Source organism: Aquibacillus kalidii, from assembly GCF_014280935.1.
Lineage (GTDB): Bacteria > Bacillota > Bacilli > Bacillales > Amphibacillaceae > Aquibacillus_D > Aquibacillus_D kalidii.
This window is the reverse complement of record NZ_JACLZI010000061.1, coordinates 115,344-173,014: the sequence shown is the minus strand read 5'-3', so window position 1 is coordinate 173,014 and position 57,671 is coordinate 115,344. Positions and strand designations below refer to the sequence as shown.

The following is a 57,671-nucleotide window of genomic DNA, read 5'->3' as shown; positions in this document are numbered from 1 at the left end:
TGTTTTACAACAAGAAGCTGGGGCAAAGGTAATCATTCCTGCAAGTGAAATTTCTTGGGGAACAACACTACCCGCTTCTGTACTAGTTGCCTCTGGGGAACTGATTGAGCAAGACCCAGAATTAGTACAAAAGATTGTAGATGCGCATAAGGATGCAACTAAATTTATTAATGAAAATCCAGAAGAAGCAAAAACGATTGCTATTAACGATATTAAAGAAGTAACAGATCAAGAGTTGAGTAAAGAAGTAATTGACAGTGCATGGAAAAGTATTGGCTTCACATATGAAGTGGATGCAGCTGCAATCCAAGAGTTTGGTGATTCTTCTTATAATCTAGAGTTCTTAACAGAAAAACCAGACTTCTCTGACTTAATCGACACACAATTCATTGACTAATAATGGTGAATGGAAAAGGTGCCAGACACAACCGTCTGGCACCTTTATGTTGTATCAAATACGTATCCTCCACTCGACAAAATTCGGGTGGTGACAGGCACCAAAAGGGGGAAACCTCGTATAATTGTCCTAAAATAACACATCATATCTTAAAAGGATGTGGTGGTATGAAAAGGAACAAGTTAATTTTACTTGGAATGTTGGTGTTACCTTGGCTTTCATTCCCTCTGCTAGGTAAAAAGACAGTCAAACGCTTCATATGCAGTTCTATCTTTATCTCGCTAATCGTAAAAGCTGAAAGTATATTAGCTAGAAAAAGAAAATGGTGGTGGTTCTTTGAAAAAATAACGCCTAATTTTTCGGGGGAATTACCATTAATTTGGGGGCCATTTTTTATCGGTTCGATGTGGATTATGAAATTTACATATGGAAAGTACCTGTTATATATGTTGATTAATTTTCTTATTGATGCTTTCTTTTCCTTTGTTTTGATTGACTACTTAAAAAAACTTGGAATTGGTGCACTTGTTAGACTGAAAAAATACCAACTTTTATTAATTTTCTTATTTAAAGCTAATTTGTTATATATCTTTCAAATTTTGTATGAGAAAACATGGATGGGTAATTCTATTGAATCAAACAAATAGTCACAAAGATTAGTAAACTTAAGTGAATTTTGAACCTATATTAATCATATAACCCCTACTAAATTTAGTAAGGGGTTTAATTTAGTTTAAGTAATGATTCCAAGCTCTCTCAAAGCAGCTTCTACCGTTGATTTTATCATCACATTTTCAAAACAATTAGAAACGTGGAGAGTAATGGAACTGCTCAAAATAACATCTGGTTGAATACCTGTCAATACAGGTCTCACACCCATTATTTTTAACGATTCTATCACCTTATAAAAGTGAATAACAAAAAAGTCGTCAATTTCTGCAATTCCCGATAAGTCGATCATAAAGTAGTCTATGCTACTAGTTGAACAGTGGGACAAGATATTTTTTGCAAGTAACTCCACCCTATTCGTATCAAAAGTACCTACTAACGGTAATACAACAACACCCGTAGTGATTGGAACAACTGGTGTAGAAAGCATATCCATTCGATAATTAGCCTGGTCCAAGCTAATAATATAGTTTAATAGGCTAGCCATATTCTTAAAGAGTGAGATTTGCTCCTTAGTTAAACGCTTTACTTCGTTATCAGCCAAACATAAGGTTCCAAATGGTTTATGATCACGGTCATACAGCGTCGCTCCCAGAAAAGTATGAAATCCTAACTCCTTAGCCAATTCAACATGTGACGTTCTTTCGTCCTTGATAAGGTCAGAAGAAAAAAATTCTGCTTCATTACTGTCCATAACAAACTGGCAGTAGGATTTTTTATATTCTACAGTCATTCCTTTTTGTACGACTTCTTCCCGTAAACTATAAACGTCTTTTACATCCATCCCATATTCTTCTCTTTTGGCCAAATAGACCGTGTTGACATTAAGTACTTCTGCGATATTTTTTAATACCGATGATGATACTTCCTCGAGTGATTTAAAAGAAGTAAGGGTATTCTGCACGCTTTCTCCCATATTGTCCCCCCAAAACCTAAAAGGCCTTTTTTGCTATCTTTTTCCAACTAACACTTCTACATTAAATAGTAACAAAGCCTTATGAGAATAACAATGACCAGACACCAAATGAGCGTATTTTATAGTCTTTGGAGTAAAAGAAAACTGCCCCACCTTTAATGAGACAGTCTTTCCTTCTATGGTAATTGAGTTGCCCCCATTAAATAACGGTCACATTCTCTTGCTGCTTCTCTTCCCTCATTAATTGCCCAGACAATCAAACTTTGGCCTCTTCGCATATCTCCTGCCGCAAATACACCTTTCTTATTTGTTTTGTATTGTCCATATTCTGCTTTAACGTTAGATCTCGGATCGGTTTTAACACCCATCTCTTTTATTAATCCTTGCTCAGGACCAGTAAAACCAATTGCTAACAGCACAAGCTGAGCTGGCCACACTTTTTCTGTACCCGGAATCTCTTTTTTCATTCGATTCCCATTTTCGTCAATATATTGCTCAACATTTACGGTGTGGACTTCTTTTATATGACCACTCTCATCACCTACAAACTTTTTCGTTAATACCTGGTAAGCACGAGGATCTTCGCCAAATACTGCTTTCGCTTCCTTATGTCCATATTCAACACGATGGATCACTGGCCATTGCGGCCATGGGTTAGTCGTATCATCACGCTCATCTGGTTTTCTTTCATTATAATCAAATTGAGTTAGACTTTTGCATTCGTGACGTAGACTTGTTGCAATACAATCGGTACCAGTATCACCACCACCAATGACAATAACATCCTTGTCTTTAGCAGAAATATAGTTTCCATCTTTTAGATCGGAGTCAAGCAGGCTTTTGGTGTTGGCATGAAGGAAATCCATTGCAAAATGAACCCCTTTTAGCTCCCGACCTTCAACTACTAAATCCCGATGATTGGTAGCACCACCACACATAATGACAGCATCAAAATCTTCTTCTAAATCATCCACTGGATAGTCATTCCCTACATCGACATTCGTCTTAAAAGTGATACCCTCTTTTTCCAAAATATCAACACGACGTTTTACAACATCATAAGAGAGCTTCATTTCTGGAATTCCGTATGTTAATAATCCACCTACTCGATCATCACGTTCAAAAACTGTGACATGATGGCCAGCTTTATTTAACTGTGCAGCAGCTGCCAATCCTGCAGGCCCTGATCCCACTACCGCAACCTGTTTCTCTGTTCGTATCTTAGGTGGTTCTGGCTTTACCCAACCTTCGTCAAAGCCTTTCTCAATAATAGCTCTCTCAATGGATCGGATGGCAACGGGAGGTTCGTTAATCCCGAGTACACAAGACCCTTCACACGGTGCAGGACACGCAATCCCTGTAAACTCTGGAAAGTTATTACGCTCATGCTCACGGTCCAATGCTTCCTTCCATTGATCTTGATAGACAAGGTCATTCCATTCTGGGATCAGGTGATTAACCGGACATCCTGTGGTCAACTTATTCATATCCGTTCCCGTATGACAGGTTGGAATGCCGCAATCCATACAGCGCGCACCTTGGATTTTCACTTCTTCTTCAGCTTGTGGAAGTTTATAGTCTTTCCAATCCTTGGTACGGGTTAACGGGTCACGTTCTGGTGTAGCTTGCCTTTTATACTCTTTAAAACCAGTAATTTTTCCCATTCTTTACCCCTCCATTATTTGATTGCTTCTACGACTTCATGCCCTTGTTCAAAAGCCTTCATTGCAGCTTCATCTTTAGTCATACCGCTCTCTTCAAACCGTTCTATTCTTGTCCGCATTTCGAGGTAGTCTTTTGGTATAACCTTGACAAACTTAGCATGGATATTATCCCAATCATCCAAGATACGCTTGGCATTTACACTATTCGTATAATCAACATGCGCTTGGATCATTTGACGAACTTCTTCCATCTCTGTTTCTTCTGATAATGATTCCAGTTGAACAAGTCCAGGATTACACTTATTGCGGAAAGTGTTTTCTTCATCAAGAACATAGGCAATACCACCAGACATACCGGCCGCAAAGTTTTTACCTGTTGTTCCTAAAACAACAACACGACCACCAGTCATGTATTCACAGCCATGATCACCAACACCTTCTACGACTACTTTAGCCCCACTGTTACGAACACAGAAACGCTCTCCAGCAATCCCATAAATGTACGCTTCACCTGCTGTTGCACCGTAAAAGGCCACATTTCCTATAATCGTATTTTTCCATGGTTCAAATGTTGATTTCGTGGACGGTCTGGCAATAATTTTCCCACCAGATAAGCCTTTTCCAACGTAATCATTACCATCGCCAACCAAGTTCAGTGTAAGCCCTTTTGGAATAAAGGCACCAAAGCTTTGTCCAGCTGATCCACGGAACCTTAAACGGATTAAGTCTTCCGGAAGTCCTTCACTTCCATATCGTTTCGTAATTTCACTACCTAACATGGAACTTGCCGCTCGATTTATATTACGTATACCAAGTGATGCCTTTAAGGGCTCTTTCTTTTCAATTGCTTCTTTACAAAGTGGGATTAACTCTTGCATATCGATTGTCTTATCCAACCCATGCACTTGTTCCACCTGTTGGTAACGTCCAACATGGTCTGGTACATCTGGTTGGTAAAGTAATGCCGATACATCTACACCCTTTGCTTTCCAATGATCTATGGCTTCTTTTCGTTCTAACAGATCTGTTCTCCCAATCATTTCGTCAATCGTACGGAATCCTAATTCTGCCATAAGTTCCCGAACCTCTTTTGCAATAAAGGTCATGAAATTAACAACATGATCTGGAGAACCAGCAAATTTTTTCCTAAGCTCTGGATCCTGTGTAGCAATTCCAACCGGACAAGTATTTAAGTGACAAACACGCATATAAATGCAACCGAGGACAGCTAGCGGCGCTGTTGCAAAACCATACTCTTCCGCTCCAAGTAATGCCGCAATCACGACATCTCTCCCTGTCATCATCTTCCCATCCGTTTCCACTACTATCCTGTCGCGTAGACGATTCATCAATAAAGTCTGATGTGCCTCAGCTAAACCAATTTCCCAAGGCATTCCAGTATGCTGGATACTTGTTCTTGGTGCTGCACCTGTACCGCCGTCGTAGCCACTGATTAAAACTAAATCAGCTCGTCCTTTTGCTACACCCGCTGCAATCGTTCCAACTCCAACTGCAGACACAAGCTTTACACTAATTCGGGCCTCTGGATTAGCAATTTTTAAGTTGAAAATTAGTTCTGCTAAGTCCTCAATCGAATAAATATCGTGATGTGGTGGTGGCGATATTAAGCCAACACCTGGCGTTGATCCTCTAACCTCTGCAATCCATGGGTAAACCTTTTTCCCTGGCAAATGACCACCTTCGCCCGGCTTTGCACCTTGAGCCACTTTGATTTGAATTTCATCTGCATTGACTAAGTAATGGCTCGAAACTCCAAATCGCCCTGACGCTACTTGCTTGATGGCACTTCTCCTCAAATCACCATTTTCATCAGGTGTGAATCTGGAAGGATTTTCGCCGCCCTCTCCAGAATTACTTCGCCCTCCAATCCGGTTCATCGCAATAGCCAAAGCCTCATGTGCCTCAGCACTAATCGAACCATAGGACATTGCTCCCGTTTTGAATCGTTTAAAAATACTTTCCTCAGATTCTACTTCGTCTATTGGAATAGGCGTTGTTTTCTTAAAACGAAGCAGTCCTCGTAAGCTCTGCAAATTTTTGTCCATTTCGTTAATCATGCTCGCGTATTTTTTATAGGAATCATAATCATTGGTTCGACAAGCATGCTGTAATAAATGAATGGTATGTGGATTGTATTGATGATCCTCTGCATCTTGGCGCCATTGATAATCATCACCAGTTTCAAGCCCTTTGTTCCTACCACGATCTCTGTTATAAGCTTTTTTATGACGCATCACTACTTCTTCCGCAATTGTTTCTAAACCGATTCCACCAAGTCTAGAAGCTGTTCTTGTAAAATACTTGTCTATAACATCAGACTTAATGCCAATCGCTTCAAAAATTTGTGCACCACGATAGCTCTGAAAAGTAGAGATTCCCATTTTTGATAACACTTTTAGGACACCATCTGTTGCGGATTGGATATAGGTGCTAATTGCATCTTCTAAAGCAACACCTCTTATATCCCCTATGGCTATCAAACTCTCTAATGTTCGGTAAGCCAGATACGGATTTATTCCTTCTGCACCATAGCCTAGTAACGTCGCAAAGTGATGAACTTGGCGGGCTTCACCAGTTTCAATTAGGATACTAACTTGAGTTCTTAAACCTTTTCTAATTAAATGGTGGTGTAATCCAGAAACAGCTAATAGTGCAGGGATTGCAGCCTGTTTCGCGCTTATCCCGCGGTCAGATAAAATAAGTAATGTTTTCCCTTCAGCAATAGCCTGATCCGCCTGATTAAATAGACTATCTAATGCAGGTTCGATATCTTGCTCACCTTTTTCCACATCGAAAAGTAGCGATAATGTTGTTGCTTGAAAGTGTTCTAAATCATTATGTCGAAGTGTTTCTAGTTGGCTATTAGTCAATATTGGCGTTTTTAACCGGATATGTCGACAGCTTTCTGGTTTTGGCTCTACTAAATTACCCTCTTTGCCGATCGTTGTCTCTGTTGCTGTCACTATCTTTTCCCTGATTGCATCAATTGGCGGATTCGTTACTTGGGCGAACAGCTGTTTAAAATAGTTGTACAGTAATTCTGGCCGTTTCGATAAAACAGCAAGTGGTGAATCATAGCCCATTGAACCAATCGGATCCTTTTTATCCGTTACCATAGGTTTTAAGATTTTGTTTAGCTCTTCCGTTGTATAACCAAATGCGATTTGTTGTTCTAGTAGTTGTTCATCCGTGTAAGTTTTAGCTTCCACTTTTGGTTCTTCCAAATTTTCCAAATTCAGCTTATAGTCAGCTAGCCATTCTTGATAAGGCTTTTCAGCTGCAATTTGACCTTTTATATTTTCATCTGGGATGATCTTCCCTTTTTCCAAATCAACAAGTAGCATTTTACCAGGTTGAAGTCTATCCTTATAAACGACATCCTCGGGCAAAATATCAAGTGCCCCTACCTCGGATCCTAGAACAATTTTACCGTCATTCGTGACATAATAGCGCGCAGGTCTAAGTCCGTTTCGATCAAGACAAGCACCTATTTGTTTTCCGTCTGTATAAATGACAGCTGCCGGTCCATCCCAAGGCTCCATTAAAGTACTATGGTAATTGTAGAACGCCCTTTTCTCCTCATCCATACTTTCATCATTTACCCAAGGTTCTGGAATCATCATCATTGCTGCATGCGCAAGGGAGCGACCTGATAGATGAAGAAATTCAAAACAGTTATCAAACATCGTCGAGTCACTACCGTCTGTATCGATTATAGGTAGGATCTTCTTCATATCTGATTCCGTGAACTTCTCTGACTGACACATTTGTTCACGCGCACGCATCCAATTCACATTTCCTCTGATGGTGTTAAATTCTCCATTATGGGCAATATATCGATTAGGTTGCGCACGTTCCCAGCTTGGAAAAGTATTCGTACTAAAACGTGAGTGGACAATCGCAACAGCAGATTTGAAATCACGATTGTTCAAATCGATATAAAAGGAATCCAATTGCTCCGGAATGAGCATTCCTTTATACACAATAGTCGATGTCGATAAACTACATATAAAGGTGTTGTCTTCATCATTCACATCACCTGTGCCTTGCAGTCTGTTTTCGGCAACTTTTCGAATGATATAAAGCTTTCTCTCAAATTCTTCCCTATTTTTAATAGTAGTGGAAGGCGCTATAAATACTTGGCGGATAAATGGCTTCACTTTTTTCCCATGATCTCCAACGTATGAGTCATTGACTGGAACAGTCCGCCAACCGAGTACTTGTTGTCCTTCTTCTTCAATAATTGCTTGAAGCTTCTTTTCTGCTTTTTTTCTTACTTCAGGTTCCTGTGGGAGAAATATCATCCCAACCCCATATTTGCCCTCTTCAGGTAGTTCAAATTCTAAATCCTCACATTTGTCTTGAAAAAATTTATGAGGGATTTGCGTGAGGATACCTGCACCATCACCCGTACTTATATCAGCGGATTGCCCACCACGGTGCTCTAAGTTGCATAGTATTGTAACCGCATGCTGCACAATATCATGCGACTTCTTACCGTCAATATTAGCAATCATACCAATACCACACGCGTCATGTTCATTCTCTGGATGATATAATCCTTGTGCTTTTGGATATCCGTACATATGAAAACATCCCTTCTTAATCCCGTTATAAAATAAAAGTATCTGGATTCAGTCTCTCCAATTTATACCGGTTTCATGCAGTGGATGTAATTTTACCCATTTATTAAATTTGCTTATTTTTTGAGGAATTGTGAGGAGTGTTTGTTGCAGTATTAATGGGATAACATACCTAGTACGCCTTTGTTGCTTAATATTATTATGTCTCTCTTCTTTTAAAGCAAGATGGAGTTAACTCCCATTTGCTCCGTCACTTTAGAATTTTCGGAAAATAAAATGGTCACATCCAATAAGGACATGACCACTAGTTAATTTCTAAAAAATTGCCACCTGCTTCGATACTTCATCTATCTCATGCAGATCTTCTTCTGTTAGTTTAAATGTTAAGGTACCGATATTTTCCTGTACGTGGTGTGGCTTAGAGGCACCTGGAATTGCAACAACTGTATCCCCATGAAAATGGATCAGCCAATTTAAAGCAATTTGCGTTTGGCTCACGCCATATTTAATTGCCTTTTCTTCAAGTAAATCGATTAATTCTTGCGTTTTAGCTAGGCCCGATGGTTTGAAGAAAGACATATGCTTTCGCGGCCCTTTGATTTTTTTGACTAATTCAGGATTCTTGTGAAACTTACCGGATAAAATCCCCTGCTCTAATGGGGAATAAGCGATAATTGTTATACCTAGCTGCTTAGCGGCCTCAAGCACACCGTTTTTCTCTATTCTACGATCCAAGAGACTATATTTCACTTGATTAGATGCTAATGATAGTCCTTCTCCTTTTAATACGTTGGCTGCTTCCTTCATCTTTTCCGCATTGAAGTTACTGACTCCAATATGCTTAATTTTCTTGTTACGATGGAGCTCAGCCATTGCTTCCATTTCCTTCTGCACACTTGAGAATGAGAAAGGCTGATGAATTTGATACAGTGTAATCGGTCTTCCATCAAGTGCTTGTTTACGCGCATCGATTGTATTGGTAATGGACGAGGCAGTGCGCATGATTGGCCACCATTTTGTCGCGATAAGTGCGTCATCGGCTTCTTTACCAATGCTTTTTAGTGCTGTCGCTAAAGCCTTTTCAGATTGACCTTTCCCATATATTTCTGCTGTATCAAACCAATTAATTCCACCATCTAAGCTCATTTCTACAATTTGTTTTATATCAGCTTGATCCAAACTTGCCCAAAATTTTCCGACCAATCCTTTGCCATTACTAAATTGCCAACACCCTAATCCTAGTGCTGAGATTTCAGTTGATGAGTTACCTAGTTTACGCAAAGGGATAGTTATATTAATTGACATACTTAACACTTCCTTTATCCTATTCCTATCCCTAGTTTAATCCACAACCTATCAAAATAGAAATAGAATGCAGGCTCACAACAGATTATCTTTCGACAAAAACCGGGTGGTGACAGGCACCACTAATTATCAGACGGTTTTGTTTAATAATCAGACATTCCATTGACTAGTATGCCTATAAATTTTACGATGTTCTTGTACTTCATGTAATGCCACTCTATTTTTCATTTTACAATTCATAGAATACCTCCATCACGAATAAGCCTTTTCTATCTATTAAACTTTTTTCTACAGAGCACTCTATCAAACCTTCGAATAATTCACTAGATTCACGCAACAAAATAATGTAAGCGCTTAAAAACCTGCACACAATAGATAGTATTTTCTATGTATTGTTCCTATACATCAAAATTATATAGTTTAAAAAGGAGGCATGTTAACTATTCTTATAAGACTTTAATACTAAGGTGTGACAGGGGTGTTCATTAATAAGGAGGAGTTAGATGGCTAAGAAATTATCTATTATGATGACAGTAGTTATGGTCTTTTCTTTGTTTCAACCCACATTCTTAAGCGTTACTGCAGCAGAAAATGGTACAAACTCAAGTATTCAATTAGAAGACCTTGATCGGGGTCTTGTTGCAACCTCCACCACAGATGGTGTTTTTCTAAGTTGGAGATTGCTTGCAGATGAGGTAAATTCTTATTCAGATTTCGGGCTAAGGGGAACTGATTTTAACGTATATCGGGATGGTAAGATGATTGCAACTGTAAAGACTAGCACCAACTATTTAGATAAGGAAGGAAATACCACATCGGAGTACTTTGTAAGTGCGGTAGTAGACGGGAAAGAAACAGGTGATGTTAGTGAGACAGTGACACCTTGGAAAAACAATTATTATGACTTGCCATTACAAAAGCCGGCTGATGGTGTAACTCCAGTTGGTGAGACATACTCGTACTCTGCAAATGATATGAGTGTAGGCGATGTCAATGGTGACGGACAGTATGAATATATTGTGGAATGGTATCCATCTAATGCAAAAGACGTATCACAAAAGGGTTACACTGGAAATACGTATATTGATACGTACTCCATTGACGGGGAGCTATTATACCGAATTGACCTTGGTGTTAACATTCGTTCGGGTGCTCACTATACACAATTTTTAGTATATGATTTCGATGGAAATGGTAAATCAGAGCTTATGTTTAAAACGGCACCAGGCACAAAAGTCATCCATTTTGATGAAGAAGGAAATGTCACATCAGAAAAGTACATTTCAATGCCACAGGAAGACATCGATGCTGGTTACAGTAATGAGGATGACTACCGGATGAGTTCAGATGATTATTATGAGCATGTAGTAGAAATGTTCATGAACTGGCATAAGCACGAGGAAGTAGTAGCAGGTGACTGGCCAGAAACATTAGAGGAAAGTTTTGGGGTTGAAAAACAATATGAATATCCCCTGTCAAGAAAAGACGCTGAAAGTCTGGCTGATTACTTTATTGATGAATACGCTCCGAGTAGAAGTGAACGGAATGATTTAAGAAACTTCGAAGGGTTTATTTTAGAAGGACCTGAATATATTTCAGTGTTTAATGGCGAAACAGGAGCTGAACTGGATACGGTCCATTATAATCCGGGACGCGGGGACGACGGTCTAATGTGGGGCGATTATGCGATGTCAAGAATCGAACCGGGTAACCGCGTTGACCGTTTCTTAGCAGGTGTTGCCTATTTAGACGGAGAAAATCCATATGCCATTTTCGCACGGGGCTATTATACAAGAGCTGCCATTGCGTCCTATACATTTGACGGGGAAAACATTAAGGAAAACTGGGTTGCGGATAGCGGTTGGACTCCGATGAGCAATCCGTTTAATGATGGACCTCATGGGGTACTCGGTGAAAACTCGGAATATGCTACATTAACAACTCAAGGAAACCACCAATTTTCAACAGCAGATGTTGATGGAGATGGAAAACAAGAAATTGTTTACGGTGCAGCAACGCTTGACGATGATGGATCGCTACTATATAGTTCCAGAGATATTTTACCAGAAGGCAGTGGGAACCCTGGAGCAGAAGCAGGATTGGGACACGGGGACGCACTTCATGTAACGGATATAGATCCAAATCGTGAAGGCTTAGAAATCTTTTCTGTCTTTGAAGGTAGTTCATGGGCACCATACGGGTATGCATTGCGTGATGCTGCGACTGGTGAAGTTATCTATGGTGAATATACTGGAAAGGACACTGGACGTGGGATGATTGGAGACGTCAACCGTGGACAGGCTGGCTTAGAAACCTGGGCTGTTGATTTACGGACTGCGAGCGGTGACCTTATAAGTACCAACATACCTGGAACTAACATGAATATAAAATGGGATGCTGACATGACCACTCAAATTATTAGCGGCTCCGGTAATTCAACACCCCAGATTTATGATTGGGAAAATGGAACAATTTTAACAGCAGAAGGCACACGGACCAACAATGGTACTAAAGGAAATCCTTCTTTAGTTGCTGATATTTTCGGTGATTGGAGAGAAGAACTACTAGTAAGAACGGAAGATAGCTCTGCTATTCGAATATATGTAAATATTGAAGTAACCGATCGTAAATTACACACACTTATGCATGATGTTCAATATAGAACTGGCATCTCTTGGCAAAATAGTGGATACAATCAACCAGCATATACGAGCTATTACTTTGGTTCAGACATGGATTGGAGTAAGGTTGTCGTTCCAAATGCTGGGCAGTTGAAGTATGTGGAAGAAGAAGCTAAAGAAATAGATATTACTAAACTTAAACAATTGATTGAATCTGCTAGAGCAATTTCTAATCAAGATAAAACTTATACAGATGAAAGCTACCAAGCATTACAAGAGGCGATTGCGTCTGCTGAAGTATCCTTAGGTGAAATAGAATTTGAAAGTGATCTTTATGCTGCGTTAGAGGAATTACAAAGTGCAATTGATAGCTTAAAAGAAATTGTCGACCTAGGACCTGGTTGGAGATTTGATTTTGGATCAGAAAATAGTCCTGTTGCCAATGGATTTGAGCGAGTATCGGATAAGATGAATTATGATGCAGACCGAGGATTTGGCTTTAAGAATGGTACAGATGGCTTCAGAGATCAAGAGGGACCAGATGACTTACGTCGTGATTTTATTATAGCTTCTGGCAAAGAATTTCAAGTAGATGTTCCAAATGGGGACTATGATGTTCGAATTATTACAGGTTCCGAATGGAATGACAACACCTCTACTTATTCGCTTGAGGATGGAGAAACAATGGGCGGCGAAAATACTGCAGCTGGAGAATTCATAGAATACACCGATACAGTCACGGTAAAGGATGGACAATTAAACATTGTATTTGGTGGAGAATGGGCTCGAATAAATGCTGTTGAAATCGTAGCAGTAGAAGACTTTAATGTGAAATTTGATTTCGGAACAGAAACTAGCCCAGTAAAATACGGATTTGAGCAAGTAGCTAATACACTTGTCTATGACAGTGATATCGGCTTTGGACTTGATCAAGAAGTAGATACAAGAGATCGTGGTGTGTCCGATGACATTCGAAGAGACTTTATCATTGGCAAAGACTATCAGTTTATGGTTGATCTACGCAATGGCAGCTATAATGTAAAAATCATTGCAGGCGATGCGATTACGTCTAATAAATCATCCTATGTTATCGAGGGTGTTGATCAAGGAATTATTTCATCTGGAACAGGCGAATTTTCTGTTCTTGAAACTACAGTAAATGTAACCGATGGGCAAATGAATATTGATATTGGACAAAATGGTAGAATTAACGGCCTTGAAATCTATTATGATGGAGAGGTAAAGGAATTGAATCTAGCCCCGTTAAAAGAGCTAATTGCTAAAGCAAAAACTATTTCCAACGCAGACGGGAAGTACACAGAAGCGTCATTTAATCAGTTAGTTACTGCAATTAAGACAGCTGAAGCTGCTCTAGAGACGATAGATTCCGAAGCAGCTCTAAACGAGGCTATAGAAGCATTACAAGCAGCGTTAGACAAACTAGACACAAAGGAGCCAAACAAAGAAGAACCTACTGAAGAGGATCCGGACAAATCGAATTCTGATGAGGATCCAGGTAATATAGATTCTGACCAGGTCGGTGGAAATGATCATGGCGGAAAATTACCTGCTACAGCGACTTCTATGTTTAACACACTATTAGTAGGCTTCGTATTACTCCTGTTCGGTTCTGCTTCTTTCTTCGTTATCAAGCACAGAAGACAGCAATAGACGGAGGTTAATTTTAGTAGGACTCTCATCACAGGATAAAAGAAAAGAAAATATTAGTACTATATTAAGAGCGAGATATAAAAAACGACTCAAATCCACTATAGGATGAGAGTCGTTTTTTTTATTTCCACCCCTGATGTTAACAGATAAATGAAAATATAAAACTCCTAGCATTCGACAAAAACCGGGTGGTGACAGGCACCACTCCTCCACTATACAATGGTTATGGAGGTGTTTTTATGGAGGTTAGGAATCGGGTTTCGTTTGTTATGTTTGTTTTGGGTGTTGTTTTTATGTTAATTGGTGCTTTTTTAGGATTTATTGTTGGGACTAATCAATTATTTTATGACCTGGAAGCTTTACAAGAAATAGTTGGTTGGTCCATATTTGCTACAGGTATTATCAGTGGGATCATTTTCATGGCATTCTCGGAAGTTATTATACTATTACAAGCAATATACAATCAGGGGAAACAAAGGGTTAAAACAGAGAACTCAACCAAAATTAATGCTACTGAGAATAAACAATACCCTGTACCAGAACAAGCTCGCAAGGATATTATCAAATACTATAAAGACCGTAATGTCCAAGAGATATACGGTACCCATGACGAAGACTTTTTCAAAATTAAAATGGATGACCAAATTCATATTATCGAGTTGGGTGGTTTTCATCCAGTCGTTATTCCAGAGAAGAAGGCTAAAGAACTAGGATTCTCGTATGACTAGGGTTTTCGAGATAGCCTCTTGGGCGAAGGAGATGTAGTTTCCTTGTTTGTTTTATTATTGACCATGCTAGAACGCTTAGGCGTCATCGTTACCATCGCATTTGTATTAACTCGTTTTCAATTTTTTCAAGACTTAATCTCCCATGAGAAGCTCGGTAAAAAACAGCAGTTGATTGCCACTCTCTTCTTCGGTGTGTTCGGTATTATCGGAACCTATCTCGGAGTTACGCTTAACACAGAAACGAACAGTTTCGATCGACTTGTCATGAACTTGACCTCAGAAGAAGCGATTGTTAATTCTCGCGTTATTGGTGTCGTCCTAGCAGGTCTCCTTGGCGGTTACAGAATGGGGATTGGAGCTGGCTTGATTGCCGGTGTTCACCGCTTCACACTTGGCGGATTTACTGGACTTTCCTGTGGATTAGCAGCTATCCTTTCAGGGATAATTGCTGGCGCATTCCATCGCAGGTCAAAAAGACTGAATCTAGGAGTAGCATTTTCGGTTGGCGCACTTGCTGAATCAGTGCAAATGATACTTATCCTAGTCGTCGCCAAACCATTTGGCAACGCAGTTAACCTTGTAGAGAACATTGGTATTCCAATGATTGTCGCAAATGGAGTTGGTTCGGCATTATTTCTTCTGATTATAAATAATGTTGTTAAAGAAAAAGAGAAAACTAGTGCTCTTCAAGCAAGAGAAACATTACGAATTGCCGATCAAACGATCCACTACCTAAGGAAAGGGATTACGAATGCCTCTGCGCTTTCCGTTTGCAAAATTCTATACAAAGAAATGCATGCAAGTGCAGTCGCCATCACAAATAAGACCAATATATTGGCGCATGTGGGCTTAGCAGATGACCACCACCGCGCAGGTAGCCCCCTGCAAACAGACAGTACAAGAGAAGTAATGGAACGTGGCGAAATGATTGTTGCTGACGGCAAATCGATTCACTGTGTACAAAAAGATTGTCCTTTAGGTGCTGCTGTTATCGCCCCCTTAAAACAACGAGGAAAAACAATCGGTAGTCTCAAATTTTATTTTAAATCGGAAAAGGAGATATCTAGTGTTAATTTAGAAATGATTACAGGATTAAGTGTATTGTTAAGTAACCAACTAGAAGTTGCCGAGGCAGATCGGGCATACCAATTAGCAAAAGAGGCCGAAATCAAGGCACTCCAAGCACAAATTAGTCCACATTTTCTTTTTAATTCATTAAACACAATCGTATCATTAATCCGAATAGATCCAGTAAAGGCTCGCAAATTACTACTATCATTATCTCAATTTTTAAGACAAAATTTATCCGGCACAACTACGAATATGACCTCCCTTCAACAAGAGTTGAACCATACAAAAGCATACTTAACGATCGAAGAAGCACGTTTTGTTGATAAACTGACTGTTTTATATGATATTGATGAGAGTGTCATGACAACGCAAGTACCCCCACTAACGTTACAGCCTCTCGTGGAAAATGCGGTCAAACATGGGATTAGAAATATGGAACGTGATTGTATCATACACATCTCGATCAAGATGCTAGGTACTAGTGTTGAAGTCAAAGTAGAGGACAACGGTGATGGGATTGAGTCCAAACGGCTAATCGATTTAGGTCAAAAACCACTCCAATCTAAAACAGGATCCGGTCTAGGTCTCTACAATGTAAATCGACGGTTACGTCTTACCTTTGGTGAAAATGCAGTTCTAAGAATCGATAGTCAACCACAAAAAGGAACACAGATTACTTTTCTAGTACCTAATGGAGGGAAAACCAATGACTAACACAATAAGAACGTTAATTGTAGATGATGAACGGTATGCAAGAGATGAGCTTAAGCACTTATTAAGCGCTTTTGATTCTATACAGGTTATTGGTGAGGCGGATTCTGGCGAAGCTGCCATTCTACAAGCAATCAAACACCAACCTGATGTGATTTTTCTTGATATCGAAATGCCTAAAGTCAATGGCATGGAAGTAGCCAAAAGTTTACTAGAATTAAAAAGCACTCCCTCTATTATTTTTGCTACTGCACATCCCGAATTCGCTGCTGAAGCATTTCGTTTTGAGGCTGTAGATTATCTACTGAAACCTTATGATGAGGAACGTTTACAGGAAACGATTGAACGGATTGAGAAACGATACTTACCACATACAGAGCACGAATCTATTAGAACTGCAGCTAAACTAGCTATCGACTTTAAAGGAGAAATATTATATATCCATCCTGATGAGATTTTGTATATATGCCGGGAAGAAAAAATCACAAAAATAAGAGGTATGTCCCGTTCATTCGAAACAAAAACAACATTAAAGGAGTTTGAACATCGCCTGAAGCCATACCCCTTTTTCCGAATACATAAAAGTTATTTAGTAAATCTCGACTATGTTTCAAAGCTAAGTCCTTGGTTTAATGGGGCATACCAGTTAGAGCTGAAGGGTTGTGCTGATGTCCTAGCTGTTAGTAGGAACTATGTTAGGGGGCTAAGGGAAGTGCTTGAACTGTAAGATTCCTTCCTTACCAAGTCATGCATTTCACCTGCTAATCCATGCATCTTGACCGACAATTTCAACATGATAATCCTATACTTCACATTTTTGTAACAAGCAGACATATAATTTTTGTATGCGGTTACATCAAATAAGGGGGTTAACCATAATGTACACTTTTCTAGGTGGTATTGCACTATTACTAATTGGTTATTTTACGTACGGTAAATTTGTTGAAAAGGTCTTTGGTGTAAAGGATAAAAGAGCGACACCTGCGTTTACGCATCAGGATGGGGTAGATTATTTACCAATGAATTCTCCAAAAAATGCTTTGATTCAGCTCTTAAATATTGCTGGGGTAGGGCCTATATTCGGTCCAATAATGGGAGCGCTTTATGGTCCAGTAGCATTCTTATGGATCGTATTCGGCTGTATCTTCGCTGGTGCAGTTCACGACTACTTGACTGGTATGATTTCGATTAGAAACAGAGGCGCACACCTTCCAGAGCTTGCAGGTAAATTTTTAGGGAAAATAATGAAACATATTGTTAATGCTTTCTCTGTATTGCTTTTATTACTAGTCGGCACTGTTTTCGTAACTGCCCCTGCTGGTCTACTGCACAATATGATGAGTGGATGGGCAACTATGGGCTTAATTATTGGTGCTATCTTTATTTATTACCTTCTAGCGACCTTGCTACCGATTGATAAAATCATTGGTCGCTTCTACCCTATTTTTGGTGGGTTGTTGTTGATTAGTGCACTAGGAGTTGGTGCTGGCCTTGTCATTACTGGTGCTCCAATTCCAGAAATATCATTATCAAACTTCCATCCAGATAACGCACCTATATTCCCACTATTATTCTTAACGATTTCTTGTGGTGCCTTATCCGGTTTTCACGCAACACAAACACCAATCATTTCTAGAACAACTCAAAGTGAGAAACAAGGCCGTCGAATTTTTTACGGAATGATGATTGCAGAAGGTGTAATTGCGATGATCTGGGCTGCAGCAGCAATGAGTCTTTTTGACGGATCTACAGGTCTTAATCAACTGCTTGCCGATGGTGGCCCAGCAGCAATTGTAAGTGAAGCTTCTACCCTTATGTTAGGAGCAATCGGTGGAACACTCGCTGTTCTAGGTGTTATCATTTTACCAATCACATCTGGCGATACAGCATTTAGAAGCGCGCGTATGATCATTGCAGATTACTTCAACTATTCTCAAAAGAAAGTAATCAATCGTTTATGGATCGCCTTGCCATTATTTGTAATATCCTTTGCTTTAACAAAAATTGATTTCACCTTACTATGGCGCTACTTCTCTTGGGCTAACCAATCAACTGCAGTCATTGCGCTATTTGTTGGAGCGATGTACTTGTATGTAGCGAAAAAGAATTATTGGATATCCTTAATCCCTGGGTGCTTTATGTTAATGGCAACGATGACCTACATTTTAAATGCACAGATAGGATTCGGTTTGGCGTTAAGTACTTCGTATATAGGGGCTACTATTATTTCAGTCATTCTCATTGTGTTATTCTTCTATGCAGCGAAGAAGTCACGTGATAATAAGATTCCTTTGGAAGAAGACATCTCAAATTGGAATCATGTTGCTTAGAAATAGGGATATTGTTGAAACAGCTTCACTAGATACTTGATGTGAAGCTGTTTTTATTTTATTTAAAACTAACTTTCATTTCACAGATGAATGCCATCTGTGAAAATTGAAATAATAATGATAGATGTATTTCTGAAATAAGTATTATTAGTTGCTTTCATAAGTATTTACTGTCAATCTTAGAAAAGGTAGAAAATATATAGAAATCGCAGGTGAGACTCATGATTGAAATCAAAACTTCAAAAGTAAGCGATGGGGAATTTAATAGAGGCGTTTTTGCAACACAAGATATTAAAAAAGGAGTGCTTTTCCACCAAGCCCCTGTTATTGCATATCCGAACGATCAACATAAACATATTGAAAAAACATTGCTTGAGGATTATGCATTTGAGTATGGTAAAAATCATACGGCCATTCTTTTAGGGTACGGCATGCTGTTCAACCATTCTTATGAACCTAATGCAGAGTATGACATTAATTTCCCAAACCACACCTTTGATTTTTATGCATTCAAGGATATCGAAGCTGGTAGTGAAATTTTTATTAACTATAACGGTGAAGTTGATAATAACGATCCACTTTGGTTCAACATGGACGAGGAAGAAGAAACAAACTAATATCCAGCACTTTACAAAAAACGACAAAAACCGGGTGGTGACAGGCACCACCCGGTTTTTGCATGTTTTACAGGTAACCTTTTTCTTTTAGGTAGGTTACGATTGTGTCTACGGATTCTTCTAGTGTTTGTTTGTCTGTTTCGACGGTAACCTCTGGGTTAATTGGTTCTTCGTATGGTGCGTCTATTCCAGTGAACCCTTTAATTTCTCCTGCACGTGCTTTTTTGTATAATCCCTTTGGATCACGCTCTTCGCATGCTTCTACACTACATTTCACGTACACTTCAACAAATTCATCTTCATCCAATATAGCGCGTACATTGTCACGGTCCTCTCGGTAAGGCGAAATGAAGGCTGTTAATGTAACTAAACCAGCATCAGCCATTAACTTAGACACCTCTCCAATACGTCGGATATTTTCTGTACGATCTTCAGGGCTAAATCCTAGATTATTGTTTAATCCATGTCGGACGTTATCTCCATCCAGCCGATACGTATGCACTCCAAGCTCATGTAACTTTTTTTCCAACTCAACAGAAATAGTTGATTTTCCCGATCCAGACAATCCTGTGAACCACAACACAGCACTTTTATGCTTATTTAGCTTTTGTCTATCTTCTTTCATTACTTTGGAATCATGCCATACAATATTTGTTGATTTACTCATAATAAACCCCTCCTCATTTTTAAAACACTATAACCAAGTCCAATAAATCATACCTATGGTTGTTACCATCACAATCGCACTTAATGGTAATCCAACCTTGAAATAATCGGTAAATTTGTACCCTCCAGGACCATAAACAATTAAATTAGTTTGATAACCGATTGGAGACAGGAAACTAGCTGAAGCACCTATCGTTATCAATATTAAGAAAGCCATCGGATCTTGATTAAGGCGATTTGCTGCCTCCACTGCAATTGGGAACATTAGTACCGCAGCAGCATTATTCGTAATCACTTCTGTAAATAATACAGTTAATAAATAGATAAATACTAAAACGCCTAACAAACCAAACGGCTCCGATAATGCTACTAGTTGATTGGCTAACCACTCTGCTGCACCAGTTTTAAATAAGGCCTCCCCAACACCGAAGGCACTTGCAATTAACAACAAAACATCAAACTGCAACGTTCGCCTTGCCTCATCTGGTGTAATAATTTTAAACAAAATATATAAAACAACTGTGATACACATCGCTTTGAACATTGGTAATAGGTTAAAGCTTACTAAGGCGATCATCACAATAAGTGTTCCTACTGCTAACCAGGCCTTCATTGGATTCATTTTTTCTAATAGTGGGTGGTCATCTAACGGTGTTACGACATAAAAATCATTGGATTGAGCGGAACGTTCATGGAAATCCGCTCCAGCTAGCAACAATAATGTGTCCCCTGGCTTTAAAACAATGTCCCCTATTTTACTTTGGATACGCTCATTGTTTCGATGGACTGCTACGACACCTGAATCATACTTCCCTCTAAACTGAGTATCTTTAATTGTTTTATGAAGTAATGAGGATTGATGGGAAATCACAACCTCGACGAGCTGCCCGTTTCCGTTACGAAGTTTATCTAATGTTAGAGTAGTCCCGGTTTTTAGTTCTAACCCTTTTTTATCTTTCAGTTCAGCGATTTTAGAAATGACGCCTGTGAATATTAAGCGATCGTTCACTTTGATCTTCGTTGTATTTTTAACAGGATATATTTTTTCATGATTACGGATGATAGCAATCAAATACACACCCTCAAGGTTTCTTAACCCTGCCTCTTCCACCGTTTTATTTACTAGTGGGTTATTAAGGTATGGATAGTATTCCTCTACAATCATTTCAGCCAAATACTCTTTACTTTTATCTCCGATTGTTTCACCAAAAGTCTTATGGTTTGGTAACAGCTTGTAACCAATTGTCACTAAGTAAATGAGACCAAGCACACTGGCAAGGATACTAACTTTCCCCAATGTAAATAATGAGAAGCCCTCTAAACCTCTATCTAACATCATGCCATGGACAACTAGATTAGTTGATGTACCCATTAATGTTAAGATACCTCCCAGTATGGACGCATAGGAGAGGGGGATAAGGAATTTTGATGGTGAGATATTATGGTCCGAACACCACTTCCGAACAATTGGCGTTAGTGTCACGACAATCGGTGTATTGTTTAAAAAGGCCGATGCTCCTGTTATCGGTAATAGAAATTTAAACAAGGAACGCTTAGCTGATTTTCCATTCCCTAAAAAGAAGGCGATCGCACGCTCTACAAGCCCACTATTTTGAATAGCGCCTGCAACAATAAACAATAACGCTACAGTTAACATTCCTTGGTTCGAGAACCCTGCTACAGCTTCCTCCGCTGTTAAAATACCTGTAACAAAAAAACTAATTAAAGCAGTAAAGACTATGATTGCAGGTCGAGTTATTTCTTTCACTAACGCAACCATCATCAGTACAACAACTACTAATGTAAATATAAGTTCCCATGACATGGTGTTATCCCCCCTTGTGACCTGAAGCATAAAGATCTCTTTTATAGATCTACGGTTTCAGTTTCTTTTTACTCCCCTCTTAAATTCACATATTTCAGATAATTATTCATTTAGAGGTAGTAACAAGTTTTATTCATCTAACATTTTTAACAGTTAGCTGTTTGTGATAAAAAACAACCATGCTAGGTTTGTTACGATAAGCGCAACTCTCCTAACATGGATAGGTTCTACTTCAATTACTTAGCTATTGACGGCCATTCCTTTAATTAATACTTCCGCAACCTCTGGACGAGAGAACTGTTTTGGTGGCTTTTCACCATTACGAAGCATTTCGCGAACTTTTGTACCACTTAAGTGAACATGGTTTTCCTTATCATGTGGACAGGTTTTAGCAGTACCCATGTTCTCACATTTTGTGCAGAAAAAGGCATGCTCGAACTTAAAGATTTGAATTCCTAGTTCGCTTTCAAATTCACTAATGAAATCTTGTGCTTCATATGTTCCATAGTAGTCACCAACACCAGCATGATCACGTCCGACAATAAAGTGTGTACAACCGTAGTTTTTACGAACAATCGCATGTAGGATCGCTTCTTTTGGTCCTGCATAACGCATTGCAGCGGGATAGATTACTAGTCTCGTACGGTCTGCTGGGTAGTAGTGTTTAAGAATAACTTGATAGCTTTCCATTCTCACTTCTGCAGAGATATCATCCGATTTCGTTTCTCCTACAAGTGGATTCAATAGCAAGCCATCTACCGCTTCTAGTGCACTTTTTTGAATATATTCATGTGCACGGTGAACCGGGTTTCGAGTTTGGAAACCAACTACCGTTTTCCAACCAAGGTCCGCAAACATTTTTCTCGTTTCACTAGGATCCATGTAAAAATCAGCAAAATCACTGTGGTCCGGACGATTTAATAGTGTAATAGGTCCACCTAGGTAAACATCGCCACGCTCATATAATTTTTTGACACCAGGATGCGCTTCTTCTGTAGTGCCATAAACTTTCTTTGCCTCTAGCTCTTTATCATATGCGTACTTCTCTTCTAGTTTAAGCGTTCCATAAATAACGTTATCTTCGCCTTTAAGGGCAATTTCATCACCAATTTGGTATTTATCTGCTTCTTCTGTTGTTACGGAAAGTGTAATTGGCACACTCCAAATAGTTCCATCAGCTAGACGTGTATTAGCTACAACACTTTCGTAATCTGCTTTACCTAAGAACCCTGTAAGTGGACTAAACCCACCAATTCCGATCAATTCTAAGTCAGAAACAGCCCAAGAAGAAATCGTTAAAGAAGGTAAGGTTGTAGCTTTCGCTAAAGCTTCCTCCCTTTCAGCACCCTTAAGCTCACGATTTACAAGAATACCCCCATGTGCTTCAATAGACATCCTAAAACCTCCAAATTAATATTTTCGACAAAATTCGGGTGGTGACAGGCACCATCCTTTAGTCGTGGAACTCTAATCCTGTAGTAACTTCTTTGACGTATCCGGCGCGGATTACATAGTCGCCGAAGTGTTCCTTTTCTTCTCGTTCTTTAGCATATGCTTTAAGGATTGGCCCAAGTGTATCTAATATCTCTTCTTCACCAATATTTTCTTTATACATCTTGTTGAGACGGTCACCGTTGAAGCTTGCACCCAAGTACATATTGTATTTGCCAGGAGCTTTCCCAATAAATCCAATTTCCGCTAGAGCTGGACGTGCACATCCATTTGGACATCCAGTCATCCGTATCGTAATCTCTTGTTCTCTCAAGCCAGCTTCATCAAGAAGTACTTCGACTTTATCAATCAGAGATGGCAGATAACGTTCCGATTCCGCCATTGCTAAACCACAAGTTGGGAAAGCCACACAGGCCATTGAATTTCTTCGTAATGCTGAATTTTCTTTCCCGTCTGTTAGGCCGTATTCATCAACAAGCTTCTGAATTTTTGGTTTCATGTAGTTTGTCACATTACCAATGATCAAATTTTGATTTGGTGTCATACGGAAATCTCCAGTATGTACCTTTGCAATTTCACGCAGTGCTGTTTTTAGCTTATACGAGTCATAATCTGCCACACGTCCATTTTGAACGTACAATGTTAGGTGCCATTTACCATCATGGCCTTTAATCCAACCATACTTATCACCATTGTGATCAAAGTGGTAGTCACGTGTTTCTTCTAACTCCCAACCAAGGCGATTGTTCAGTTCTTGTAGAATCCACTCTTTACCTAAACGATCCACAGTGTATTTAAAACGTGCATTTTTACGATTCGAACGGTTTCCATAATCACGTTGGATCGTTAGAATTTTTTCTGCCACATCGACTACTTTGTCTTTTGGAGTATAACCGATGACCTTCCCTACTTGAGGATACGTATCCTTATCCCCATGTGTGCTTCCCATTCCACCACCAACAACTACATTAAATCCGACTAGCTGATCCTCTTCTTTTATGGCAATTAACCCTAAATCCTGTGAGAACACATCTATATCATTTGAAGGTGGAACAGCAATCCCTATTTTGAATTTACGAGGTAAATAAAGATCACCATAAATTGGTTCCAATTCTTCTTTACTGTCGATCACTTTCTCTTCATCTAACCAGATCTCATGGTATGCCTTTGTTCTTGGTAATAAATGATCACTGATTTTATGCGCCCATTCATTTACTTCATTCGTGTACCTCGAATGCTCTGTATTTACACTTGCCATTACATTTCGATTTACGTCCCCACAAGCAGCAATCGTATCAAGTAATGCTTTATTCATACCTTGAATCGTTGATTTCAAGTTCCATTTTAAAACACCATGTAATTGGAACGTTTGACGTGTCGTCATTTTTAATGTTCCATTACCATACGTATCTGATAATTCATCCATTGTAAGCCACTGCTCAGGAGTAGTAATTCCCCCTGCGAGACGAACACGGATCATAAATTGATACGCTGGCTCTAGCTTTTGTTTTCTCCGTTCGTTACGTAAGTCCCGATCATCCTGCATATAACTACCATGGAATTTCAATAATAATGTATCTTCTTCTGGAATTGCTGATGTTAATGGTTCTGCAAAGCTTTCTACTAAATTACCACGGAGGAAATCACTTCTCTCTTTAAGCTTTTCCATTCCGCTTGGCGGTCCAGCTTCATACGGAAATCTTTTTGACATGATGAAACTCCTTTCCCCAATCACTCTTCTAATCTATTAATAAACATCGCGTTGATATCTTTTTTGTTTACGCATGTCGGCTATAAATGCCTCTGCTTCTTCTTGGCTCTTTCCGCCTTCTTTTTCAATAATAGAGATAAGCGTATTATGAACATCTTTCGCCATCCGTTTCTCATCACCACAAACGTAAACGTGCGCACCTTTTTCTAACCATTCATATAGCTCTTTACTTTTCTCAGCCATTCGATGCTGTACATATACTTTTTCTTTTGTATCCCTTGAAAAAGCGACATCCATTCTAGTCAGCACACCTTCTTTAAGCCATTGCTGCCATTCCGTTTGATATAAAAAGTCGGTAACGAAATGTTGGTCTCCGAAGAATAACCACGTATCCCCCTCAGCCTCGATCTCTTCTCTTTCTTGTAAGAAGGAACGGTATGGGGCAACACCAGTTCCAGCACCAATCATAACAACTGGTGTTGCTGGATTTTCAGGAAGCTTAAAGCTTTCAGTCTTCTGAACGAATACAGATAACTTATCTCCAACTTCGGTACGCTCAGAAATCTGACCGGAGCACACACCTATGCGGTCACGTCCATGCGCGTGGTATCGTACTGTCCCAATCGTTAAATGAACTTCATCCGGATTTGCTTGTAAACTACTAGCAATCGAGTATAAGCGAACTGGAAGCTTACGCAGAATGTTCGTGAAGTCTGCGGCAGTTGCTTTCCATGGACCAAAGTCACGGTATAAGTCAAGTAAATCTCTGCCCTCAGTATATGCATTAATTTTATCCCGATCACCTGAATCTACTAACTTTTTCAACTCATCACTTTCAGATAGCTCTGCAGCTTTTTCCAAGAAAGGCTTTGTTAAAACGGTAATTTCAAAATGAGTTGTTAATGCCTCACGTAGCGACAGGAGATCACCCTCTTTATTAATGGAAATGGACTCTTCCGGGTTCCATCCTGTTTCTTGTAACAACTCCTCCACTAATTCAGGGGCATTTTCAGGTATAATTCCAAGACTATCACCAGGGAAAAAATCTAGGTTAGAGCCTTCTAAATCAAGTTCTATATGAAGTGTTTCCTTATTGGAACCACGTCCATTAAGATTAATTACCTCTAACACCTCTGCTTTAAAAGGGTTCTTTTTAGAGTACTTCACTTGATCAGGCGCTACGTCTGTTTGACCTAATGCTCCTTGCCCTTCAACTTTAGTCACTCCTGCGTTCTCGTTTAACTTTTCAAAAACGCCGGCAAACCATTCTTCTGCTGGCTCTTCAAAGTCAAGATCACAATCTACACGAGGGTAGATTCTTTCGGCACCTAATTCTTCTAAGCGACTATCAAAATCTTTCCCTGTCTGACAGAAAAATTCATACGAGCTGTCCCCCAAAGAAAGAACCGAGAAGCGAACACCTTCTAACTTCGGTGCACGTTTACCAAGTAAAAATTCATGGAAAGAAATCGCATTATCAGGTGGATCCCCTTCCCCATCTGTACTCGTAATAATTAGTAAATCCTGCACATCTTTAATCGCTTTTGGCTTAAAATCCTCCATGGAGGAAACCGTTGCTTTAAAATTTTTATCTGTAAGCTTCTGTGTAAATTCTTCTGCAAGTCCTTGAGAATTACCGGTATCTGTACCATAGAGAACCGTAATTTCTCTCGTTTCAACTTGCTCCTGAACAGGGGCTGAAGGCGTTGCTTCAATTGCATCCTTCAGCGTTGTTGCTGCACTTTCAGAATTAGCTTGCCCAGCGACAGCTAAATAGCCACTTAACCATAGTTTCTGGTTTTCCGTTAGGGTTGGTAGTAGGCGATTTAAAAGTTCAGCTTGTTCTTGACTAAATGGACTGTTGGTTACTTGTAGTTGCAAAAATCCCACCTCACAAAGGAATACTATTTTTATTTAAAATCATTACTTAAATCACGATCCTGGTGTATGAAGACCACATTCTGTTTTATTTGTACCTTGCCATCTCCCCGCGCGACTGTCACCATCATCTTCAACGGCAGACGTACATGGAATGCACCCAATACTTGGGTAGCCTTTATCATGTAATTCATTGTAATCCAAGCTATTTTCTTGGATATAACTCCATACTTCATCCCAAGTCCAATAAATTAGGGGGCATACTTTTATAGATTTAAATCGATTATCTTTGTTTATAAAGTTAGTTTTAGCTCTACTAGGAGATTGCTCTCTCCTCAATCCTGAAATCCAAGCAGTTGCACCACTTAGCGCATCTTCTAATGGCTTTATTTTTCTAATGTAACAGCACTGATCTGGCTGCCTTTTCCATAAAGCTGATCCATACTGTTGACCTTGTTCTTCTAATGTTAACTCCGGTTTCTTCATGATGATATTAAGCTCTGGATATCTACGTTTCACTTTTTCAATCAACTCATACGTTTCCGGGAAATGTAAATCCGTATCTAAGAAAACGATCTCTGCATCTTTTTTTACCTTAGATATTAAATCAATTAACACAATTGCCTCTGCACCAAAGCTGCAAGCATATACAATGGACTCTCCATAGGAGCTATATGCCCATTCTAATACCTCAGCGGCCCCTTTAGTTGGATCACTAGGTTTCCAGTCAGCAAAAGGGTCACCAGTAAATGAATCATACTTCACAACAGTATTACTCATATCAAACTCCCCAATCTGGTTTTTAGTTTATTTATTCTATGAAATTTTCAAATATTTGTTAGCAATTTAATTTACTTCGTTATATACATAGTAAGTACGCAAACAGTAGTTCATTCCTAAAAAACAGTATAAAAAAACCTCTTCTATACTTAGTAAGAAGAGAGGTTTGTATCGATAAAAGAAATCTACCTATCTTCTTATCTTTCAAGTGCTAACGCCTTGCTGGAATTGGCACAGCATCTAATTATATCAATCATCAGACCCGTTGCCGAGGCTTCTATGGGCCAGTCCCTCCACCTCTCACGATAAGAATATGCTTATAAAATTTTAATTATTATTATTCTGATAAAAATAATAGGCTTTTTAGCAGTAAATGTCAATACATGTATCAAAATATTGTACGTATTATTTGAAATTATCTGAAATCAATTACAATTTTACTAGATAAATATAGTGGAGTGAATAGATATTTAGGATGAATTTTCAGCAGGTTGGGTGGCAAATCATTCTATAATATAAGCTACCCAACCTTTTTAACCTGGTTAGATCTAGCTATATGTGGGGTCTAGTTGGGTGGAAATCTTAATGTTTTGCCTCAAACGTTTTGCAATCTGTTTCCTCTTGTTTATTTGCTTCGTTACCAATTTGACTTACTACGTAAATGGCGTCTGCTGAACATTTATTACTTTCTACCCAAAACGTACAATTAGATACTTCACATAGTACTTGTTGAGCCACATCGTACACCCCCTTTCACCATTGTGAATAAATTCACATATTTACACAAAAAATATTACTCTTTTATAATAGCATATTGGACTATGTAAAAACTACTTGTCTATGACATTTAAATAGCTGGAATTTGATTAATGTTTACTCTTATTTATAGGAACAAAACGAAGACATCCCGTTTAGCCACGCGCCGAATGGACTGAGCAGTAGGAGAAGAATCCAACGCGGTAAACGGAGTAATTCATATTTTCAATCGTACGTCGGATTGTGATCGTACGGACTAGAGGGAGTCTCTCGCTAGTCGCTAGTGCTTAGAGCTGGACGGGGTTGAATTTAAATGTCATCCACATACAGCTGATTCATATTTTTATACTAGCAAATAGAAAAAAACCGCATAAGCAACTTTGCTAATACGGTTACTTATTAATAATTTGCAGATGGGATTGTTATACACATTAGGGTATTTCAATCTCCCCCGCCATCTCCACCACCGAAGTCGCCACCAAATCCACCATCTGAAAAACTAGAATCGTCACTTTCGCTCGACATATGATGGTGGTGATAGTAAGAATTATGACTCTGATTACTTCGTCCAGATCCGTTCCTGCCACCAAATATAGCAAGAACCACAAACATCAATACAACAAAAATGATAAAACCCATTTTCATCACTCTCCTTACTATTAAATTACGAACAAACTCCTAAAAAGTTTCATTTCCCACCGCACACCACCTCGACAATATTCAACAAAAACCGGGTGGTGACAGGCACCTTTTAATACTGCAGTTTTGGGGCGTGTTGTTTTCTTAGTTCGTATAGTTGCTGGAGTTTGTTGATTTTGTTACCTTGGTCTTGTTTTGCTATCGCTATTGTTAGGGTATCAATGATGGCGGTTGGTACTACTAGTGAGTGGAATTCCGATAATGCCCCACGGTAGCTATATAAGACAATCTCCGCTTCTTCTACTAATTCAGAAACCATCATATCGGTAAATAGGATCGAGCAACAGCCAATCCTTTTCGTCATATCTAGCAGCAACTTGACCTCTGGCGGAGCATTAGCAAACCCAAATACAATCACAACATCATCCTGCTCTATATGTGGGATGTGCTCGAAGATTTCCCATCCACCCTTTTCTATTAATTGAACGTTTAATCCAAAACGATTCAATCGAAAACGTAGCAATTCTGCTAACGCATAGGATGCTCCAGAACCATAAAGAAAGATTCGCTTAGCAGTTGAAATGCGTTTTACTGCCTTTTTGAAATCCTCACGTGAAATAGTTGCTAATGTTTCTGCTAAATGGTCGATTTCCAACTGAATTATTTCATCTAATACATCATTCGAAGATACCTTGCCCATTTTATCCTTCATTTTTACAGCTGGCGTTGTTTCTGTTTCTTGTTTTAATTGCTGCTTAAATTGCTTGAAGTTGTCATAGCCGACTGCCCCCCAAAATCTAGAAACAGTCGCAACACTAACACCACATTGACTAGAAATATCCTTTTCCGTCAAAAAAGCAATGCTAGTTATGTTTTTATAAATAAAATCAGCCACTTTCTTATGTCCTGCAGATAATTTTTCTACTTCAAAAGAAATTACAGTCATCGTCTATCGCACCCCCTCTTCTTTTTTAGCACATCAAACATGAAAAAACAACGCTAAAATGAAAGATAAATTTCATATAATTGAAAATGATATTTATTTTACAAACCCGTTACGTTTTCCTAATATTCACTTAACAATCAAGCTTTATAATCCAAAGTGAGAATAATAAATAGGAGGAATAAACATGCAATCAAACATTGGTCCAACAAACCAACAGGGTCAGTCACAAAAATTGATGGTTTTCGTATTATCTATGGCGCTTTTTGGTTTAGGAGATCTCGTAACAGAATTAGTTCCAGATATCGGAATTGGTTCTATCGAATTTGGCGTACCATACTTCGGCTTCATCGGTCTTATTTTAGTTATGTTGTTTAACCCTTTATACGCAGCCCTTGGCGCAGCAGTTGGGGAAGTTGTATTTGGAGACCTCCTTATGGGAGACTTTGGTGGGCTAGGAGAAATTGAGGGTGTACTTACTTTATTTATTGGATTATATATCGCGGGCCTACTAGTTAAGAATTTAAACAGTAAATTCTCCATTGCCATTGCCGGGATGGTAGGGATAGCTGTCGAACAAGTATTAGGTGGACTTGCTGATTGTATTAAAGTATGGGTAGGTGTAGAAGACCTAGAGGCTATTCAAGGATTACCAGAAAGCATTGTCATTTTAGAGCTAGTGGAATGCTCTATGGAATGGGTCATCGCAGGAGTAATCGTTGGAATTATCCCATCCATCATCCTCATACCAAAGCTTCATGGAAAAATTGAACCTCTATTAGGTGTCAAACCACGCCAAGGCGCATACTCTCAAGTGGCTGCTGGATATTTACTCGTTGTTTCTATAGCCGTCTTTGTTGGTGCAACATTATTCGGCGTTATCGGTGAAGCCATCGAAATTGGTGCATGGGAGCCAGATTTTATTGACCAATTTGGTGGTTGGTTTGTTTGGGTAGGCATGGCAATAGCTGCCGTAGTACTTATCATCACGTTACTGCTACGACCAAAATCGAAACAAGACTTCGAACATCCAAAGGCAGGGTAAACGACATGACAGAGCCAATTATTCAAGTTTCGAATTTATCATTTCGTTATCCAGGTGCTAATGAAGATGTATTGACCGATGTAAATGTAACGATTAATAAAGGAGACTTCACAGCTATCATTGGAAGTAACGGTAGTGGTAAGTCCACCTTTTGTAAGTCACTAAACGGATTGATTCCACACTATTATGTTGGGGATTACGATGGAACAGTCGGGATAAATGGTAAAAATACGATCCAACATTCTGTAGCAGAAATAGCAGCTAACGTTGGATATGTCTATCAGGATTTTGAAAATCAGTTAGTTCGGCCACGTGTATATGATGAATTAGTCTTTTCCAGAATGAACTTTGGTTTTATTGATTACCATGAAAAGGCTAGTGAAGTGATTGATTTACTAAATCTCCACGCTATTAAAAATCAATATATTTGGCAGTTAAGCGGTGGCCAAAAACATATGGTGGCTTTGGCAAGTGTGCTGACGATGAATCCCGAGATAATCATTGTTGATGAGCCATCTGCACAATTAGATCCTAACAACGCCGTCGACATTTATAAAGTATTAAAAATGTTAAATGAACAGTACGGTAAAACAATTATCGTGATCGAGCATCACACAGAGTTCATCGCTAATTATTGTAATCAGGTCTTGTTAATGAACAAAGGTGAATTAGCATGGAAGTATCCCGTTCATAAAGCATTAAACCAAGTAACAGATTTACTAGAACGTAATATTTTTCCACCACAAGTTACGCAAGCTGCTTATCAAATTTCGCCAGAGCGATATCCTTACCCAATAACGGTAGACGAGGCAGCAAAATATTTTTCAACTGTTCCACAATATGCTACAGCAACTGCTCCCACAGAGGATCGTGTAAATCACTCTAATCGAACGGCCTTAATCGACTTACAACAAGTTAGTCATACATACAAAACGGTAGACAAATCTACGAAAACTGTTCTGGAAAATATAAATCTTTCTTTCTACGAGGATGATCGTGTTGCATTAGTTGGGGGGAATGGTGCAGGGAAATCAACGTTACAAAAAATGCTTACAGGAATTCAAAGACCAGGTCAAGGTTCTGTCCTTGTACTTGGCCGGGATACGAAGAATGTATCGCCAGAGGAGCTATCTGAATTTGTTACGTACATTTATCAAGAGCCTGAAAAAATGTTTATTGCGGACAATATCCGTGAAGATATCTCCTATTTCCTAAAATCTCGAGATGTACCCAATCATGAAGCCTTCGTTAACGATATAATCAAGCAATTCCATCTGGAAGGATTACAGGATCGGGACGGACGATTATTAAGCGGTGGACAGCAGCGGAGGGCGTCACTAGCAATTGGGATGGCGATGCGCCCAGAGGTTATTTTATTAGATGAACCTACCGCTAGTTTGGATGTGTCTAGTAGAAAAGAAATGATTGCCATGCTTGAAAAATTAAAAAAGCATGTAAGAGTTGTGATTATCGCAACCCATGATATGGAGCTTGCAGCAGAGTGGGCAAACCGGATCGTGGTCATGAAAGCAGGTCAAATTTTGGCTGATACGAATGGAAGAGAATTGTTTAACAACCCTTTTCTAATGAAACAAACCGGTTTAAAACCTCCTCAAATTACCGAATTAAGCATCAAACTAAGCATGCAGCCATCCGCTTTACACGTAACGGATTTCTGTCAACGATTGGAGCATGATCAGTATGAATTATATTGAGAAATTACTTACCAACGTGTCGATCGATAGTTTAAAACTAACCTTACTCAGAACCGCATATGTGAAGAAGGGGAGCTTTCTTGCACAATTTGATCCTAGAATTGTTATCTTATGGTACTCCATTTTTGCGATCTTACCGTGGTTTGTGCATAACACAACGGTATTATTACTTTTCTTCTTTACTATGGTAATCATTGCTTCTTTGTCTAGAATTAGTGGATTTATTTTAGTAATGCTTTCCTTCACAACATTTTGTAATCTCATTTCAATTATCGTGTTAACTTTTTTCCTTGGAGGGGACATTGAGGCGTTTCTAGCTATCCTGACACTAACCCTTAAGCTCGTCACTGTTGCCTTAGCTAGTGTAGCAGTATTCGCAAGCTTAGATCCAGAAAAATTTAGCGACGCTTTATTGAGCTTTGGGCTGCCTGGCCAGGTGAGTTTCGGTGTTTCGTATGGATATAGAATGATTCCGATATTAATTGAGGAATATCACCAGATCATTAATTCCTACCGCTTACGTGGAAGGATTCCAAAGAAGAAGGGTTTTCTTCGTTGGAGGCAGCTTTTCTATATGGGAAAAATTGCGGTATTAGCCTTTTATCCTATGATTTTAAATACTGCTAAACGGACACGAACAACAGTTGAGGCATTAGAAGTAAAAGGGTTTACCTATGCACTTAACCATCCAGAAGCCAAAAAATTAAAACTATCTTATTTAAAAGTAAGAACTAAGGATATTGTGTTATTGGCATCAACTTGTTTATTTCTCAGCATCAGCTTTTATATCGGCAGTATCTATCCATTATAGTTCGACTAAAGAGAGGAAGAAGATTATGTTTATTGACTTTCATACCCATACAAAACTATCCAAAAAGGTAGATTTCAGCTTAGCGTACTTTAAGAAAATGATACGAAGTGCACGTAGAAATGGCCTAACAGCCTTGGCGTTAACGGAACATTTTAACACGACAAAGTTTGAAGATATTTTTGATACATTAGATCAGCACTTTCACTATAATGGTCACTATTATGATGTAGATGGCTTTAAGGTTTTTACAGGGATGGAAATCGACATTAGGGAAACAGGTCATAATTTAATCATCGGACATCGTGATGATATTCGGACGATTCGTGCAAGGTTTGCTAACAATACAAAAAAGAGCACCTTTCCAACTTTTGATCAGTTATTTAATGTAGTCGAGGGATTCGATGTGATAAAAATCGGTGCACATCCTACAAGAGAATCGACCCCTCTGCTTCACCTTGGTAATGAAAAGCTGCAACGATATGATGCGTTCGATTTAAACGGGAAAGATGTTGCCAAACAACCAGGCACAGAGGAAAAACTAAAGGAGCTAGGAGTATCACTCAATAAGCCGGTAGTAGCTGGTAGTGATTCCCACCTCCCCGTTCAGTTCGGTTGTGTGAAAAATAAATTTTATACAGACTGTGAAACAATTGAACAATTGCGAGAAGCGATGGTTAATCGACAATATGATCTAGTTGTTTCAGATCATGCCGCATTAAAAGTTAACACCGCTCGCTTCGTTAAACGGACAATCAAAATGGTTAGACACGTCTAATCAAAAATAATACTAAATACCCACAAACAAAGCAGAGCCTAGACTAGGCTCTGCTTTCCCTAACTCTTTTTCCCATTCGACAAAATCCGGGTGGTGACAGGCACCACCGAAAGCTATATGATAGAATTAGAGATTATGCGAGGATGGTTGATGTTGAATATTGGTAAGCGCTTATATATCCAAAGAACTATAAATGGTGTAGAACTTGAATCTTTAGCAAAGGATTTAATCTCTCCCCTAAGACTTCGAAGGATTGAAAATGGTTATATTGTACCATCTACTACCCTTTTAGAATCTATTGCTGCTAGACTAGATCTACCTAGTGTTTTCTTCACTAACTATGAAGAAATGGATATGCAGCTACTTTATTTATTGAATCAATTATTTGAGGATATAATACTAGGCTCTAATAAGGCAAAGTCCCTTATCGAATTAATTGATGACAACTATTATGAATATCTTTTATCCCCGAAATTAGAGTGCTATTTTCTTCTACTAAAGGTTTCTTATTTAATAAAGAGTGGTGACCTAACCACTAGCGATCAAATTGTCTCTAATTTTCTAGACCCCTATTTTAAAGACATCAATATAGATGGACTTCCTTTATATTTAAGAAAAGCCTACCATTATACAAACGGTCTTTATAATTACTACCAGCAAGACTATGATCAATGTTTAGTGAATTATTCTATACTAAAAAATATGGTAGAAAACCTTTTAGAAAAAGCTGTCATTACCTACAACATCGGGCTAATCTACCAACAGTTAGGAAAGCACCAACAAACAATTAGTATAATAACCGAAGTAATCGCTTACTATGACAAACTAGATCTTCCTTATGAAAGTGCCTTAGCTTATAATCTATTAGGCGCAGCATATAGGGGAACAAAAAGCTATAAAGAAGCACATTCTGCCTTTAAATCGGCCCAGTCCTACGCAGAAGAGTTTCGTTACTTTGATATATTAGGGTTTATCTTTCATAACACAGGAATGATTTTCAAGGATAGTGGTAATATAAAAAAGGCTATCGAGCTTTTCACAAAATCAATCGAGATGAAAGAAAAAGATAATCATAGAAACCTTTCCATTACTTATAGGGAATTAATCGAGTGTCACTTACTTGTTAAAAATATAGATAAAGCGCATCATCTACATTCAATCGCCGAATCTCTTAAAATAAATGAAGACCAACATTATCGATTACTTCAAGCTTTTAATGAGTATTACCGTCTAAATCAAAATCTAGATGAATACTTAAGCAATTTAAAACAATTAATTAAATATTTTCTTCAGGTGGATGATAAGTACGAGTTAAGAAAGTGCTATACCCAAATCGGAAAATACTATTATCGTGATCGGAAATACAAGCTTGCTTCTGAATACTTTTTAAAAAACATTGAGTTAAGTGAGGGGTAAAAATGAAAAGTGTTTTTAAGGTATTTTTTATTACTATCTTAGCTATTTATACAGCAGAAACCTATGCAGATGTAGTCCATGCTACAAGGGATGATATTGGGGGACCAAGAGTTGTAAGTCCTGATAATGTTGAGCTTGAAGAGCTTAGTGAAACACAACCTGATGTTACTACTGAAACAAAATAACGTAATAGATAACAGTTCTTTTTAGGACTGTTATTTTTTATTTATATATTATCTTGATATTTAAATAGAAATTCTCTATAGCTAGCTGCTTTGTCATGTACGGTACCACTATAATTTTTGAAAATTATTTCAGTATTTAAGAAAGAAACAGCATTTGTATTCTTAACTTGGCTTGGATAAAAGAAACGATAACTACTCCAATAGTAGTCTTCAGGTCGATCTACAACACCTGCTACCACAGGGTTTAAATGAATATAGCGACTCACTTCTAACATTCCTAACTCATCTGAAATGATCTTGTCAAAAAAGCGTTTTTCAAATACATGACCAGTTAATTCATATTTGGAATTGTAATAATTCGCATAGCGCTTATTGATGATAGCCATGATTTTGGAAATTGGATGTTCCTTCGCCTTCATCTGCAAATGGAAATGATTATTCATTAGACAATACGAGGCTATATCAAAGGGGAACTTCTTATTTGTTTGCTCCAATATATAAAGGAAAACAGCATAATCATCCTCGTCATGATACAAAGGTTCACGACGATTTCCACGACATACGACATGATAGTAAAAATTGGGTATCCATAACCTGATATTTCTTGCCATCTCTTCAACTCCTTTTCACTAAACGTTTCTAACACAATAATATGAAAAAAATTTCTATCTTAATTTAAATTTATTAGATTTGTAAGATAATAACAACTGACTATTATTGTAAAGTAAGGAGGTTCATTAGGTAGATATTCTATTTTTCTTTTTAAAAAATCATATTCTATGTGTCTACAAATCCCAGAAACCCAAAAAAAAGACTGTTACAAATATGCAACAGCCTTTTTCCATCTCTTTCGACAAACTTCGGGTGGTGACAGGCACCTTGAGTTAAACCTTCGACAAACTTCGGGTGGTGACAGGCACCTTTACTCTTTTTTCTACGGCATTGGGTTCTTGGAGGAAGAAGGTGCAGATGAAGCAGATGACTGCTGCTGTGCTTATGGTGATGAAGAATATTTTTGGGCTGACGAAGCTGAATACTGTTAAGAATGTGGTACCACCTATGTTACCAAACGCCCCTACCATTCCTGATATTTGACCAGTTGATTTTTTATTAACAAACGGCACCATTGCATATACTGCCCCCTCGCCCGCTTGAACGAAGAATGAACAACACATAGTCAATACAATCGCAGTCCACAACGGCCAACTAGATCCGATCATCGACATACCGATGTATCCAATTGCCAATCCAGCCATTAATATAACCAATGTTTTCTTTCTACCAAATTTATCACTTAGCCAGCCCCCACCAGGACGTGATGCAAGATTCATGAATGCAAAACTACTTGCAATTAAACCCGCTTGAGCGATACTTAGTGTGAATGTTTCTTCAAAAAATTGTGGCAAAACAGAAACTACTGCTAACTCTGAACCAAAGGTACAAAAGTATGAGAAATCTAAAATAGCTACTTGCTTAAAGGAATATTTTTCTTCTTCAGGAACCCCTTCTTTCAACCTTTCATGATTCACGTCCCATATTTTATAAACATTAAATAACAGCATTAGGAATAAAAACACGTACACCATGACTGCAACACTTGTGCTTATAAAATGTAATTGATAATTTAATCTAAATGTTAAAAAGCCTAGTATCCCGTAAACAGGTAACGTCATCAAAATCAACCCTACCAAATCACGGAAACTTGATACTTCTAAAGCTCCAGCTTTTTTCTGCTGCTTAAACTCAACACCGTCCGGCCTATCCTGAACGAGGCGCATAAAGATCAAACCATAGATTAGGACAATAAGCCCTGTCAATCCAATCGCATAACGCCATCCGTTATCCCCACCGAAAAATAAAGCTAATGTAGGAAGCGTCATAGCTGCTGCTGCAGAACCAAAGTTACCCCATCCGCCGTAAATCCCTTCAGCTAAGCCTACTTTCTTAGTTGGGAACCACTCGGATACTAGTCGAATCCCGACAACAAAACCGGCTCCAATTATGGCCAAGAACATCCTCGAAATCATTAACTGCATAAAAGAATCAGAGAGTGCAAAAGTAAAACACGGAATACTCAAGATAATAAGTAATCCCGAAAAAACCCTCCTTGGCCCATATCTATCTACCAAGATGCCAATTAACACCCTTGCTGGAATCGTCAGGGCTACGTTTGCTACCGCAAGAATAGCCACTTGGTCCGAAGTTAATCCAAAAACACTCTTCAAAGTTGTCATAAACGGTGCCATATTAAACCAAACAACAAAAGTTAAGAAGAAAGCCAAGGTAGTAAATCCTAACATTTTGACATTGCCTTTATACATATTATTTTCCATAGTAACCTCCATTGATATTTTATCTGAATATTTAGATAATTTATTTTATCAATACCTCACCGCAAGAGGTAGGTATTGTAGTAGTCAATTTTTTCACCCAATAATAGGTCAACTAACAGGGCTTACCGTTACAGCACTTACTTTAAATCCTGGCATTTTACAATAAGGGTCTAATTCGTTGGCAACAAGTCGATTAACATTTTGGGTTTCGGTCCAATGGAATGGAACAAACACTGTATCTTTTCTAATCGTTTTAGACCACTTACTTCGAACAACAATCCAACCATACTTTGATTCAACCTTAGTAAGTACACCCTCTATTAACCCGTAATTTTTTGCTGTATCTGGATGAATCTCCATAAATGCTTCTACATTTCTTGCAGATAATGATGGACTCTTTCTCGTTTGTTCTCCGGTGAGGTAATGTGACATAACCCGTCCTGTCGTCAGCAACAAAGGAAATTGTTCAGTTGCAACTGGTTTCGCCACCTCCGCTTGATGAGAAAAGGCAACCATCCTCGCTTTACCATCTTTATGTGCAAAGGAATCCTCGAACAACCTAACTGTTCCCCCAGCATCAGGATCGGGACATGGCCATAGCACCCCTTTTTCCTTACAAAGTCTGTCATAGGTTATGCCATAATAGTCGGCAATACCACCACGGCTTGCCATTCGTAGCTCTTCAAAGATTTCTTCCGCATTTTGATAGGTGAAATATTTATGCTTCCCGAGCGCTTTGGCGATATCACAAATGATCTGCCAATCATGCCTAGCTTCTCCAACTATCGGATAGCTCGCCTCTCTCAGCATGACCCGCCCCTCCACATTAGTCATCGTGCCTTCATCTTCTAAGTAAGACGTAGCCGGTAAAATTATATTTGCTAGTTTTGCTGTCTCTGAAATAAACATATCTGCAACAACTAAGAAGTCTAGCTTTTCCAGTGCCTTCCTAACAAAGTTTGAATTTGGATTGGAAATAATCGGATTAGAGCACATTACGAACATCGCGTGAATGTCCCCCGCCTCAATCCTTTCAAACATTTCATAGGCAGACACTCCTTTTCGGGGAAGATCCTTCTCCTTAATCCCCCATACATCCGCTATATACGATCGATGTTCAGCATTCTCAATCGAACGATAACCTGGAAGCTGATCTGCTTTTTGACCATGCTCTCTAGCACCTTGCCCATTTCCTTGCCCCGTAACAGCTCCGTATCCTGAATTCGGCTTTCCGATTTTTCCTGTCGCCAATAAAATGTTCAAAAAGCTTCGAACTGCTGCTGTTCCATCTGTTTGCTGCTCAATACCTCTCGCCGTAAAAATCATTCCTGATTCTTCTTTTCCAAAAACCATTGCGGTCTGGTAAATTTGTTCGGCAGACACTCCTGTTATCTCAGCTATTTCAGACAGATTAATAGAAGTAACATATGCTTTTGCCTGTTCAAAACCTTCCGTTCGCTCCGCCAAAAATTCATCATCTATCAGACCATTTTCGATGATAACTTTCAATATACCGTTAGCTAACGCAACATCTGTTCCTGGTTTATTTTTCAGATGAAGGTCAGCTATTTTAGTAGTTGCTGTTTCTCGTGGATCAATTGCAATAATATACGCTCCATTTTCCTTTGCTTTTTCAAAATATGGCATGATCGTCGGTTGGCATTCCGCTATATTTGTACCAGCCAAAATGATACAACGTGTATTTGGTACTTCCTTTAACGTATTGGTAAATCCACGATCCATTCCGAATGTTTGATTAGCTCCCGTCGCAGCCGCTCCCATACATAACCGGCCGTTGTAATCGATATATTTCGTTTGTAATCCCACTCGGGCAAATTTCCCCAAAAGGTAGGCTTCTTCATTCGTAATAGAGGCACTGCCGTACACAGACAAAGCGTTGTACCCATGTTGCTTTTGTATCGAGGAAAACTTATCACCAATGACTTGTAACGCTTCATTCCATGTAATCGGAGTAAACTGGCCATCTACTTTCATTAAAGGTTGTTTAATCCGATCTCGGTGCAAGGCATGTTGATGAGCATTCAACCCTTTAATGCAAAGTCTGCCTTCTGATGTAGGATTATCTTTGCCGACTGTTTTGTGCACTTTTCTAGAAACAACAGTCTGCTCTATTAGTTGCATCTTACATTGCATGCTGCAGTATGGACATTGGCTATCATAGATTTTTTCCTTTTCAACAGATTGCTGCTTATTTCGGAAGTATTTTAACATTAGATCAGTCAACGTTTGTTTCTCCTCTCACTAGTTTTTCACAACTAAGTTTTTTCTCCGTAATAAATCTGCCTTTAAATTAGTAATTAGGTAGTTTAATAGTTCCTCGTTAAAAAGTACCTCACGAATATGAACTAACGATACTCGCTCTATCCATTGCCATGTCCGCTCCAAATAATTGGCTGACTCACGATAATATTGAATAAAACCAAGAACAATCTCAACGGCGCCTTCTTTCGTTTCTGCTACCGTTAGTAGTTTTCCATTTCTTGCATGACGACCACTACTCCCACCAACATAAATTTCATAGCCCCGACTTATTTTGATAACACCGATATCTTTTGTTGTGGAACCAGCTCCATTATGCATACACGCTGACACCCCAATACGAATTCTATATGGCGCTTTTAAAAATTCAGTTCGTTTTTCAATTTGTTCGGATATTTCACAAGCTGGCTGTTTATCACACTCACACAGCTGATAACTGTTACTTGTCTTAACAGTGTGTACCATATTGGCAGAGGCGGAATAAAGCCGCATCTCAAGATCAGACCAAACATTGGGAAGATCCTTCTTTGAAATATTATTAAGATGGATCCGTTGATCACTTGTTATCGCTAATTTCCCTAGTCGATACTCCTTGGCAACGTCTACCATTTTTTGTAGCTGGTCTGCTTCCACCATACCTCCATAAAGTTGTGGAACAATCGAATATGTGCCATCGCTACGAATCATCGCATTCCTGTTCTCACTTAAATAAACGGTATCCTGACTTTTGCCATACTCCGGGTAAATCATCCCTAGGTAATATTCTAGAGCCGGGATACAAGCATTACAGCCCTGCTCGTTTGCCCAACCTAATGTATTCATAATTTGCTGTACACTAGTTAGTTCATGTTCCTGAATAGCAGCAACAATTTCCTCTTCCGTAAGAGGTGAGCAATGACATAGATTTTTTTGTTTAGATTTTTCATGAAAATGATCGCTTTTAATAAATTCTAAAAGATCACTCACGACTGGTTTACATCCCCCACATGAGCTAGACGCTTTGGTACATGCTTTCACTTCGTTTACAGTCGAAAGGTTGTGCTCAAGTACATTTTCAATAATCTCACCTTTTGAAACATTATTACACGTACAAACGAAGTCATCTCTTGGTAAGGATGCAGCATAGGAAGCAGCAATATCCTTCGGTTTAAATAAATCTGCTTTCTCGTTATCTGGGATGAATTTCTTTTTCATAATAAGGTCAAGAAGCCCTGGTCCCTCTTTTGTATTTCCAAACAAAACAGCACCAATGGCTTTGTTATCTCGGAAGAATATTTTTTTGTAGGTAGAGGAGATTTCATCATGGATTTGGATAGCTTTTGTACGTTCATCTTTGGTAAAGTCACCTACTGAAAACACATTAACTCCTGATATTTTAAGTTGGGTCGAGAGAACTGATCCTTTGTATCCTTCTATTTGCTTTCCACATAAAAATTTCGCTAAAATTTCTGCTTGTTCATATAACGGTTTAACCAGACCATAAGCCATGTTGTTATGTTCTGCACATTCACCAACAGCAAATATACTTTTTGTTTTCGTTGCTAAATAATCATTGACCAGTATTCCTCTATTTGTTTTAAGTCCAGATTTTTTGGCAAGTTTTATATTCGGACTAACCCCAACAGCCATGACAATCAGATCAGTCTCCACTACTGTACCATCTGAAAATTGAATCGCTTCGACTCGGTCACCACCTAGGATCTTCTCTGAACTTTTTTCTAACCAAAAGTTCATTCCCTGCTGCTCCAGCTTTTGCTGTAGCATTTTTGCAGCTGTTGTATCTAGTTGTTTGTTCATCAGACAATCCGCCAAATGAACAACATCTACTTTCATACCTAAATTCAAGAGCCCCCTTGCTGCTTCAAGTCCTAAAAGCCCACCACCAATCACAACTGCTTTTTTATAGGTTTTGGATGCCTCTATCATTGCCTCGCAGTCTTGAATCGTTCGAAACGTTATAACACCTTGCTTCTCAGCACCAGGCAATGGCAGCATAATTGGATTGGAGCCAGTAGCTAAAATCAATTTATCGTAGCTTACTATTCTGTTTTTATCTGTTTTTAGTTGTTGATTATCTTTATCTATTTCTGTAACTGTTTCTCCTGTATAAAGCGTAATATCGTTTTCTTCGTACCAGTTATGATCATTTATCGTAATATCATCAAAGCTCGTATCCCCTTGTAACACAGACGATAGCTTGATTCTATTATAGTTGACATGTGGTTCTGAGCCGAAAACAGTGATCTCAAAAAGGGTGTGATCTTCAGCCAATATATTTTGGACACACCTCATACCTGCCATACCGTTTCCAACTAAAACTAATTTTTGCTTACGCACGATTATACCCTCCAGAGAAATCAGTAGTGTATTGTTTGTTATGGAAAAAGAGTATCATAAATACATCATTAGCGTCACAGGTGTTGTAAGGTAAGTTAACATACAATTTTCAGACTTTTTAAACTTTTCAATCCGTCTAATGTGCAGTCTATAGCAAATGAAAGAGATTACATAAAGTTATAAAAAAATAAAAAAAAGCACAGCAAATGTAATCACATTTACTGCGCCTTCCCCGAAAACTCTCGACACCATTCGATTAAATTCGGGTGGTGACAGGCACCTTTAAAGCGGCTGCTTTAAAGGTACCTCTATTAGGAATGTAGTTCCTTGATCGGATGTATCATATAGCCCAATCTTACCGTTATGGTCCTCGATTATCCGTCGGACGATCGACAGACCTAATCCAGTTCCCGAATCTTTACTAGTGCGAAACGGTTTGAATAAAGTGTCCTGAATTGTTGAAGTTATTCCAGGTCCTGTATCTCTAACTAATAAACGATACACTCCATTTTTTAAATAGGATGAAATAAATATGGTCCCTTTGCCGTCCATAGCCTCACTACTATTCCTAATAAGGTTATAGAGCACCTGTCTGATTTGCTTAGGATCCACATACACTTTTGTAGGTGCTAAATCAACCTTAAACTCAATTCCTTCAATGGTCGAGCTATAATGTTCCATGATTTCTTCAATAATATCCTTGAGACAAACCTCTTCAAAATTTGGGTCTCCTGGCCTTGCGAGCAACAGCATCTCTTCTACAATTGAATTTATACGTTCTAATTCTTCTAGTAGAAATGGTACACGGTATTTATTGTTTTCACTCTCTGAAAAAGAACTATTCATTATACTTAGGAATCCCTGTATCACAGTTAGTGGATTTCGAATTTCATGAGCCGCCCCTGCAGATAATTCACCAAGCGAAGCTAACTTTTCAGATTGATGAATACGTCTTTCGATTTCATCTTGTTCAGTGATGTCAATAAATTGAAAAATTCGATTTACTTCCTTACTGACATTATTGAATAATTCTTTTTGTGAGACTAATAATGTTTTTATCTCATTACCAGTATCATATTTAACTTTTACGTTTTGAATTATTTTTTGCGATAGAAGAATATCCCAGAAATTAGAGTTAATGTATGGTCTTTCTTTCGTAGCTAAAGCAACAGCATTTACCATTTCTTTATCAACATTTAAGATAGTTAAGGCCGCACTGTTAATTACTAAAAAGTTGTTATCCTCACCACAAACTAAAACACCAACTTCTAATGAATCCATAATTTGTTGTCGGTTATCTCGGTCTATTGTAATCTCTTCGTACATTTCGAAATATCTTTTAAATATAATAGATAAGATCATGATGCATATATTAAAAAGGATTATGCCCAAATAAGATTTTGCTTCAATAAAAATAGACAGAATTATAACTAATAAAAACGCAATTAAATAATTTGGTGTAGACTCTTTAAATATTTGTCTCGATATTGCACTAGCCCTAGAAAAAAAAGCAGAGTTATTACTTAATCTTCTAGCTCTAAAATACAACATCATAAGGCAAATATTGATCAAATAATAGCAGAGCATAGAGACTACATAGGCATGGGTGTCTACTAAAATTAGCGAACCTACTTCCCCTCCAGTAAGAAGGAAAGTAAAATACGCACCAAATATCATAAAAACGTAATAGGAAAAGTTTATTAGCTGTTTCCAGATTACTGTTTCTCTATAAAATAAATAAACAATAGCATTACCTACTAATAGTAATAGGGAGCTTTCAACACCAAAATAAAACATTACAGCTAAATATATTGGCGTATCCATTGAAAAAGCATTTTCATCACTTGGTGGTAGCTTGATGACATATTTTTGCGCTACGATAACGGAAATAAGCAAGAATATCATTATCAACCATGATTCTTGTAAAGATTCAGCAAGATATTGAAAATCCTGTAATAAAAAAAACATTGAAAATGCAAGAGTTACAACAGAGCTTGTAAATATAGGAATGGGTGAAAAACGTAATAGTTTATTTCTCATGTTATACCTCGTCAAGTAATTACTTTTAGTGATAATATAGTCCTACATGCAATCATACACCAAAAGTCTACATTTCTCTACAAATATATATTTATTCACTTCCCTATTCTATACAATCCCTCCACAAAATACCGGCCTAAATTCCTAACCACACAGTAAATTAGTCCTATAAAATTAAAAAGACAACACCTCCACTCTTAATTATTCCGACAAAAATCGGGTGGTGACAGGCACCGAAATTAAAACTTTGTCGAATTGTTCCGATAATTTAAAACGACACCTATTTAAACAAATATATTAAAGGGGGAGCTACCATTGTTAGATAAATTAAGGTGGAAAAACATAAAGATTGGTGGAAAGTACACGGTTATTTTCTCACTTATGGCTATAGCCTTTATTAGTTCAGTTCTATTGACTTATTTTTTACTTAGTCAGACACGCGACAAGATGGACGAAACAACAGAGACAAATATAATTTCGTTATATTCATCTGACCTAGTTACAATTTTTAATGAAAAGTTCGTTTATATTCCGGAATACATCGTTTTATCTGAGGAAGCACAGCTCGAAAATTACCTAGAAACAAGTATGAAATTTGTAGACAAAGCAAAACAGTTAAAGAGCAAAATTACAAATAAAGAACAATTGGCATTATTTAATCAGTTAGTCGAGAATAACAACGAACTTGATCAGTATTTTTTCAGTATGGCTGTACCTAAAGTTCAACAGTTAAACACAAAAGAGTTTGCAGAACTACAACAGTCCGCCAATGAATTGAAAAAAAATACTGCCGAGGTTGGTGAAGAATTAAAATTATCAGCGATTGATGCTAACCAAAAAGCACTGTCTGAAGCTAATACTAATATATCCAATACTATTGTGTTGCTCATTATATCTGGTGGAGTATCTATTATAGTTTCTTTTACCCTACTATTTTTAATTAGTAGAAGAATTAGTAAGAACCTTAATAATATAGTCGTAACAAGTAATCAAATAGCCAATGGAAATCTATCCATAGAACCATTGAAAAATAATGGTAGTGATGAGATTGGGCAACTAGCCGTTTCTGTAAACGACATGAGTAGCAGCCTTCGCACTATGATCGAGGAAATTACTACTCTATCTTCCGAAGTTGATAAACAAAGTAACGCGCTAGCGAGTGCCTCTGATGAAGTAAAAATTGGTAGTGAACAAGTGGCTATTACAATCGAGGAATTAGCGAACGGTACTAGTAGTCAAGCGAATGAAACAACAACCATTTCTGAAACAACAAGAGCATTTATGGAAAAATTGGAAGAAGCAAATGCACATAGCCATGATCTCGTTTCCTTCTCAACTACCGTCCAGAACGTTTCTTCAGAGGGCGATAAACAAATGAAGGAATCATTAGGGCAGATGCATTTGATCCACGAAGTAGTAAGAAATTCTGTTGAAAATGTGAAAAGTCTTGAACAAAAAACGAATTCAATTACTGAAATAGTACACGTCATAAAATCTATTGCAGAACAAACAAACTTACTAGCACTTAACGCCTCCATTGAAGCCGCACGAGCTGGGGAAGTAGGAAAGGGATTTGCGGTTGTCGCGGAAGAGGTAAGAAAGCTTGCAGAAGAAGTTTCCAGCTCAATCGAAAACATTACAGATATTGTTTTCAGTATCAAAGAAGAAACCAACACCATGTCCTCTACTTTGAATAATGGCTATGAAGAAGCAAATAAAGGTGCCAAAGATTTAGAAATTACAGGTAAATTCTTTACAAACATTCGTGAAAAAATAGAAGAAATGGATCAACGGATTCAAGGAATATCCACTACTTTTAAATACATGGAGGATTCTAGTAAAGAAATTAATGAAGCAGTAGAAAGCATCGCAGCAATTTCCGAGCAGTCAGCAGCAGGTGCCGAGGAAATATCTGCATCTGTTCATGAACAAAGTCAATCGATTGAAAATATTTCAAATAGTTCTAATGCACTATCTAACATGGTAAGCAACATGAGAGAACTAATGAACAAATTCAAGTTATAACAGATGGAGGAGGAAATTTAGTGAGTTTTAGAAAACATAAATTACTAGTTTTGTTAGCACTGGTTCTAATAGTGTTTGTCAGCGCATGTAGTAAAGAAGCAACACCCGATTCGAAAAACACAGATCAGGTTAAACTAACTACTGATGATAATAAAGTTTATATTGGATTTGTGCTAGATACCCTTCAACAAGAACGTTGGTATAAAGATAAAGAACTTTTTGAAGAAAAAGTAACCGAACTTGGCGGAAATGTAAAAACGTTAGCCGCAAATGGAAGCGAAAGTGTTCAATTAGCACAGGCAAAACTACTAATTGAAGAGGGCGTAGATGTATTAGTCGTCGTACCTTATAACGCTGAAGCAGCTGCTGAAATCGTTGAATTAGCTCACAAGGCCAATACAAAGGTAATTTCATATGATCGATTAATAAAAAATGCTGATGTAGATTATTACATTTCATTTGATAATGTAAAGGTTGGAGAATTACAAGCGAAAGAAATCCTTAAACAACAAGAAAGTGGTAATTTTGCCTATATTGGTGGGGCTGAAACAGATAATAATGCAGTTCTGTTCAGAGAAGGGGCTATGAAAGTCCTTCAACCACTAATAGATCAAGGCAAAATCAACCTTGTCTATGATAAATATACAGACAACTGGGACCCTGCTGTTGCTGAAGAAAACATGTTAGAAGCGTTAAAACAAACATCTGGCAAAATTGATGCTGTTATATCTGCAAATGATGGTAACGCTGGTGGTGTTGTGAACGCACTTGCTACGAAAGGGTTAGATGGTAAAGTTCCTGTCACTGGCCAAGATGCTGAATTAGACGCAGTAAAAAGAATCGTAGCCGGAAAACAGACGATGACAGTTTATAAATCAATTAACTTATTAGCACTAAATGCAGCAGAAATGGCGATGAAGGTTGCTCAAGATAAAAAGATTGAGACTAACAATGCAGTAAATAACGGAAAAATTGATGTGCCATCTTATTTATTAGAACCCGTTACTGTTACAAAAGAAAATATTGATTCAACGATTATAAAAGATAATTATCTTACTAAAGAAGAAGTTTACGGAAAATAATAGAATTTTAATACAGTCCTCTTGTCAGTTCCGTTCCAATATCGGAAATTGCCAAGAGGACTTTTCATTTTGCTTTATTCGACAAAATCCGGGTGGTGACAGGCACTCACCAAGAACCAGTCATTTCTCAAATTTTCTTTATTGTAACGGAATCTTGTGTTATCGCTATATCGGGTTACCTTTCCTCCAGCCCCTTCAATAATAGCTTGGCCAGCGCCAGTATCCCACTCCATAGTTGGAGCATAGCGAGGATAGTAATCAGCTTTTCCTTCTGCAACAAGACAGAATTTTAACGAACTTCCAGCTGAAACTACATTTACATGATCATGCTGCTTTTGTAAATCCTCCACAAAAGCTTTCGTCTCGTCGGACATGTGTGAACGACTAGCAACAACATTTATTGTCGAAGCATCATTGTATAAAGGTAATTTATCACTGTTCTCTAATATTACTTGATCATTAGTTAGTTTTAGTTCAGATGCTTTTTCTACTTTAAAGGATCCATGGCCTTCCTTAGCAAAATAAGCCGTATCCGTTACAGGAGCATAAATAATACCTAATACCGGGTAATTCTCTTTAATTAACGCGATATTTACTGTAAACTCTCCATTTCTTTTAACAAATTCCTTCGTACCGTCTAGTGGATCTACGAGCCAAAACATATCCCAATTCTTTCTTTCTTCATAAGTAATAGTAGTACCTTCCTCACTTAATACAGGGATTTCTGGATATATATTCGTCAACTCCGCCATTATCACATTATGGGAGCGCTGATCCGCTTCGGTTAGAGGAGAATCGTCACTTTTTGTTTGAACCCCGAAATCTTTTTCATATACATCTAGTATTTCTCTACCTGCTTTTAAAGAAATCTGCAATAGATCCGTGAAACTAAATTCATTCATAAACTTGATCCTCTCTATTTAAAATTCAGACTCGAAACTAATTTATTCTTAACATTATAACAAACTCGAAAACTATAATAGTAGGAAACATCCGATTCAAATCGACAAAATTCGGGTGGTGACAGGCACTCACCCAAAAATAAACTATTGACACTTAGTTCAAAAGTTGTAATAATACTATAGATAAGTTGATACGGTTACCTTTAATTCAGTCCAGAGAGGCTGGCAAGGTGTTGCGGATTTTATCTGCGTAGCTCTATTTGCTCATGAGGAGATTCATGACCATTTAGAGTGGAAGCATCTTGCCTAAAATAGGTAAGATGCTTTTTTGTTTTTATGCAAAACTAGCATAAAGGGTGACTAAACTTATTTAGCTTAAAATAAAAGGAGAGATAAAGATGGCTCAAAAAGAAATACAAGTTCATGATCGTCCGCCACTTTTAAAAAGTTTACCATTAAGTTTCCAACACCTTTTCGCAATGTTTGGATCAACAGTTTTAGTACCTGTTCTTTTCGGTGTGGATCCTGCAACGATTCTCTTAATGAACGGGATCGGAACGCTATTATACATTTTTATTACAAAAGGCAAAATCCCTGCATACCTTGGTTCAAGCTTCGCCTTTCTTTCACCAGTGTTTATGGTGTTAGAGGATTACTCCTATAATTATGTCCTTGGTGGCTTTTTAGTTGTAGGTATCGTACTAGTTCTTGTTTCTTTGATTATTAGAGCAGTTGGAACAGCATGGATTGACATTATTTTCCCACCAGCCGCAATGGGGGCAATTGTCGCGGTTATTGGATTAGAATTAGTTCCAACAGCAGCAAGAATGGCCGGTTGGATCGCACCTGCAGATGCAGCTGCTAATTGGACAATGGATGGAAAAACGGCCATGGTTGCATTTTTAACTTTAGCAATTACAATTATTTGTTGGGTTTCATTACGCGGATTCCTTAAAATCATTCCGATTTTAATTGGTATTATTGCTGGTTATATAATTGCTTATTTCTTTGGCTTAGTAGACTTTACAACAGTTAAGGAAGCTAAGTGGATATCAATGCCTACATTCTACGCAATGAAGTTTGATTGGTCTGCAGTACTAACCATCTTACCTGCAGCCTTAGTTTTAATCCCAGAACATATTGGCCACCTATTCGTAACGGGGAATATTGTTAAGAAGGACTTAACGAAAGATCCTGGCCTAGATCGTTCATTGGCAAGTAATGGTATTTCTACTATTATTTCAAGCTTTGTGGGTGCTACTCCTAACACAACTTACGGAGAAAATATTGGGGTACTTGCAATTTCAAGAGTTTACTCTACTTATGTTATTGGGCTAGCTGCTATGATCGCAATCGTCCTATCTTTCTGCGGAAAGCTAGCAGCATTAATATCTTCCATCCCATCACCAGTAATGGGCGGGATATCAATCCTCCTATTTGGTATCATCGCTGCAAGCGGTGTTCGTATGTTAGTAGAATCAAAAGTAGATTACAATAAGTCACAGAACCTAATTCTTACATCTATCGTCCTGGTAATTGGAATTAGTGGCGCCTCCATTCAAATTGGTTCAGTTGGATTAGGCGGCATGGGACTTGCAACTGTAATTGCCATTATTCTAAGCTTATTCTTTAAGCTACTAGACATCCTAAATCTTTCAAATGAAGACAAATAATAAAAAATACGAGGTTTCCCTACCAGGGAGCCTCGTATTTTTTATTATTATACCACCCCGTGAAACATTTTGTGAAACAAGAAAATTCGGGTGGTGACAGGCACCTCTAAATCTTCTTTGCTACTCCTGTTTCGTGGGCTGCTTGGATAACGGCATCTCGTATTTTGGTAACTACTTGTTCGTTGAATACACCAGGAATGATGTAATCTTCGTTAAGTTCATCTTCGCTAATGGTTGAAGCTATTGCCTCTGCTGCCGCCAACTTCATTTCTTCGTTAATTGCAGATGCGCGACAATCCAACACTCCTCGGAAAATCCCCGGAAAACATAATACATTATTCACCTGGTTAGGATAATCCGATCTACCTGTCGCCATCACCTTAACATAAGGCCTTGCATCTTCTGGAGAAATTTCCGGATTAGGATTTGCCAATGCAAATACAATTGGATCCTTGGCCATATTCTTCACATCAGTCGTTTTTAGCACACCCGCTGCAGAAACGCCAATAAAAATATCCGCTCCTTTAATAACTGACGATAATGGACCTCGTTCCTTGCTAGGATTCGTATGTTCTGCGTACCAGTTCCACATCTCATGTTCATATGATTTACCTTCCGCCGAATAAATTGCACCTTCTCTGTCTACTCCTACTACATTCTTTGCGCCAGCGTTTAACAGCATCTTTGTAATAGCTGTTCCCGCTGCGCCAATTCCACATACGACCACTTTACAGTCCGCTAAATTTTTCTTAGTTAATTTTAAAGCATTAAAAATACCTGCTAGCACAACAATGGCAGTCCCATGTTGATCATCATGAAAAACCGGAATGTCCAGCTCTTCTTTCAAACGCTGTTCAATTTCAAAGCACTGCGGAGATGCTATATCCTCCAGGTTAATACCTCCAAAAGTTGGGCTCAACGCCTTAATAGTTTGAATAATTTCTTCTGTATCTGTCGTGTTTAAACAAAGAGGATAAGCATTGATATTAGCAAAACGTTTAAACAACATTGCTTTTCCTTCCATAACGGGCATTGCAGCTTCTGGCTTAATTTTTCCTAAACCTAAAACAGCAGTTCCATCAGATATGACAGCAACTGCATTATTTTTGATGGTGAGGTTATAAGCTAGTAGTGGATTTTTATCAATCGCCTGGCTTACCCTTGCCACTTCAGGAGTGTAGACTTGGGACAGTTGTTCCCGGTTATTGATAGAAAGCTTGGATTTCACTTCAATTTTCCCACCAAGATGAACTAAGAATGTCCGATCTGAGACGTGTTTGACACTAACACCGTTCATTGAATTAATCGCATCAACAAACTGCTCTTGTTCCGCTTCGTTATTAATCCTAATCGTAATGTCCCTAATTGTAGTCTGTGGACCTTCTTTTATCACATCGATGGCAACAAGATCTCCACTCAAATTACTAATGGACGTGGCAATTTCACCAAAAGTGACCAGGTCTTTATTAATTTCAAGCCTTAAGATTACATGCATGTTAGAACGCGCCATATACATCCTCCTTATTCATCACATTGCCCTAAATTCAGAAAGCGATTACAACACCGCAATTCTAGTATAACAAATTAAATTACTATTTAAATTTAATAGATAAAAATTATACAAATATCCGTTTAAATACCTAGATGAAATTAGATTTATACCTTAATCATATTCCCAAATACATTATTTCATACATACTCAATAGACAACATAAATCAAATATTTCGACAAAAACCGGGTGGTGACAGGCACCTCTATCACAGGCATCATCATTGATAGATTCGTGTTTTTGCTTCATAATGTTTTTTAGATCATACAACATGGAGAGTGAATCTATATGGGTAAGTTTAAAAGAAATGAACCGTGTCCGTGCGGTAGTGGGAAGAAATACAAAAAATGCTGTGGTGTTTACAATGTTGTGGAGTTTAATCCCACCATTTATAATACGGAACTTTATCAATTACATGACCAACTCATCGATTTTGCAATCAAAGTACACGGTGACACTTTAACCAATCAAGCAGATAAATTTAAAGGTGCTTTTTCTGAGGAAACAGAAAAGGCTTTTAATTCGTGCCTCACACTATGGAGTATTCTTAACGTTCCGGTTCAACAAACGGATGAGACTATTTTCAATCTTTTCTTTAAAAAATACAACTCCAAATTCCGCTTTACTCGTACGAAAGAAGTCTTTTCTAATTGGGGACAACATTCACCATCCATTTTTGAAGTAATCGAAATAGAAGTTAACAATCAATTTACTGTCAAAGATTTGTTTTCAAAAGAAACTTATCAGGTTCCTAATAAAGAAAATAATGAATATGAAATTGGTGAACTTCTTACTGGTACATTAGTTCCGTTTATTGGTTACCATGATTTCTTCTTCAATACTCTCAAAATTAATGGAGAAAAAAAATTCATATTGGATACCCTTAACCAACACTACAATAAAGAAAACGGTTTGGCAGAAAGCTATCCGAATCTACTATCTGATTTATTAAAAAAACAATCGAGTAGCAATGACTGGAAAAACCCTATCCACGAGGATGTTGCTAATTTATTTTCTGAGCATTTAAAGGATAAAGGTTTCCCGAAAGAATTTATTGAGTTAGGTGTAGTACTTTGGCAAAATTATTGCCTACAAAAACAGCCTAAACTTAAAAATCCTGCAACTTTTGCAGCTGCACTAGATTATCTTATGCAGGTTTCATTTGTCGAAAACCATGAAGCAACACAAGGCGGAATCGCTAAGGAATATGGCACATCGGCAGGTACAGTTTCCAGTAATTATAGGAAGCTTTCCGAGGTACTTTCTGATAAACTTGGAAATAACATAAGCAACAAAGTAATTGATGCAAGTGAACTTGATCACTCCGTTTCTTAATAGCACCCTAAATGAAAGGAGTAACGACCGATCAGTCGTTACTCCTTTCTCCAATACTGCTTATTCGATTACAATCTATTTTTAAAATAATTCAACAATTCCTCAGGACTATTCACTATCTTATCAGCAACGATATCATCTGACAGGCTTTTTCTCTGCCTGTGATTCACCCAAATAGCCTTCCAACCTGCTTGCTTTGCGCCAATAATATCATTCTCAAAGGAATCTCCAATATACACTGTTTTTGCCTTATCTAACTGAAGCTTATCTTCAATATGGTTAAAAACCTCTCTTGATGGTTTGGCATGACCAACCGCACCTGAGATAAAAATGTGTTGTTCTGGGATCCAACGAGAAAGACCTAGCTGCTTTATTTTCATCGATTGATGGCCCGCTTTACCATTAGTCAAAACGGCTAGCTGCTTGTTTTGTTGATAAAGCGTCTCTATCAACTCTTCTACCTCACTATACAACATTATTTTATTTTGTTCAGCTAGATAAACCTCTTGAAATCTAACAGCTGATTGTTCACTGATTTTTATATCAAATTCCAAACACGCTGCGGTAATTCGATAGGTATGTAATTCATGCGATGACACTTCACCAGACTCCCACCTTTCAAACAAAGCATCACTATATTTTCTACTTATAACGTATAATCGTTCCATCTCTTCGTCAGATAAAGGCGTTTGTATTACTTTTTTGCAAGCAATCTTAAACGGTAATGTTTGATCGTACAACGTGTCGTCAACGTCAAAAATAATGGTTTCCATTCTCTACTAACAGCTCCTCTTAATCTAACCCAACTTATCCCACTCTGTCTTTTTATATTTAATAAATTTCAGTAAACCTTTTAACCATTCTTTATCATATTCGCGATACTGTTACCCTTCTGCCCATGCCCTAGTTTTTTTGTGATCAGGATGATTTTTGTCATGATAGACTTCAAGAAATTCATAATATCCAAAAATTCCACCAACATCTTCGGGAGGTGCATTTTCCGCTCCATCTAGTAGAGTAGGATATCCATAATAATATTCTTCTGTTGTATCTTCTAAAGTAATTTTAAAGCGCCAATCATCCCCAAAGTCATAGTTATATATCAGTTCTTTATCTTTTTCTAAATACTTGTCTATTTTAATCGTTTGAGGCTGTCTAACCGTTGTTTTTAGTTGTTTTGCCATTATACCAAATGGGTCATTCTCCTTATTTAGGTCAGTTATCTTAAATGCCGACTTTACATACTTGTTCTCTTCGTAAGCTTCTAGGTCATTTGTTACGACAAGATTATCATGGCGTAGATCGAATTCGAACAAATGATATGGTTCATATGGGTTTCCACTTTGAAAGTTGGTAATGGTTTGAATCACGTCATGTAACCGATTAAACGTTGCACCAGCCGGCATAATCACTCTTCTCCATATTAGCGGGATAGAATCTCACAATTCTATCTTAATTTGATAGGCTTTCATGTGCTCATTCATCTCCTCTCCTATGTACTCACATTTTTCTTAGATTAATCATATCGAAAATAGATAATGTAATCTACTAATTAGTCAAGAATGCATTTACAATAAGTATAAAACTACTGTGCACAAAAAACACCATCGCAACAGTGTCACACATCTGTTACGATGATGGATATTTTAATCAGAAATTTTCAACCTTGGAGTTTCTTCTTTTACTTATTAACATTATAGCTCCAACAGCTAATAACAATATTCCTAGCACCATCCAATTAAATTGACTTGTTGCCGTATCTGGTAATTCAGACTCAGTTGTCCCTTGATCAGCTACTTCAAAAACACCATATGCGCTAAAGTGCGTTACTTGTGCAACCACTTCACCAGTGTCTTTATTATAGGAAATTGGTGTTATAAATTCTTTTTTATTTCCATTTGTATCAATATAAACTACTTTTAAGTCCTCCCAATTCTTAACTTTATTTGGGTTAACTTTAAATGTAATCGTAATCGGGTTATCTCTGAATTCTGTCAGTTTTTTGCCACCAATTTCAAAGGAGAAATTGATTATCTCACTCAAGGCATCTTTATTTTTATTGGAGATCTTACTGGCCACTTTTCCAAATTCAAATGTAATATCCTCACCTTTTGAAAGCAATACTGTCGGAATATTAGCTTTCACTTTACCATCTGTAAGCTCCAGTGAATACCCATTGGTTAATTTTTCAAGCTCTGATTTACTAATCTTAAATACTTTAGAAGCATTAGGATCCACATAGACCTTACTTGTATCATTTCTAACTAAATCTGATTCTTTCACAACAGTGGATTGACCTGTTCCCTGGTTCTTCGTTCCCAGCTCTACTTCCGGCTCTTCTGTCCCTGGCTCTACCTTTGGCTCTCCTGTTCCTGGCTCTACCTCTGGCTCTTCTGTTCCTGGCTCTTGGTCATGATAATCTCCAACTCTATAAAAGTAAAAATCATCCAAAGTTCCCCATGCACCAGGAGCCGCTTTAACCGTTGCGCCAATTGTAACCGTACCGTCTGTCACAAGAACGTTTTCTATCATTGGATTCTTCCAAACTGTCCATCCGTCAACTGCTGTCTCAGCTGTGTATTCATTTTCTTTTGTTTTTGCAAAGATAAACATATTCTGCTCGCCTGGATCCCCACCTTGGAAGAAAGAAGAGAAGTTATAATAACCAGGCTCCAAACCTGTGATTGTCTGCTCTACGTTAAAGTCAACAGCAGTTTCTGAATAGAAATGAAGCGAATAATTCCCTGAATGAGCATCTGCTGCTTTATTCTGATAGTCCGTATGTGCTTCACCAGATGGATACGTTATCTTCCACATTGCTCTATCATTATCTTCAAAGCTAGAATTAATCACAAAGTTTTCTGGCTTAATTTGCAGGTGAGCGGATACTGAATCTCCACCCTCTACAACACCCTTAATTTCATAGGAACCTACCCCATCACTAATTGCTTTTTGCAATGCTTCCTTATCCCAGGTGACAGTAACTTCTCCTTCAGTCCCATCATTAAAAATAACCGTAACAGAATCTGGCAGTGTTATGCTATCCCCTAAATTAGCACTAACAGATATATCTTCAATTACATCAACTTTCAATTCTGCAACAGCACCTGTATCAATATACTTAAACACATTTAGGGAAGGTAATGGCTTGCCATTAAAATCAAATAGCGCTTGGTTGTCAACCGCACTACCACCATACCATTCTCCCGCATCTTCTGGATCATATTCAGCAGCATAACTAGACGCCCAACCAGATCCATACTGCTCCCATTTTTGCTTGTTTTGCTCTAAATCTTCCGTTGGTCCCACTGGAATCCACGCTGGCTCCCAGTAAAACACGCCAATACCCGCTTCCCCAACATTAGCTACTGCCTCAAACACATCTCTTACTGCATGCGCTTGACCTTGCACAGTAATTGGATAGTTCAGTGTTTGGCCTGCGGGTTTCGGCGCAGTGTTTCCATGTCCGTCTCCATCTTCACCCGTATACGTATAGGACGTTTCAGCTACCATAACCTTTTTTCCATATGTGTCAGCAACATTTTTTAAGACTGACGTTAAATTACCTAAAGTTCCATGCCAGAATGGATAATAAGAACTTGCAAAAACATCATAATCCACGTTATTATCATCAAGCGTTTGAGCTATTGATGCATATCTCCCAGATGTTTCAGGGTTAGTAAAATGTAAAGCTACTAAAATATTCTCATCAACCTCTTTAACCGCTCTACTTCCTTCATTAAATAATTGACTCATATTGGTCCAGTCTTTTTCACCAGCAACACCACCATTGGTTTCGTTACCAACCTGTACCATCCCAACATCTACACCTGCATCAATTAAGGCTTGTAGACTTTCTTTCGTATAATTATATAAAGCAATTTTCTTATCATCTAAACTCATAGATTCCCAAGCCTTTGGTGCTTGTTGTTTAGCTGGATCAGCCCAAAAATCAGAGTAATGGAAGTCTACTAATAATTTCATTCCATTAGCTGTTGCTCTTTTTCCAATCTCAATAGCTTTCTCTAAGTCATTATTTCCCCCACCATAACCGTTACCTTCCGTATCATAGGGATCATTCCATACACGAACACGTACATAGTTAACACCAGAATCACTTAGTGTTGTAAAAATATCTTGCTCATTACCATTCTCATCTTTAAAAGCCACACCGCTCTCTTCTAAAGCAATGATACTAGATACATCGACCCCT

At 38.2% G+C, this 57,671-nt stretch carries 41 protein-coding genes, 1 pseudogene and 1 riboswitch (2 of these 43 cut by a window edge); of the genes and pseudogenes, 19 read left to right on the top strand and 23 right to left on the bottom strand.

What is annotated here, in order from left to right:
* Both H7K77_RS18410 and H7K77_RS18405 read left to right on the top strand, forming a co-directional pair.
* Positions 1-397, top strand: partial view of an aliphatic sulfonate ABC transporter substrate-binding protein gene (locus H7K77_RS18410; RefSeq protein ID WP_186580048.1) — the 3' end only. Its footprint begins 605 nt before the window's first position; 397 of the gene's 1,002 nt are visible here — the last part of the coding sequence; the start codon falls outside the window, past its left edge; the stop codon is at positions 395-397.
* A gap of 167 nt (positions 398-564) precedes the next feature.
* A complete protein-coding gene (locus tag H7K77_RS18405) occupies positions 565-1,044 on the top strand; it encodes a hypothetical protein (RefSeq protein ID WP_186580046.1) in 480 nt (159 codons plus the stop codon).
* An 86-nt stretch (positions 1,045-1,130) separates the two neighbouring features.
* Here H7K77_RS18405 and H7K77_RS18400 read toward each other — a convergent pair whose 3' ends face one another.
* From H7K77_RS18400 to H7K77_RS18385, 4 genes are all read right to left on the bottom strand, one after another.
* Entirely contained in the window at positions 1,131-1,982 is an 852-nt protein-coding gene (locus tag H7K77_RS18400; protein ID WP_186580044.1) for an STAS domain-containing protein, read from the bottom strand.
* A gap of 176 nt (positions 1,983-2,158) precedes the next feature.
* Positions 2,159-3,646: a glutamate synthase subunit beta gene (locus H7K77_RS18395; RefSeq protein ID WP_186580043.1), complete on the bottom strand. Its 1,488-nt coding sequence runs from the start codon at positions 3,644-3,646 to the stop codon at positions 2,159-2,161.
* 14 nt (positions 3,647-3,660) lie between these two features.
* Positions 3,661-8,253 carry a glutamate synthase large subunit gene (gene gltB, locus H7K77_RS18390; protein ID WP_186580041.1) on the bottom strand — a complete coding sequence of 1,531 codons (4,593 nt, stop codon included), beginning with the start codon at positions 8,251-8,253 and terminating at the stop codon, positions 3,661-3,663.
* 312 nt (positions 8,254-8,565) lie between these two features.
* Positions 8,566-9,555: an aldo/keto reductase gene (locus H7K77_RS18385; protein ID WP_186580039.1), complete on the bottom strand. Its 990-nt coding sequence runs from the start codon at positions 9,553-9,555 to the stop codon at positions 8,566-8,568.
* 539 nt (positions 9,556-10,094) lie between these two features.
* Between H7K77_RS18385 and H7K77_RS21385 the strand changes: the two are divergent.
* The 7 genes and pseudogenes from H7K77_RS21385 to H7K77_RS18355 form a co-directional block, all read left to right on the top strand.
* Positions 10,095-12,317: pseudogene (locus tag H7K77_RS21385) on the top strand (rhamnogalacturonan lyase); the annotation flags it as partial.
* 18 nt (positions 12,318-12,335) lie between these two features.
* A complete protein-coding gene (locus H7K77_RS21765; protein WP_407926446.1) occupies positions 12,336-13,847 on the top strand; it encodes a hypothetical protein in 1,512 nt (503 codons plus the stop codon).
* Positions 13,848-14,086: 239 nt separating this feature from the next.
* Positions 14,087-14,575, top strand: coding sequence for a hypothetical protein (locus H7K77_RS18375; RefSeq protein ID WP_186580035.1), 489 nt, complete (start codon positions 14,087-14,089; stop codon positions 14,573-14,575).
* A 63-nt stretch (positions 14,576-14,638) separates the two neighbouring features.
* Entirely contained in the window at positions 14,639-16,360 is a 1,722-nt protein-coding gene (locus H7K77_RS18370; RefSeq protein ID WP_235988996.1) for a sensor histidine kinase, read from the top strand.
* Positions 16,353-17,084: a LytR/AlgR family response regulator transcription factor gene (locus tag H7K77_RS18365; protein WP_186580031.1), complete on the top strand. Its 732-nt coding sequence runs from the start codon at positions 16,353-16,355 to the stop codon at positions 17,082-17,084. Before H7K77_RS18370 ends, H7K77_RS18365 begins: the two co-directional genes overlap by 8 nt.
* Positions 17,085-17,235: 151 nt before the next feature.
* Positions 17,236-18,687 (top strand): carbon starvation CstA family protein, encoded by a 1,452-nt coding sequence (locus H7K77_RS18360; protein ID WP_186580029.1) that lies wholly within the window; start codon positions 17,236-17,238, stop codon positions 18,685-18,687.
* 221 nt (positions 18,688-18,908) lie between these two features.
* Positions 18,909-19,304, top strand: coding sequence for an SET domain-containing protein (locus tag H7K77_RS18355; protein WP_186580027.1), 396 nt, complete (start codon positions 18,909-18,911; stop codon positions 19,302-19,304).
* 67 nt (positions 19,305-19,371) lie between these two features.
* Here the strand turns inward: H7K77_RS18355 and cysC are convergent, their stop codons facing one another.
* The 9 genes from cysC to H7K77_RS18310 all read right to left on the bottom strand — a co-directional run bounded on the left by cysC (position 19,372) and on the right by H7K77_RS18310 (position 29,957).
* Complete coding sequence (gene cysC, locus H7K77_RS18350) at positions 19,372-19,971, bottom strand: adenylyl-sulfate kinase (protein ID WP_186580024.1); 600 nt, start codon at positions 19,969-19,971, stop codon at positions 19,372-19,374.
* 27 nt (positions 19,972-19,998) lie between these two features.
* Positions 19,999-21,795 (bottom strand): SLC13 family permease, encoded by a 1,797-nt coding sequence (locus tag H7K77_RS18345; protein ID WP_186580022.1) that lies wholly within the window; start codon positions 21,793-21,795, stop codon positions 19,999-20,001.
* Positions 21,796-22,035: 240 nt separating this feature from the next.
* A complete protein-coding gene (gene sat, locus H7K77_RS18340) occupies positions 22,036-23,190 on the bottom strand; it encodes a sulfate adenylyltransferase (protein ID WP_186580020.1) in 1,155 nt (384 codons plus the stop codon).
* Positions 23,191-23,248: 58 nt separating this feature from the next.
* Complete coding sequence (gene cysI / locus H7K77_RS18335) at positions 23,249-24,958, bottom strand: assimilatory sulfite reductase (NADPH) hemoprotein subunit (protein WP_186580018.1); 1,710 nt, start codon at positions 24,956-24,958, stop codon at positions 23,249-23,251.
* Between the two features lie 36 nt (positions 24,959-24,994).
* Positions 24,995-26,839: an assimilatory sulfite reductase (NADPH) flavoprotein subunit gene (locus H7K77_RS18330; protein ID WP_186580016.1), complete on the bottom strand. Its 1,845-nt coding sequence runs from the start codon at positions 26,837-26,839 to the stop codon at positions 24,995-24,997.
* Positions 26,840-26,890: 51 nt separating this feature from the next.
* Entirely contained in the window at positions 26,891-27,616 is a 726-nt protein-coding gene (locus tag H7K77_RS18325) for a phosphoadenylyl-sulfate reductase (protein ID WP_186580014.1), read from the bottom strand.
* A 194-nt stretch (positions 27,617-27,810) separates the two neighbouring features.
* A riboswitch (SAM riboswitch) is annotated at positions 27,811-27,928 on the bottom strand.
* A gap of 270 nt (positions 27,929-28,198) precedes the next feature.
* A complete protein-coding gene (locus H7K77_RS18320) occupies positions 28,199-28,354 on the bottom strand; it encodes a DUF1540 domain-containing protein (protein WP_186580012.1) in 156 nt (51 codons plus the stop codon).
* 459 nt (positions 28,355-28,813) lie between these two features.
* Positions 28,814-29,011 (bottom strand): hypothetical protein, encoded by a 198-nt coding sequence (locus H7K77_RS18315; protein WP_186580010.1) that lies wholly within the window; start codon positions 29,009-29,011, stop codon positions 28,814-28,816.
* Between the two features lie 112 nt (positions 29,012-29,123).
* Positions 29,124-29,957 (bottom strand): MurR/RpiR family transcriptional regulator, encoded by an 834-nt coding sequence (locus H7K77_RS18310; protein WP_186580008.1) that lies wholly within the window; start codon positions 29,955-29,957, stop codon positions 29,124-29,126.
* Between the two features lie 184 nt (positions 29,958-30,141).
* Here H7K77_RS18310 and H7K77_RS18305 point away from each other — a divergent pair, with 184 nt between their 5' ends.
* From H7K77_RS18305 to H7K77_RS18280, 6 genes are all read left to right on the top strand, one after another.
* Entirely contained in the window at positions 30,142-30,999 is an 858-nt protein-coding gene (locus tag H7K77_RS18305; RefSeq protein ID WP_186580006.1) for a cell division protein FtsQ, read from the top strand.
* Positions 31,000-31,004: 5 nt separating this feature from the next.
* Positions 31,005-32,714, top strand: coding sequence for an ABC transporter ATP-binding protein (locus H7K77_RS18300; RefSeq protein WP_186580004.1), 1,710 nt, complete (start codon positions 31,005-31,007; stop codon positions 32,712-32,714).
* Positions 32,701-33,525: an energy-coupling factor transporter transmembrane component T family protein gene (locus tag H7K77_RS18295; RefSeq protein WP_186580002.1), complete on the top strand. Its 825-nt coding sequence runs from the start codon at positions 32,701-32,703 to the stop codon at positions 33,523-33,525. The genes H7K77_RS18300 and H7K77_RS18295 overlap by 14 nt, the downstream gene beginning before the upstream one ends.
* A gap of 25 nt (positions 33,526-33,550) precedes the next feature.
* Positions 33,551-34,300, top strand: a complete 750-nt coding sequence (locus tag H7K77_RS18290; RefSeq protein ID WP_186580000.1) for a PHP domain-containing protein — start codon at positions 33,551-33,553, stop codon at positions 34,298-34,300.
* 117 nt (positions 34,301-34,417) lie between these two features.
* Entirely contained in the window at positions 34,418-35,716 is a 1,299-nt protein-coding gene (locus tag H7K77_RS18285; protein WP_222599445.1) for a helix-turn-helix transcriptional regulator, read from the top strand.
* 2 nt (positions 35,717-35,718) lie between these two features.
* Positions 35,719-35,901, top strand: coding sequence for a hypothetical protein (locus H7K77_RS18280; RefSeq protein ID WP_186579996.1), 183 nt, complete (start codon positions 35,719-35,721; stop codon positions 35,899-35,901).
* A gap of 41 nt (positions 35,902-35,942) precedes the next feature.
* Here H7K77_RS18280 and H7K77_RS18275 read toward each other — a convergent pair whose 3' ends face one another.
* The 5 genes from H7K77_RS18275 to H7K77_RS18255 all read right to left on the bottom strand — a co-directional run bounded on the left by H7K77_RS18275 (position 35,943) and on the right by H7K77_RS18255 (position 44,891).
* A complete protein-coding gene (locus H7K77_RS18275) occupies positions 35,943-36,512 on the bottom strand; it encodes a transposase (protein WP_186579994.1) in 570 nt (189 codons plus the stop codon).
* Between the two features lie 273 nt (positions 36,513-36,785).
* A complete protein-coding gene (locus tag H7K77_RS18270; RefSeq protein WP_186579992.1) occupies positions 36,786-38,234 on the bottom strand; it encodes a NarK family nitrate/nitrite MFS transporter in 1,449 nt (482 codons plus the stop codon).
* Positions 38,235-38,342: 108 nt separating this feature from the next.
* Positions 38,343-40,478: an assimilatory nitrate reductase catalytic subunit NasC gene (gene nasC, locus H7K77_RS18265; RefSeq protein ID WP_186579990.1), complete on the bottom strand. Its 2,136-nt coding sequence runs from the start codon at positions 40,476-40,478 to the stop codon at positions 38,343-38,345.
* Positions 40,479-40,496: 18 nt separating this feature from the next.
* Positions 40,497-42,851, bottom strand: a complete 2,355-nt coding sequence (gene nirB / locus H7K77_RS18260) for a nitrite reductase large subunit NirB (RefSeq protein ID WP_186579988.1) — start codon at positions 42,849-42,851, stop codon at positions 40,497-40,499.
* A 282-nt stretch (positions 42,852-43,133) separates the two neighbouring features.
* On the bottom strand, positions 43,134-44,891 hold the full coding sequence (locus H7K77_RS18255; protein ID WP_186579986.1) for a two-component system sensor histidine kinase NtrB: 1,758 nt from the start codon (positions 44,889-44,891) through the stop codon (positions 43,134-43,136).
* Between the two features lie 315 nt (positions 44,892-45,206).
* On the opposite strand from H7K77_RS18255, the gene H7K77_RS18250 reads away from it, so the two are divergent.
* Positions 45,207-46,916 (top strand): methyl-accepting chemotaxis protein, encoded by a 1,710-nt coding sequence (locus H7K77_RS18250; RefSeq protein WP_186579984.1) that lies wholly within the window; start codon positions 45,207-45,209, stop codon positions 46,914-46,916.
* Positions 46,917-46,936: 20 nt separating this feature from the next.
* Positions 46,937-47,998 (top strand): sugar ABC transporter substrate-binding protein, encoded by a 1,062-nt coding sequence (locus H7K77_RS18245; protein ID WP_328701160.1) that lies wholly within the window; start codon positions 46,937-46,939, stop codon positions 47,996-47,998.
* A gap of 74 nt (positions 47,999-48,072) precedes the next feature.
* Here H7K77_RS18245 and cysQ read toward each other — a convergent pair whose 3' ends face one another.
* Positions 48,073-48,900 carry a 3'(2'),5'-bisphosphate nucleotidase CysQ gene (gene cysQ / locus H7K77_RS18240; RefSeq protein ID WP_186579982.1) on the bottom strand — a complete coding sequence of 276 codons (828 nt, stop codon included), beginning with the start codon at positions 48,898-48,900 and terminating at the stop codon, positions 48,073-48,075.
* Between the two features lie 398 nt (positions 48,901-49,298).
* On the opposite strand from cysQ, the gene uraA reads away from it, so the two are divergent.
* Positions 49,299-50,573 (top strand): uracil permease, encoded by a 1,275-nt coding sequence (gene uraA / locus H7K77_RS18235; RefSeq protein WP_186579980.1) that lies wholly within the window; start codon positions 49,299-49,301, stop codon positions 50,571-50,573.
* 106 nt (positions 50,574-50,679) lie between these two features.
* Here uraA and H7K77_RS18230 read toward each other — a convergent pair whose 3' ends face one another.
* Positions 50,680-52,083, bottom strand: coding sequence for an NAD-dependent malic enzyme (locus H7K77_RS18230; protein ID WP_186579978.1), 1,404 nt, complete (start codon positions 52,081-52,083; stop codon positions 50,680-50,682).
* Positions 52,084-52,411: 328 nt separating this feature from the next.
* Between H7K77_RS18230 and H7K77_RS18225 the strand changes: the two genes are divergently transcribed.
* Positions 52,412-53,458 carry an SEC-C domain-containing protein gene (locus H7K77_RS18225; protein WP_186579976.1) on the top strand — a complete coding sequence of 349 codons (1,047 nt, stop codon included), beginning with the start codon at positions 52,412-52,414 and terminating at the stop codon, positions 53,456-53,458.
* A gap of 68 nt (positions 53,459-53,526) precedes the next feature.
* Here H7K77_RS18225 and H7K77_RS18220 read toward each other — a convergent pair whose 3' ends face one another.
* The 3 genes from H7K77_RS18220 to H7K77_RS18210 form a co-directional block, all read right to left on the bottom strand.
* The gene (locus H7K77_RS18220; protein WP_186579974.1) at positions 53,527-54,231 is read right to left on the bottom strand and encodes an HAD family hydrolase; all 705 of its coding nucleotides are present in this window, start codon (positions 54,229-54,231) and stop codon (positions 53,527-53,529) included.
* A 111-nt stretch (positions 54,232-54,342) separates the two neighbouring features.
* Positions 54,343-54,864, bottom strand: coding sequence for a plasmid pRiA4b ORF-3 family protein (locus H7K77_RS18215; RefSeq protein ID WP_235988995.1), 522 nt, complete (start codon positions 54,862-54,864; stop codon positions 54,343-54,345).
* 244 nt (positions 54,865-55,108) lie between these two features.
* A protein-coding gene (locus H7K77_RS18210; RefSeq protein WP_235988994.1) for a glycosyl hydrolase 53 family protein crosses the window boundary here: on the bottom strand, positions 55,109-57,671 show its 3' portion. The gene runs 650 nt beyond the window's last position; only the last 2,563 of its 3,213 coding nucleotides appear in the window; its start codon lies beyond the right edge, outside the window; the stop codon is at positions 55,109-55,111.

Bases quoted from the DNA above. Each gene is read 5' to 3' on its own strand.
- H7K77_RS18405 (WP_186580046.1), top strand. From the start codon at position 565: ATGAAAAGGAACAAGTTAATTTTACTTGGAATGTTGGTGTTACCTTGG.
- H7K77_RS18400 (WP_186580044.1), bottom strand. From the start codon at position 1,982: ATGGGAGAAAGCGTGCAGAATACCCTTACTTCTTTTAAATCACTCGAG.
- H7K77_RS18395 (WP_186580043.1), bottom strand. From the start codon at position 3,646: ATGGGAAAAATTACTGGTTTTAAAGAGTATAAAAGGCAAGCTACACCA.
- gltB (WP_186580041.1), bottom strand. From the start codon at position 8,253: ATGTACGGATATCCAAAAGCACAAGGATTATATCATCCAGAGAATGAA.
- H7K77_RS18385 (WP_186580039.1), bottom strand. From the start codon at position 9,555: ATGTCAATTAATATAACTATCCCTTTGCGTAAACTAGGTAACTCATCA.
- H7K77_RS18375 (WP_186580035.1), top strand. From the start codon at position 14,087: ATGGAGGTTAGGAATCGGGTTTCGTTTGTTATGTTTGTTTTGGGTGTT.
- H7K77_RS18370 (WP_235988996.1), top strand. From the start codon at position 14,639: ATGCTAGAACGCTTAGGCGTCATCGTTACCATCGCATTTGTATTAACT.
- H7K77_RS18365 (WP_186580031.1), top strand. From the start codon at position 16,353: ATGACTAACACAATAAGAACGTTAATTGTAGATGATGAACGGTATGCA.
- H7K77_RS18360 (WP_186580029.1), top strand. From the start codon at position 17,236: ATGTACACTTTTCTAGGTGGTATTGCACTATTACTAATTGGTTATTTT.
- H7K77_RS18355 (WP_186580027.1), top strand. From the start codon at position 18,909: ATGATTGAAATCAAAACTTCAAAAGTAAGCGATGGGGAATTTAATAGA.
- cysC (WP_186580024.1), bottom strand. From the start codon at position 19,971: ATGAGTAAATCAACAAATATTGTATGGCATGATTCCAAAGTAATGAAA.
- H7K77_RS18345 (WP_186580022.1), bottom strand. From the start codon at position 21,795: ATGTCATGGGAACTTATATTTACATTAGTAGTTGTTGTACTGATGATG.
- sat (WP_186580020.1), bottom strand. From the start codon at position 23,190: ATGTCTATTGAAGCACATGGGGGTATTCTTGTAAATCGTGAGCTTAAG.
- cysI (WP_186580018.1), bottom strand. From the start codon at position 24,958: ATGTCAAAAAGATTTCCGTATGAAGCTGGACCGCCAAGCGGAATGGAA.
- H7K77_RS18325 (WP_186580014.1), bottom strand. From the start codon at position 27,616: ATGAGTAATACTGTTGTGAAGTATGATTCATTTACTGGTGACCCTTTT.
- H7K77_RS18315 (WP_186580010.1), bottom strand. From the start codon at position 29,011: ATGGGTTTTATCATTTTTGTTGTATTGATGTTTGTGGTTCTTGCTATA.
- H7K77_RS18310 (WP_186580008.1), bottom strand. From the start codon at position 29,957: ATGACTGTAATTTCTTTTGAAGTAGAAAAATTATCTGCAGGACATAAG.
- H7K77_RS18305 (WP_186580006.1), top strand. From the start codon at position 30,142: ATGCAATCAAACATTGGTCCAACAAACCAACAGGGTCAGTCACAAAAA.
- H7K77_RS18300 (WP_186580004.1), top strand. From the start codon at position 31,005: ATGACAGAGCCAATTATTCAAGTTTCGAATTTATCATTTCGTTATCCA.
- H7K77_RS18295 (WP_186580002.1), top strand. From the start codon at position 32,701: ATGAATTATATTGAGAAATTACTTACCAACGTGTCGATCGATAGTTTA.
- H7K77_RS18290 (WP_186580000.1), top strand. From the start codon at position 33,551: ATGTTTATTGACTTTCATACCCATACAAAACTATCCAAAAAGGTAGAT.
- H7K77_RS18285 (WP_222599445.1), top strand. From the start codon at position 34,418: ATGATAGAATTAGAGATTATGCGAGGATGGTTGATGTTGAATATTGGT.
- H7K77_RS18280 (WP_186579996.1), top strand. From the start codon at position 35,719: ATGAAAAGTGTTTTTAAGGTATTTTTTATTACTATCTTAGCTATTTAT.
- H7K77_RS18275 (WP_186579994.1), bottom strand. From the start codon at position 36,512: ATGGCAAGAAATATCAGGTTATGGATACCCAATTTTTACTATCATGTC.
- H7K77_RS18270 (WP_186579992.1), bottom strand. From the start codon at position 38,234: ATGGAAAATAATATGTATAAAGGCAATGTCAAAATGTTAGGATTTACT.
- H7K77_RS18255 (WP_186579986.1), bottom strand. From the start codon at position 44,891: ATGAGAAATAAACTATTACGTTTTTCACCCATTCCTATATTTACAAGC.
- cysQ (WP_186579982.1), bottom strand. From the start codon at position 48,900: ATGAATGAATTTAGTTTCACGGATCTATTGCAGATTTCTTTAAAAGCA.
- uraA (WP_186579980.1), top strand. From the start codon at position 49,299: ATGGCTCAAAAAGAAATACAAGTTCATGATCGTCCGCCACTTTTAAAA.
- H7K77_RS18230 (WP_186579978.1), bottom strand. From the start codon at position 52,083: ATGGCGCGTTCTAACATGCATGTAATCTTAAGGCTTGAAATTAATAAA.
- H7K77_RS18225 (WP_186579976.1), top strand. From the start codon at position 52,412: ATGGGTAAGTTTAAAAGAAATGAACCGTGTCCGTGCGGTAGTGGGAAG.
- H7K77_RS18220 (WP_186579974.1), bottom strand. From the start codon at position 54,231: ATGGAAACCATTATTTTTGACGTTGACGACACGTTGTACGATCAAACA.
- H7K77_RS18215 (WP_235988995.1), bottom strand. From the start codon at position 54,864: ATGCCGGCTGGTGCAACGTTTAATCGGTTACATGACGTGATTCAAACC.